Annotated in this window: 54 protein-coding genes; 36 read left to right on the forward strand and 18 right to left on the reverse strand. The window is 72.3% G+C overall.

The window, feature by feature from the left end:
* Positions 1-329 precede the first annotated feature (329 nt).
* Both ACWERV_RS01895 and ACWERV_RS01900 read left to right on the forward strand, forming a co-directional pair.
* Entirely contained in the window at positions 330-833 is a 504-nt protein-coding gene (locus ACWERV_RS01895) for an OvmZ protein (protein WP_398187975.1), read from the forward strand.
* Positions 830-1,078 carry a helix-turn-helix domain-containing protein gene (locus ACWERV_RS01900; RefSeq protein ID WP_398187978.1) on the forward strand — a complete coding sequence of 83 codons (249 nt, stop codon included), beginning with the start codon at positions 830-832 and terminating at the stop codon, positions 1,076-1,078. Before ACWERV_RS01895 ends, ACWERV_RS01900 begins: the two co-directional genes overlap by 4 nt.
* Positions 1,079-1,176: 98 nt before the next feature.
* Here the strand turns inward: ACWERV_RS01900 and ACWERV_RS01905 are convergent, their stop codons facing one another.
* Both ACWERV_RS01905 and ACWERV_RS01910 read right to left on the reverse strand, forming a co-directional pair.
* Positions 1,177-1,791, reverse strand: a complete 615-nt coding sequence (locus ACWERV_RS01905) for a response regulator transcription factor (RefSeq protein WP_398187981.1) — start codon at positions 1,789-1,791, stop codon at positions 1,177-1,179.
* Between the two features lie 84 nt (positions 1,792-1,875).
* The gene (locus tag ACWERV_RS01910; protein ID WP_398187984.1) at positions 1,876-3,060 is read right to left on the reverse strand and encodes a sensor histidine kinase; all 1,185 of its coding nucleotides are present in this window, start codon (positions 3,058-3,060) and stop codon (positions 1,876-1,878) included.
* A 914-nt stretch (positions 3,061-3,974) separates the two neighbouring features.
* Here ACWERV_RS01910 and ACWERV_RS01915 point away from each other — a divergent pair.
* From ACWERV_RS01915 to ACWERV_RS02050, 28 genes are all read left to right on the forward strand, one after another.
* Complete coding sequence (locus ACWERV_RS01915; protein ID WP_398187987.1) at positions 3,975-4,487, forward strand: MarR family transcriptional regulator; 513 nt, start codon at positions 3,975-3,977, stop codon at positions 4,485-4,487.
* 522 nt (positions 4,488-5,009) lie between these two features.
* Positions 5,010-5,327, forward strand: a complete 318-nt coding sequence (locus tag ACWERV_RS01920; RefSeq protein WP_398187990.1) for a hypothetical protein — start codon at positions 5,010-5,012, stop codon at positions 5,325-5,327.
* A gap of 5 nt (positions 5,328-5,332) precedes the next feature.
* The gene (locus tag ACWERV_RS01925; RefSeq protein WP_452927483.1) at positions 5,333-6,991 is read left to right on the forward strand and encodes an FAD-dependent oxidoreductase; all 1,659 of its coding nucleotides are present in this window, start codon (positions 5,333-5,335) and stop codon (positions 6,989-6,991) included.
* A 15-nt stretch (positions 6,992-7,006) separates the two neighbouring features.
* A complete protein-coding gene (locus tag ACWERV_RS01930) occupies positions 7,007-8,701 on the forward strand; it encodes an NAD(P)/FAD-dependent oxidoreductase (RefSeq protein WP_452927486.1) in 1,695 nt (564 codons plus the stop codon).
* A 2-nt stretch (positions 8,702-8,703) separates the two neighbouring features.
* Positions 8,704-9,282 carry a flavin reductase family protein gene (locus ACWERV_RS01935; RefSeq protein WP_398187999.1) on the forward strand — a complete coding sequence of 193 codons (579 nt, stop codon included), beginning with the start codon at positions 8,704-8,706 and terminating at the stop codon, positions 9,280-9,282.
* 109 nt (positions 9,283-9,391) lie between these two features.
* The gene (locus ACWERV_RS01940; RefSeq protein WP_398188002.1) at positions 9,392-9,838 is read left to right on the forward strand and encodes a nitroreductase family deazaflavin-dependent oxidoreductase; all 447 of its coding nucleotides are present in this window, start codon (positions 9,392-9,394) and stop codon (positions 9,836-9,838) included.
* Between the two features lies 1 nt (position 9,839).
* Positions 9,840-10,253, forward strand: coding sequence for a VOC family protein (locus ACWERV_RS01945; protein ID WP_398188005.1), 414 nt, complete (start codon positions 9,840-9,842; stop codon positions 10,251-10,253).
* Between the two features lie 190 nt (positions 10,254-10,443).
* On the forward strand, positions 10,444-11,094 hold the full coding sequence (locus ACWERV_RS01950) for a hemerythrin domain-containing protein (RefSeq protein WP_398188008.1): 651 nt from the start codon (positions 10,444-10,446) through the stop codon (positions 11,092-11,094).
* A 31-nt stretch (positions 11,095-11,125) separates the two neighbouring features.
* Positions 11,126-12,601 (forward strand): MFS transporter, encoded by a 1,476-nt coding sequence (locus ACWERV_RS01955; RefSeq protein WP_452927491.1) that lies wholly within the window; start codon positions 11,126-11,128, stop codon positions 12,599-12,601.
* A 43-nt stretch (positions 12,602-12,644) separates the two neighbouring features.
* The gene (locus ACWERV_RS01960) at positions 12,645-13,631 is read left to right on the forward strand and encodes a hypothetical protein (protein WP_452927493.1); all 987 of its coding nucleotides are present in this window, start codon (positions 12,645-12,647) and stop codon (positions 13,629-13,631) included.
* Between the two features lie 38 nt (positions 13,632-13,669).
* Complete coding sequence (locus ACWERV_RS01965) at positions 13,670-14,581, forward strand: MarR family winged helix-turn-helix transcriptional regulator (protein WP_398188018.1); 912 nt, start codon at positions 13,670-13,672, stop codon at positions 14,579-14,581.
* Positions 14,582-14,697: 116 nt separating this feature from the next.
* Positions 14,698-15,081, forward strand: a complete 384-nt coding sequence (locus tag ACWERV_RS01970) for a hypothetical protein (protein WP_398188021.1) — start codon at positions 14,698-14,700, stop codon at positions 15,079-15,081.
* 82 nt (positions 15,082-15,163) lie between these two features.
* Complete coding sequence (locus tag ACWERV_RS01975; RefSeq protein ID WP_398188024.1) at positions 15,164-16,657, forward strand: FAD-dependent monooxygenase; 1,494 nt, start codon at positions 15,164-15,166, stop codon at positions 16,655-16,657.
* Entirely contained in the window at positions 16,654-17,202 is a 549-nt protein-coding gene (locus ACWERV_RS01980) for a nuclear transport factor 2 family protein (RefSeq protein ID WP_398188027.1), read from the forward strand. The genes ACWERV_RS01975 and ACWERV_RS01980 overlap by 4 nt, the downstream gene beginning before the upstream one ends.
* Complete coding sequence (locus ACWERV_RS01985; protein ID WP_452927498.1) at positions 17,199-17,795, forward strand: ester cyclase; 597 nt, start codon at positions 17,199-17,201, stop codon at positions 17,793-17,795. Before ACWERV_RS01980 ends, ACWERV_RS01985 begins: the two co-directional genes overlap by 4 nt.
* A gap of 88 nt (positions 17,796-17,883) precedes the next feature.
* A complete protein-coding gene (locus tag ACWERV_RS01990) occupies positions 17,884-18,459 on the forward strand; it encodes an NADPH-dependent FMN reductase (protein ID WP_398188033.1) in 576 nt (191 codons plus the stop codon).
* 34 nt (positions 18,460-18,493) lie between these two features.
* Entirely contained in the window at positions 18,494-20,113 is a 1,620-nt protein-coding gene (locus tag ACWERV_RS01995; protein WP_452927501.1) for an NAD(P)/FAD-dependent oxidoreductase, read from the forward strand.
* 66 nt (positions 20,114-20,179) lie between these two features.
* Positions 20,180-20,503 carry a TcmI family type II polyketide cyclase gene (locus tag ACWERV_RS02000; protein WP_398188039.1) on the forward strand — a complete coding sequence of 108 codons (324 nt, stop codon included), beginning with the start codon at positions 20,180-20,182 and terminating at the stop codon, positions 20,501-20,503.
* A gap of 2 nt (positions 20,504-20,505) precedes the next feature.
* On the forward strand, positions 20,506-21,777 hold the full coding sequence (locus tag ACWERV_RS02005; protein ID WP_452927608.1) for a beta-ketoacyl-[acyl-carrier-protein] synthase family protein: 1,272 nt from the start codon (positions 20,506-20,508) through the stop codon (positions 21,775-21,777).
* Positions 21,774-23,030 (forward strand): ketosynthase chain-length factor, encoded by a 1,257-nt coding sequence (locus ACWERV_RS02010; RefSeq protein ID WP_452927504.1) that lies wholly within the window; start codon positions 21,774-21,776, stop codon positions 23,028-23,030. The genes ACWERV_RS02005 and ACWERV_RS02010 overlap by 4 nt, the downstream gene beginning before the upstream one ends.
* Positions 23,030-23,293, forward strand: a complete 264-nt coding sequence (locus ACWERV_RS02015; protein ID WP_398188049.1) for a phosphopantetheine-binding protein — start codon at positions 23,030-23,032, stop codon at positions 23,291-23,293. Before ACWERV_RS02010 ends, ACWERV_RS02015 begins: the two co-directional genes overlap by 1 nt.
* Positions 23,290-24,075: a 3-oxoacyl-ACP reductase FabG gene (gene fabG / locus ACWERV_RS02020; RefSeq protein WP_398188052.1), complete on the forward strand. Its 786-nt coding sequence runs from the start codon at positions 23,290-23,292 to the stop codon at positions 24,073-24,075. Before ACWERV_RS02015 ends, fabG begins: the two co-directional genes overlap by 4 nt.
* Positions 24,076-24,106: 31 nt before the next feature.
* Positions 24,107-25,051 (forward strand): aromatase/cyclase, encoded by a 945-nt coding sequence (locus tag ACWERV_RS02025; RefSeq protein ID WP_398188055.1) that lies wholly within the window; start codon positions 24,107-24,109, stop codon positions 25,049-25,051.
* Positions 25,052-25,084: 33 nt separating this feature from the next.
* On the forward strand, positions 25,085-25,846 hold the full coding sequence (locus ACWERV_RS02030) for an SDR family oxidoreductase (protein WP_398188058.1): 762 nt from the start codon (positions 25,085-25,087) through the stop codon (positions 25,844-25,846).
* 192 nt (positions 25,847-26,038) lie between these two features.
* The gene (locus ACWERV_RS02035; RefSeq protein WP_452927509.1) at positions 26,039-27,487 is read left to right on the forward strand and encodes an MFS transporter; all 1,449 of its coding nucleotides are present in this window, start codon (positions 26,039-26,041) and stop codon (positions 27,485-27,487) included.
* Positions 27,463-27,915 carry an SRPBCC family protein gene (locus tag ACWERV_RS02040; RefSeq protein ID WP_398188064.1) on the forward strand — a complete coding sequence of 151 codons (453 nt, stop codon included), beginning with the start codon at positions 27,463-27,465 and terminating at the stop codon, positions 27,913-27,915. The genes ACWERV_RS02035 and ACWERV_RS02040 overlap by 25 nt, the downstream gene beginning before the upstream one ends.
* A gap of 6 nt (positions 27,916-27,921) precedes the next feature.
* Positions 27,922-28,497, forward strand: coding sequence for a hypothetical protein (locus ACWERV_RS02045; protein ID WP_452927512.1), 576 nt, complete (start codon positions 27,922-27,924; stop codon positions 28,495-28,497).
* Between the two features lie 36 nt (positions 28,498-28,533).
* On the forward strand, positions 28,534-28,761 hold the full coding sequence (locus ACWERV_RS02050; RefSeq protein ID WP_398188070.1) for a DUF6059 family protein: 228 nt from the start codon (positions 28,534-28,536) through the stop codon (positions 28,759-28,761).
* Positions 28,762-28,892: 131 nt separating this feature from the next.
* Here the strand turns inward: ACWERV_RS02050 and ACWERV_RS02055 are convergent, their stop codons facing one another.
* From ACWERV_RS02055 to ACWERV_RS02085, 7 genes are all read right to left on the reverse strand, one after another.
* The gene (locus ACWERV_RS02055; protein ID WP_452927515.1) at positions 28,893-29,975 is read right to left on the reverse strand and encodes a TolB family protein; all 1,083 of its coding nucleotides are present in this window, start codon (positions 29,973-29,975) and stop codon (positions 28,893-28,895) included.
* Positions 29,972-31,246, reverse strand: a complete 1,275-nt coding sequence (locus ACWERV_RS02060) for an MFS transporter (RefSeq protein WP_452927518.1) — start codon at positions 31,244-31,246, stop codon at positions 29,972-29,974. Before ACWERV_RS02060 ends, ACWERV_RS02055 begins: the two co-directional genes overlap by 4 nt.
* Positions 31,247-31,249: 3 nt before the next feature.
* A complete protein-coding gene (locus ACWERV_RS02065) occupies positions 31,250-32,119 on the reverse strand; it encodes an alkaline phosphatase family protein (RefSeq protein WP_452927520.1) in 870 nt (289 codons plus the stop codon).
* A gap of 147 nt (positions 32,120-32,266) precedes the next feature.
* Positions 32,267-32,812 (reverse strand): NUDIX hydrolase, encoded by a 546-nt coding sequence (locus ACWERV_RS02070; protein WP_452927523.1) that lies wholly within the window; start codon positions 32,810-32,812, stop codon positions 32,267-32,269.
* 451 nt (positions 32,813-33,263) lie between these two features.
* Positions 33,264-33,464 (reverse strand): hypothetical protein, encoded by a 201-nt coding sequence (locus tag ACWERV_RS02075; RefSeq protein WP_452927526.1) that lies wholly within the window; start codon positions 33,462-33,464, stop codon positions 33,264-33,266.
* Positions 33,461-33,922 carry an ATP-binding protein gene (locus ACWERV_RS02080; protein ID WP_452927529.1) on the reverse strand — a complete coding sequence of 154 codons (462 nt, stop codon included), beginning with the start codon at positions 33,920-33,922 and terminating at the stop codon, positions 33,461-33,463. Before ACWERV_RS02080 ends, ACWERV_RS02075 begins: the two co-directional genes overlap by 4 nt.
* A gap of 123 nt (positions 33,923-34,045) precedes the next feature.
* Positions 34,046-35,284, reverse strand: coding sequence for a helix-turn-helix domain-containing protein (locus tag ACWERV_RS02085; protein ID WP_452927532.1), 1,239 nt, complete (start codon positions 35,282-35,284; stop codon positions 34,046-34,048).
* Positions 35,285-35,419: 135 nt separating this feature from the next.
* Between ACWERV_RS02085 and ACWERV_RS02090 the strand changes: the two genes are divergently transcribed.
* Complete coding sequence (locus ACWERV_RS02090) at positions 35,420-35,896, forward strand: hypothetical protein (RefSeq protein WP_452927535.1); 477 nt, start codon at positions 35,420-35,422, stop codon at positions 35,894-35,896.
* A gap of 11 nt (positions 35,897-35,907) precedes the next feature.
* Entirely contained in the window at positions 35,908-36,435 is a 528-nt protein-coding gene (locus ACWERV_RS02095; RefSeq protein ID WP_452927537.1) for an N-acetyltransferase family protein, read from the forward strand.
* A gap of 41 nt (positions 36,436-36,476) precedes the next feature.
* Here the strand turns inward: ACWERV_RS02095 and ACWERV_RS02100 are convergent, their stop codons facing one another.
* Positions 36,477-37,004 (reverse strand): ferredoxin, encoded by a 528-nt coding sequence (locus tag ACWERV_RS02100; RefSeq protein ID WP_452927540.1) that lies wholly within the window; start codon positions 37,002-37,004, stop codon positions 36,477-36,479.
* A 59-nt stretch (positions 37,005-37,063) separates the two neighbouring features.
* On the reverse strand, positions 37,064-37,492 hold the full coding sequence (locus ACWERV_RS02105; protein ID WP_452927543.1) for an ATP-binding protein: 429 nt from the start codon (positions 37,490-37,492) through the stop codon (positions 37,064-37,066).
* A 187-nt stretch (positions 37,493-37,679) separates the two neighbouring features.
* Between ACWERV_RS02105 and ACWERV_RS02110 the strand changes: the two genes are divergently transcribed.
* Complete coding sequence (locus ACWERV_RS02110; protein WP_452927546.1) at positions 37,680-38,429, forward strand: GntR family transcriptional regulator; 750 nt, start codon at positions 37,680-37,682, stop codon at positions 38,427-38,429.
* A 50-nt stretch (positions 38,430-38,479) separates the two neighbouring features.
* Here ACWERV_RS02110 and ACWERV_RS02115 read toward each other — a convergent pair whose 3' ends face one another.
* The gene (locus ACWERV_RS02115; protein WP_452927549.1) at positions 38,480-38,836 is read right to left on the reverse strand and encodes a winged helix-turn-helix transcriptional regulator; all 357 of its coding nucleotides are present in this window, start codon (positions 38,834-38,836) and stop codon (positions 38,480-38,482) included.
* A gap of 76 nt (positions 38,837-38,912) precedes the next feature.
* On the opposite strand from ACWERV_RS02115, the gene ACWERV_RS02120 reads away from it, so the two are divergent.
* A complete protein-coding gene (locus tag ACWERV_RS02120; RefSeq protein ID WP_452927552.1) occupies positions 38,913-39,674 on the forward strand; it encodes a globin domain-containing protein in 762 nt (253 codons plus the stop codon).
* A 95-nt stretch (positions 39,675-39,769) separates the two neighbouring features.
* Positions 39,770-42,766, forward strand: coding sequence for a bifunctional [glutamine synthetase] adenylyltransferase/[glutamine synthetase]-adenylyl-L-tyrosine phosphorylase (locus ACWERV_RS02125; protein WP_452927555.1), 2,997 nt, complete (start codon positions 39,770-39,772; stop codon positions 42,764-42,766).
* A 77-nt stretch (positions 42,767-42,843) separates the two neighbouring features.
* Here the strand turns inward: ACWERV_RS02125 and ACWERV_RS02130 are convergent, their stop codons facing one another.
* From ACWERV_RS02130 to ACWERV_RS02155, 6 genes are all read right to left on the reverse strand, one after another.
* Complete coding sequence (locus tag ACWERV_RS02130; protein ID WP_452927557.1) at positions 42,844-43,806, reverse strand: phosphatase PAP2 family protein; 963 nt, start codon at positions 43,804-43,806, stop codon at positions 42,844-42,846.
* 37 nt (positions 43,807-43,843) lie between these two features.
* Positions 43,844-44,953 (reverse strand): LacI family DNA-binding transcriptional regulator, encoded by a 1,110-nt coding sequence (locus tag ACWERV_RS02135; RefSeq protein WP_452927560.1) that lies wholly within the window; start codon positions 44,951-44,953, stop codon positions 43,844-43,846.
* 34 nt (positions 44,954-44,987) lie between these two features.
* Complete coding sequence (locus ACWERV_RS02140) at positions 44,988-46,730, reverse strand: glycoside hydrolase family 13 protein (RefSeq protein ID WP_452927562.1); 1,743 nt, start codon at positions 46,728-46,730, stop codon at positions 44,988-44,990.
* A 116-nt stretch (positions 46,731-46,846) separates the two neighbouring features.
* Complete coding sequence (locus tag ACWERV_RS02145; protein WP_452927566.1) at positions 46,847-47,746, reverse strand: sugar ABC transporter permease; 900 nt, start codon at positions 47,744-47,746, stop codon at positions 46,847-46,849.
* A 13-nt stretch (positions 47,747-47,759) separates the two neighbouring features.
* Positions 47,760-48,758: a carbohydrate ABC transporter permease gene (locus tag ACWERV_RS02150; protein ID WP_452927569.1), complete on the reverse strand. Its 999-nt coding sequence runs from the start codon at positions 48,756-48,758 to the stop codon at positions 47,760-47,762.
* Between the two features lie 163 nt (positions 48,759-48,921).
* The gene (locus tag ACWERV_RS02155) at positions 48,922-50,220 is read right to left on the reverse strand and encodes an extracellular solute-binding protein (protein WP_398188131.1); all 1,299 of its coding nucleotides are present in this window, start codon (positions 50,218-50,220) and stop codon (positions 48,922-48,924) included.
* A 518-nt stretch (positions 50,221-50,738) separates the two neighbouring features.
* Here ACWERV_RS02155 and pulA point away from each other — a divergent pair.
* Entirely contained in the window at positions 50,739-56,138 is a 5,400-nt protein-coding gene (gene pulA / locus ACWERV_RS02160; protein WP_452927572.1) for a pullulanase-type alpha-1,6-glucosidase, read from the forward strand.
* The last annotated feature ends 64 nt before the right edge of the window (positions 56,139-56,202 follow it).

A 56,202-nucleotide genomic window follows, 5' to 3' on the forward strand; every position in this document is an offset into this window, starting at 1 on the left:
TCCGGGCGGGGGTGTGATTTTTTCATGCCGGGGGGCGGGGGGACTCACGGGGGACTGGTGACTGTGGCACTGTCGCCGGCTTCGGCCGAGTCCGCATCCTGGGGTGGGTCCGGCCGGTGTGCCGGAAACGGATGCCGGTGACGGCTGTTGACTGCGGGGTGATGGGTGTGTATCAGGCTCAGCGGGGACGGAGCGGCGCTCGTGAGAAAGCGGCCGAGCAGGCCGCCGGGACGGCGTACTGTTCCGGGTTCGACGCGCTGGGTGGGCACCGGCCACGGCGGCTCGTGACGGGACTGCGCTCCTGCCGGGCGTGCGGGGACCGGGTGGGGGTGTCCTTACGGGCGCTGCCGCGCCTGTACGCCGCGTGCGAGCACGCGCTGGAGCCGGTGACGAGCGGCTTCCGGCAGCGGGTCAGCGGGAGCCGGAACAACGGTATGGCGCTCAACGAGCGGGCGATGGAGGCCCGCAGCGAGATGGTGGGCGTGCTGGCGTCCTGGGCCGACATGGTGGTGGGGGAGCGGCGGGCGTCCGCGCCCCGGGGACGGACGGTGCGCGACCTCGCGGGGTTCGTCGCCGGTCATCTGGACTGGCTGCTCGCGCACCCGGCGGCCGACGACTTCGTGAGCGAGATCGTCATGGTCGAGGAGGCCGCACTGCGGGCGGTGAACGGCGGCGGGTCCTCCCGCGAGCTGGGGCGCTGTCCGGAACCGGGCTGTGACAGCACGGTGCAGTCGGGGGTGCTGCCGGGCGGGGACTTCGCGGTGAGCTGCGGCGCCGGGCACGTGCTCACCCCGCAGCAGTGGATGCTGCTGGGCCGCCGGGCGGCGTCATGACCCCGCCCCGCGCGGTGCCGCCGCGCGTCGTGCCGACCGAACTCGCGGCGCTGGCCCTCGGGGTGCCGCCCGCGACGATACGGAAGTGGGCCAGCCGGGGGAAGCTGACCCGCTACGGGCGGCCCGGACGGGCGGAGTACGACCTCGACGAGCTGTTCGCGCTGGCCGAGGCGCGTACCGCCACCACCGCCGGCCGGGGCGGCGGCGCCGAGCCGCAGGACCCGGCGGCCGCGGAGTCCGCGTGAGCGGCGGACGGCCCCGGTCACGACAGCGCGCCGCCGGTCCCGGCGGCGCGCCTGCCGTGCCCGGAGACCGGCCGTGGCACCCGGTGTGCGGCGGAGCGTCAGATGATCCAGCCCGTGTCGTGGGCGATCCGGATCGCGTCGATACGGTTGCGCGCGTTGAGCTTGGTGACGCTGGTGGTGAGGTAGTTGCGGACGGTGCCGAGCGAGAGGCAGAGCATGTCGGATATCTCGTGCGGTTCGGCGCCGGTGGCCGCGAGCTGCAGGACGCTGAGTTCCCGGTCGGAGAGCGGACACTCGCCGGCGTCCCATGCGGCGAGGGCGAGTTCGGGGTCGATGGTGCGCTGCCCGGTGGCGACGCGGCGCACGCTCTCGGCGAGCTGGTCGGGCGGTGAGTCCTTGAGCATGAAGCCGGTGACGCGGGCGTTGAGCGCGCGGCGCAGCGTGCCGGGACGCCCGAGGCTGGTGAGGATGAGGGTCCGGCAGGTGGGGAGCCGCTGCTGGAGCTGGGTGACCGCGCTGAGCCCGTCGAGTCCGGGCAGGTCGATGTCGATCACGGCGACGTCCGGGTTGTGGTGAAGGGCTGTCGGAAGAATCTCGTCACCGCGGCCGATATCGGCCACGATGGTCAGATCGTCCTCGAGTTCGAGAAGGGCGACGAGCGCTCCGCGGACCATCGTCACGTCTTCGGCTAAAAGAATTCTGAGTTGCCTCATTGCCGCGCCCCCATAGATCGACAGTGTCCGGTGTCCAGCCGTGCAAATGGTCAAGTCGTACGGCTCGTGCAGCAGTTGCGGGGATTATGCGGAACGCCGGTGCCCGACGGTGTTGCGCAGGACGGACACCACGAGATGGAAGCGGCCGTCCTCCGCGATTCTGGTCGTGACGGTGCCGCCCACGGAGGACACCCGGCGTTCGATGCTCTCCAGCCCCGTACCGCGCCGCGCGGGCACGACGGTGGGCAGCCGCAGCCCGTCGTTGACCAGTTCCAGCCGAACCGTCCGCCCGTTGTCGACGGCCGAGATCTCGCATGCGCGGACGTCCCCGTGGCGCAGCATGTTGGTGACTCCCTCGCGCAGCGCGCTGGCCAGGACGGTGTCCTGGGCCTGGGGCAGCGGCCCGCACTCGTTGGACACGGTGGTCTTGATGTCGGCCGCGGTGAGCAGCGCCTCGGCGGCGGCGGTCTCCTCGGCGAGCGACAGGTCGCGGTAGCCCTGGGCGATGGTGCGGACGTCGGTGATCGCCTGGCGGGTGATGTCCAGGACGGAGCCGATCTCGGTGAGCGCGCGGTCGGGATGGCGGGTGACGAGGCGACCGGCGAGTTCGCATTTGAGGGCGATGGCGGAGAGGCTGTAGCCGAGCAGGTCGTGCAGGTCCGAGGCGATGCGCAGGCGCTCCTCGGTGACGGCTTTGCGGGCCGCCTCGCGCTGCGCGTGGTCGGCCTGGCTGCGGGCGGCCAGCCGCGCCAGGCGGGCCAGCGCGTAGACGGCGAGGCCGGTCAGTACGGTGGTGAGGGTGTGGGCCGCGGTGGTCGGCCACGGGGTGCGGGTGTACAGGGCGGTGGCGAACACCAGGGTGGCGGGCAGGGCGGACAGCGCCCAGGCGGCCGGGCCGGAGAAGAGCAGCAGGCAGGATCCGGCCAGGAATCCCGCGTCGGGGTTCCAGGGGTGGCCGGACACCGCAAGCGGAATCAGGACGCACAGCCCCTGGGCGGTCAGCGAGAGGGCCTTGCGCCTGCGGCCCCAGCGGGCGGCGCGGGGCGAGGAGTGCAGTTGCTGGGTGGCGAAGACGCCCGTGGCGGAGAGGGCGGCGGCGGCCGCCTCGGCGCCGGTGGGCTGACCGGCGCACACGGTGACCAGGAAGATGAGCAGCCAGCAGGCGAGCACCGTGGACGTGATCGCGCGGACCTGGCAGGCCGGGTCGCCCGCCGGGGGTGAGCCGGGGCCGGGTGACGGGCCGCCGTCACGGTCTGCGGCGAAGAGCATCACAACCTCCGGGAGCGGTGGGGTACAGGCGCTGATGCGGAACGGCTCGTGAGGCGGGCTTGTCGCTGTTCTTCGTACGTCCGGCGGGGTGGTGCGGCAACTGGTCCGGCGGGTCCGCCGGGAACGGGTGGGCAGCCCCGGACCGCGCGGTCCGGGTGGGGCGGGAACCGGGTGGGGCGGGAGAACGACGGCGGGTCGCCGGTGGGGCGCGGAGCGGACGGCGGGTTGCCGGTGGGGCGTTGGAGCTACGGCGGTCGCCGGTGGGACGCGGGGCCGGCGGCAGATCGCCGGTGGGGCACGAAAGACGGCGGCGGGGACGCCGGTGGCGCACGAGCGGGCGGTGCCGCGTCGCCCGTCCCCCCGCGGTGGCGCGGCGGGCCGGGCGCGGACGATCGCTCGCCCGCTGTCGCGGCCTTCCGGGACGACGGTCTCTCGACGTTTGATTGTCCGCAGTATGCGTGAGGCTCCCGCCCAACGGTAGTCGGGTTCTCGCATGCGGACAGCTATTCGAAGGCTTCCGCGGCGTGTCGCGGAACGCCCCGAACGGTGACGTGCCAGGTCAGGGTGCGCGATTCCGGAACCCCCGGGAAACGGAGCGCGCCGCGGGCGAATCCCGCCCGGATTCCGGTGACTTCCTCCCACGTTCCCCACCCATCACAGGTTCCGCACCAGCCCCGTACGAGCCGCGCCCCGGTCCCGGTCCGCCCGGCAGGCCGGAATCCGCCGGTCCGGCTTCTCCGGATTGCGGTGGGCGTGGGAGGGGTGGTGCGCTCGTGGGCGGGAGGAGTGTGCATGGGCGGGTTTTCTGGAAGAACCCAGTTGTCGACACACGAATCCGGCGCGGTCCCCGCAGCCCGCCGGACCCCCGCCCGGACCGGCCCTCCGGGGCCGCCGGGCCCTACCAGGGAGCAGCCATGACCACAGGTCCGATCCTCGACCCGCGCGTCCTCGGCCGTGCCGAGACGGCCCACCGGGCGCTGATGGAAGCCGTGCTGGGGGAGGCCGGGGCCTCGCACCAGCAGTGGATCGCGCTCAACATCAGCACGCTCAGCCAGGCCGAGCTGGACCGCGACCGGCTGGTCGCGCGGCTCGCCATCGCGACCAAGACCGACCGCCACGCGGCCGGCGCCGTGGTCGCCGAGATGCTGGCCGCCGGGCTGCTGGTGGCGCTGCCGGGGGCGAGCTGCCCGGTGCGGCCGACCGCCGAGGGGCTGGCGCTCCAGCGCCGCATCCGGGATGTGTTCGACGAGGCGATCGACCGGCTCTACCTGGGCATTCCCGCGGAGGACCTGAGCGTCACGAGCCGCACCCTGGTGGAGGTGACCGCCCGGATCGACGCCGAGCTGATGGAGCGTCCGGCCGTCCCGAGGGCCCGCCGGCACGTCCCACGGGGCGGCCGGCCACTTCCGCCGGGGGGCCCGTCATGACGGCCGCCGCGGCGCCCGCGGGGCGGGCCGGGCCCGTACACCCCCGTTCCGGACGGGGATTGACGCCGCCTTCGAACACGTGTCACGATTTCCGGCGGCGCCAGATCTGTGTCCTGACTCCGGATCGGCCCACTCCCCCCGAACGCCTGCGACCGGCCCTACGGCCGGTGTGACGGCGTGCCCAGGGCACCACCGGCGGCGCATCACGCGCCGCTTTTTTCATGCCCCGGGACGGGGAGAGTTGACATGGTTCGTCCGGCTATGTCACGCTACTTCCGGCGGTCGAGCTGTGCCCGGACACGGATCCGGCGGCTCCCGCCGATCCCCTCCCCGCCGGTGTCGACCGGCATCCACGCGTACCGAGCGACGCCACCCGGCGGCGAACGGCGTCGATCTGACGCCCCGTCACCCATGGCGCATAACCGCCGCTGCGCCACTGCCCGGCCCGTCGTCCCCGAGGCCCGTTCCACCGGCCCCGGGGACGCGGGCTTTTCGTGTTCCCGCTGCCGAAAGGAATCCGCTGTGAGTTCCATTGCCGGAACCTGGGACGTGACCGTGAAATCGCCGGTGGGTGATCTGGCGGTCGTCTACATCTTCACCGACTCCGCGGGCACGGTTGCGGGTACGGCCTCCAGCGAGGCCGAGACGGTGCCGCTGGCGAATGTCATCAGCAAGGACACCGCGGAAGGCCGGCGGGTCACCTGGAAGCAATCGGTCACCAAGCCCGCGAAGCTCAACCTCGAATTCGACGTCACGTTCGTCGGCGACACCCTCTCGGGGCATTCCAAGGTCAGCCGGCTGCTGCCGAAGATCGGCGTCACCGGATCGCGGCGCGCCTGAACGTCATGGACGTGACGAGTGTGGACACGGACGTCGTCGTCGTCGGCGCGGGTCCGGTCGGCCTGATGCTCGCGTGCGAGCTGGCGCTGGGCGGGGCCCGGGTGACCGTCCTGGAGCGCCTCGCGTCGCCGACGACCGAATCGCGCGCCTCGACCCTGCACGCGCGGACGATGGAGTTCTTCGACCAGCGCGGCCTGCTGGAGGAGCTGGGCTCGCCCCCGATCCAGCGGTCCGGCCACTTCGGCGGCATACCGCTGGACTTCAGCACGCTGCCGACCCGCTTCCCCGGCCAGTACAAGGTGCTCCAGGCGCAGGTCGAGCAGGTGCTGGCCTGGCGTGCCGCCGAGCTGGGCGCCGACGTCCGCCGCGAGCACGAGGTGTGCGCCCTCGACCCGGACGTCCCGGACCCGGACACCCCGGAAGGCGCGGTGGTGCGGGTCCACGCCCGGACCCCGTCCGGACAGGTGCGGCTGACGGCCCGATACGTCGTCGGCTGCGACGGCGAGGACAGCACCGTCCGGGTGCTGTCCGGCATCGACTTTCCCGGCACGGCGGGCACCCACGAGCTGCTGCGCGCGGACGTGGCGGGCGTCGACATCCCCGAGCGCCGGTTCGAGCGGCTGCCCGCGGGGCTCGCGATCTCCTCGCGGCTGCCGAACGGCGCCACCCGCGTCATGGTCTCGGTGTTCGGCGCCCCGGTCGGACCGCGCCCGGGGCCGCCGGACTTCGACGAGATCTGCGCGGTGTGGGAGAAGGTCACCGGCGAGAGCCTGCGGCACGGCACACCGGTGTGGCGCAACGCCTTCGACGACACCAGCCGGCTCGCCCGGCGGCTGCGCGCGGGGCGGGTGCTGCTGGCCGGGGACGCCGCGCACGTCCAGATGCCCTCGGGCGGGCAGGCCATCAACCTCGGCCTCCAGGACGCCGCGAACCTCGGCTGGAAGCTGGCCGCGGTCGCGACCGGCGCCGCCCCGCGGTCCCTGCTGGACACCTACCACGACGAGCGGCACGAGGTCGCCCGCCGGGTCCTGGGCAACATCCGGGCACAGGGCCTGCTGCTGCTCGGCGGCCCGGAGGTGGACGCGAGCCGCACCGTGCTGCGCGAGCTGATCGGCCACCAGGTGGTCAACGACCGCCTGGCGGCCATGATCGCCGGCGTCGACATCCGCTACCCCGTGCCCGACGACCCCCCCGAGTTCCGCCACCGTCCCGACGGCGCCTCCCCGTACGCGGACCGCACCGCGGCCGCGGACCGTCCGGCCGTCAACGGCGACGGCGACGGCGGCGGCGACGGTGACGGCGGCCCCCACCTGGCGGGGGCCGCCGTCCCGCACGCGGCGCTCACCGTGGGCGGCGCGCCGACGAGTACGACCGCCCTGCTGCGGCCCGGCCGCGGGGTGCTCCTCGACCTGGCCGCGTGCGCCGGCCGGCACGACTGGCTGTCCGGCCGTACGGCCCCGTTCACGCAACGGGTGGACCTCGTGGCGGCCACGGCGCCGCCCGGCGGTCCGCTGGAGGGGCTGGAGACGCTGCTCCTCCGCCCGGACGGCTACGTGGCCTGGTCCGGTGACCGCTACAGCGACCCCGGGCCCGCGGTCGCCCGCTGGTTCGGCGCCGCATCGCCCGCGGCGACCGGTGCCATCCCCGTACGAACCCAAGTCTGACGATGGGAGATTGTCATGGCGACCAAAGCCCCGCCGCCGGCGGCCGCAGGAGCGGACCTGAGCAAGGCGCAGCACTGTGACGTGTTCGTCCTGGGATCCGGCCTGGCCGGTTCGACGATCGCCACGGTCCTCGCCGCGCAGGGCGCCAAGGTGGTGCTCGTCGACGCGGCCCAGCACCCCCGGATGGCGATCGGCGAGTCCCAGACCCCGCAGCTGGCCGAGTGGCTGCACATCCTGGCCGAGCGCTACGGGGTGCCCGAGCTGGCGTCCCTGGCCAAGGTGGGCGTCACCAACAAGGTGGTCGGCCCGACCCACGGGGTGAAGGTCCACTTCGGGTTCGTCCGCCACGAGGCGGGCAAGGAGCCGAACCCGGCGGAGTCCACGCAGTTCGCGATCCCGCGGCTGCTGGCGCAGAACAGCCACATGTTCCGCCAGGACACCGACTCGTGGATGTTCCACGTCGCGGTCAAGTACGGAGTGCAGGTGCGCCAGATGTGGCGGGCCGCGGACATGGACTTCGACGACGACGGCGTGACCATCAGCGGCACCAACGGCGACGTCTACCGGGCCCGCTACCTGGTCGACGCCAGCGGTTTCCGCTCGCTGCTGGCCGAGAAGTTCGACCTGCGCGAGAAGCCGGCCCGCTTCAAGCACCACTCGCGGTCGCTGTTCAACCACTTCATCGGCATCAAGCCGTTCGACGACGTGGTGGACTTCCCGGCCGAGCACCGCCCGCCGATCAAGTGGCACAAGGGCACCATGCACCACATGATCGACCGCGGCTGGCTGTGGATCATCCCGTTCAACAACTACCGCAAGTCGAAGAACCCGCTGGTGAGCGTCGGCCTCCAGCTGGACGAGCGGGTCTATCCCAAGCCGAAGGACCTGACTCCCCAGCAGGAGTTCGACGCCTTCCTGAACAAGTACCCGGCGATCAAGCGGCAGTTCGACGGTGCCCGCCCGGTCCGTGAGTGGGTCTCCACCGACCGGCTGCAGTACTCCTCGCGCAAGTCGGTCGGCCCGCGCTGGTGCCTGATGTCGCACGCGGCCGGCTTCATCGACCCGCTGTTCTCCCGCGGCCTGTCCAACACCATGGAGGTCGTGGACGCGCTGGCCTCCCGGGTGCTGGAGGCGCTCAAGGACAACGACTTCTCCGAGGAGCGCTTCTCGTACGTCGAGAAGCTGGAGGCCGGCCTGCTCGACTTCAACGACGAGCTGGTCAACAGCGCGGTGATCTCGTTCTCGCACTTCCGGCTGTGGAACGCCGTCTTCCGGGTGTGGGGCTGCTTCATCACCCCCGGTGTCATGCGCCTGACCGGCGCCCGGCTGCGCTACGTCGTCGACAACGACGACACGCACTTCACGTCGCTGGAGAAGACCGAGAACCCGGGCCTGTGGTGGCCGGAGAGCAAGACCTTCCAGCGCATCCTGGAGGTCACCGCGGAGACCTGCGAGAAGTTCGAGGTCGGCGAGCTGACCGGCGACCAGGCCGCGGACATCATCCTGAAGGTCGTCCAGGACAGCCCCGAGGTCAACCCGACCTTCGGCTGGAAGGACCCCGCGACCCGCTTCGTGGCGCCCAGCACCTGGGACCTGGCCAAGTTCGTGCGCTGGGGCCTGATGTCGGCCGGCCCCGACATGCGCAAGCTCACCCGCTTCGTGGTCTCCGGCGGTCTGAAGGCCGGGCCGCGCGCGCGGAAGCTGATGTAGCCGTGCCGACGGCGGGCACCGCACGCCCCGGCGGGCACCTCGACCCGCCCGGACCCACGCACCAGGTCTTCCCGGTCGACGGCCGGTCACTGCGCACGGTGAGCGGACTGTTCGTCACCGGCGTCACCGTCATCTCCACCGGGGACGACGCGCAGGGCGACGGCACCACCGTGAACTCCTTCACCTCCGTCTCCCTGGATCCTCCGCTGATCCTCTTCTGCATCCACCGCGACTCCCGGCTGCGCGACGAGCTGGCGCGCACCGGGCGCTTCGCGGTCAACCTGCTGGCGCGCCGGCACGAGCAGCTGGCGACGACGTTCGCCGGCCGGCAGGTCCCGGCCAGCGAGCGGGTGTTCTCCGGCCGCAGCCGCCGGGGCGTGCCGGTCGTCGGCGAGTCGCTGGCCTACATGGACTGCGACATCCGGGCGGAATACCCCGGCGGCGACCACGTCATCGTGCTGGGCGAGGTGGCCGAGCTGGGGGTGCACCGGCAACGGCAGGAGCCGCTCACGTTCTTCGAAGGGTCCTTCGGGCGCCTGGAGGAGGAGCTGCGAGCAGCGTACGCACGGTGGGACGGCTGAGCCAGGGGACGCGCGCCGACTGGCGGGAAAGCGCCGTTCCGGCCCTTCCCGGTGGGACCTTTGGGATCCCGCCACTGTCATCCACACCCTGCCTCCGGGAGGAGCACCCATGACACTCGGCCGCGGATGGGCGCGTTTCAACAAGACCGTGGGCAACCGCCTCGCGGGCCCGCTCTTCGGGCGGATGCCGGGCTTCGGCCTGGTCCTGCACCGCGGGCGGAAGTCCGGACGGGAGTTCCGCACTCCGGTGAAGGTCTTCCGCCACCAGGGCACCTACGTCATCACCCTGCCGTACGGCTCGCGTACCGACTGGGTCCGCAACGTACGCGCAGCCGGCGGCTGCGACCTGCTGGTCCGCCGCCGCCGGCTGCACATGACCGACCCGGTGGTCGTCACCGACGACAAGACGGTGCGCATCCGCTGGGGCCTGCGGCTGGTGCTCTCGGCCCTGCGGGTCACCGAGTTCCTCACCCTGGTCCCCGCGACCGACCCCGGGACGCCTGCGAAGACCGACGCACGACAGACCTCACAAGCCTCACAAGCGAAGGGAAACTGACATGCCCGCTCTCGGCGGAATACACCACGTGAAGTTCGCGGTCAGCGACATCCAGCGGTCCATCGACTGGTACGGCCGCGTCTTCGGCTTCACCACCACGATGGAGTTCAAGGACGACGAGGGCATCGTGCGCGGCTCGGTGGGCAAGCTCACCGGCCTCGACAACACGCTGCTGGCCTTCCGCGAGAACGCGGAGCTGTCCGAGTCGCTGTCCGGGTTCGACCCGGTCAGCTTCGCGGTGCAGGGCAAGGCCGAGGTCCAGGCCTGGGTCGACCACCTCAACGCCGAGGGTGTCGAGAACTCCGGCCTGCGCATCGCCGCCATCGGCTACATCGTGTTCTTCCACGACCCGGACGGCATCAAGCTGCACGTCTACTCCTTCGACACCCCGGCCCCGGACGAGATCGAGGCCTGACCCGGCTCCGGCGCCGCCGGCCGCGGCACCGTGCCGCGGCCGGCGGCGGGCCGGTCCCGCGTCACCCGCCGCTCACCTGTTATCAACCTTGACGGTTATGTGAGTGTGCGGTTAGGCGAATCATTAGTTGTTGGGGTTGATGGTTGTCGGTGTTTCGCGTAGCGTGGACACCGGAGAGAGGAGCTGTCCCATGAGCGGCGAGTACAAGCTCGACATGACGATGATGCTGACCATCCACGACGCCTTCCGCCGTGAGCTGGACCGCATCGCCAAGGTGGCCGACGGCGTCAGCGACGACCCCCGGACCGTGATGCGGACCGCGCTGGGCTGGAAGCTGTTCAAGACCTATCTGCACATCCACCACACCTCCGAGGACGACACGGTGTGGGGCCTGATGGAGGAGCGGCTGGCCGACGCCCCCGACCTCGCGCTGCTGCACGCGATGGAGGCCGAGCACGCCGCCATCGACCCGCTGCTGGCGAGCATCGACGCGGCGCTGGCCGACCCGGAGAAGGGCGCGGAGCAGCTCGGCGGCCTCGTGGGCGACCTCAGCACCAGCCTGCGCGGGCACCTCCAGCACGAGGAGTCCGAGGGCCTGTCCCTGGTCGACTCCACGCTGACCCAGGAGGAGTGGAGCCACTTCGCGGCCGTCCACCTCAAGAAGGTCGGCGAGGACATCGGCACGTACATGCCCTGGCTGCTGGACGACGCCGCCGCCGACTGGGTCGAGACCGTGCTGGGCCGGCTGCCGGGCTGGGGCCGCGTCAAGTACGAGAACGAGTGGAAGGCCGCGTACGAGCAGCTCTCTCTCTGGACGCCGGCAGCCGGCACCGCCGGCTGATCTTCGAGTTCATCCCGGAGGGACCCCCGACATGTCACAGTACGAAGGAGCCACGGCCGATCCGCCGGTGGACGCCGCCGCCCCGGCCCCGGAGGCGGGCGCCCGGCTCGGTGTCGCGACCATGGTCATCGCCCTGGCGCGGTTCATGGTCGTGCTCGACGGCACGATCATGATCGTTGCTCTCCCGAGCATCCAGAAGGCGCTGAAGATCTCCCCGGGAAACCTGAACTGGGTGATCAACGGGTACTCGCTGACGTTCGGCGGTCTGCTGCTGGTCGCCGGACGGGTGGGTGACGTCTACGGCCGCAAGAAGGTCTTCACCGTCGGCCTGGTGCTCTTCGGCCTGGCCTCGCTGGCCGGCGGCCTCGCGCCCAACGGCGGCTCGCTCATCGCCTTCCGCCTCATCCAGGGCGTGGGAGCCGCCGTCGCCACCCCGGGAGCACTGTCGCTGCTGGTCGCGACCTTCCCCGAGGGCAAACCACGGACCAAGGCGCTGGGCATCTACGGCGGCGTGACCGGCCTGGCGTCGGTCCTCGGCCTGGTGCTGGGCGGCGTGCTGACCACGTACGCCAGCTGGCGCTGGGTGCTGCTGGTCAACGTCCCCGTCGTCGTCGCGATCATCTTCGGGCTCAACGCGCTCAACGAGGGCGAGCCAGCCCGGCGGACCAGGATCGACATCCCCGGCGCGATCGCCGCGACCCTCGGTGCCGGCTCGCTGGTCTTCGGCGTCAACCGGGTCAGCGACCACGGCTGGAGCGACGCCACGGTCATCGCCTGCCTGATCGCCGCCGGTGTCCTGCTGGCCGCCTTCGCCGTCATCCAGCGCACCAGCGCCGAGCCCATGATCCCGCGCGAGGTGCTCAGCGACCGCGGCCGCACCGGAGCCAACGTCGTCACCCTGCTGATGTCGACGGGCAGCTTCGCCACCTACTACTTCCTGACCCTCTACATGCAGCAGGTCCTCGACTACTCCGCGCTGCGGACCGGCCTGATGTACCTGCCGCTCGCGGTCGGCTTCGGTATCGCCGCCGGCGGTGTCGGACCGGTGCTGATGGCCCGCGCCCCGGAGCGGATCGCGCTCTCGCTGGCACTGGCGATCGCCGCGGCGGGATCGGGCTGGTTCGCCTTCCTGACCAAGGACTCCAACGTCTGGGCCATGGTGATGCCGGCCTCGCTCGTCACCGGTATCGGCCTGGGCGCCACCACGGTCGTCGCCACCACGATCGGCGTACGCGGCATCGACAGCTCCGAGGCCGGCATCGGCTCCTCGCTGCTGACGGCCAGCAGCCAGATCGGCGGCGCCCTCGGCCTCGCCGGGCTGGCGACGGTCGCGGCCACCACCACCCGGCACGCCGCGGCGGGCACCTCCCTGCCGGACGCGCTGGTCAACGGCTACACCGCGGGCTTCAAGGTCGCCGTCGGCCTCTACGTGGTCGGCATCCTGGTCGCCCTGCTCACCGTCAAGCCGTTCAAGGGCGGCGGGGAGGCACAAGCACAGAAGGCCTGAGCGCGCGGAGAACTCGGCGGCACCATCGGCACTGGGAGCGGACATGACCGGACTGACGTACACCGACGCCATGAGCGGGGCACTCGACCGCCTCCGGAGCATCGGCTACGAGCACGGCACGATGCTCGTCAACCACGCGCCGATGGCCGCCGAGGCCATGGCCACCCTGGGCTACGCCGACGACATCGCGACCTGGGTCGAGGACAACCTCGCCCACCGCCGCTACAAGGACCTGCCCACCCCCCGCTTCCCGCTGTCCGCCCTGGACGAGAGCGACTGGCGGCCCGCCCTCGGCGACTTCGACCGGGTCACCGACTGGTGGGAGATGTTCGACCGCGAGCTGGCCGAGAAGCCCTGGCAGGAGGTGCTGAACCTCTGGTGGCCGCGGCTGGTGTCGGGCATGTCCGGCGTCATGACGCACGGCGTGATCCGCACCGCCCACGCGGTGCGGGCCATCGCCCAGGCGAGCGACTCCGACAACGCCCTCTACCGCAAGGAACTCGCCCACGGCCTGGGCTACTGGGCGGCCCGCTACTCGCTCAGCGACGCCCAGGCCATCGACGCCGAACTGCGCAGGGCCACCCCCGCGGCCCGGCCCGACGGCGCCGCCTTCACCGCCCTGGACGAACTGGTCGCGGACGCCTGCGGCCACTACGCGACCGTGCAGACCGGCCACCCCGTACCGCTGATCCACGCGATCACCGGCCCGGCAGCCGTCCGCCTGGTCCTGCCGCACCTGCCCGCCGATCTGCAGTGGACCTCCTTCCTGGCGGCCCGCCACTGCAGCGACGGCATCCGCGGCTACTACAGCTCCTCCCGCGGCCCCGCCACCGCCCCCGCCGCGGCGGTGCCGCGGGAGGACCAGCTCATCGCCGAAGCCGTCGAGCTCGGCGACGAGCATGCGATCAAACTCGCCGAGGTCGCCGTACGCCACCAGGCGCTGCTGCCCGACGACCGGTACGCCGCCGCGGCCAACGCGGCGACGACACGACTGCGGAAGTTCCTCACCTCGCACTCGTTCTATGATTGATCACGCAGCCCGGACCGGCCGGAAGGAGGCGCACGCTCATGGCGGAGCCGCACGGCCACGGGCGAGGGTCCGCCGAGCTGGTCGGCGCGAAACTGGCCCCGGAGCTCACGCGCTACCTGCCGTACCTGATGCGCCGGGCGTTCGCGCACGTCGCGGCGGCCGCCGACCGGAGCACCCAGGCGCGTGACTACGCGGTCCTGGCCGCCCTCGCCGCCGGGCACGGCACCTCCCAGCAGGCACTCGCCGAGCGGCTGGAGATCAACCGGACGATCATGGTCAAGCTGATCGACCGGTTGCAGGGCGCCGGGTACGTCACCCGGACCCGCAACCCCGACAACCGCCGCTCCTACCTGCTCGCGCTCACCGACGCCGGCCGCGGCGAGCTGGCCCGTATGCAGCCCGCGGTCCTGGAGCGCGACCGGATGCTGACGGCCAACCTGACCGCGGACGAGCGCGTACGGCTCAACGAGCTGCTGCGCACCGTGCTCGGCGAACCGGCCGGCACCCCGAGCGGCCTGAGCACCGAGTACCTGATCACCCAGGTCTTCTACCTGCTGCGGCGGCGCGGTGACGCCCTGGTCGCCGACGAGGGCCTGCGGGTGCGCGACTTCGGCGCGCTGTCCGCGATCGGCAAGCTCGGGCCGTGCCCGCAGCAGCAGTTCGCCCGCTACCTCGCGCTCACCGAGCCCGCCGCCGCCCTGATCGTCGACGAGCTGGTCGAGAAGGGCCTGGTCACCCGGGGGCAGGACCCCGACGACCGGCGCCGCTACGCCCTGGAGCTGACCGGCCTCGGCCGGGAGCGGCTGGCGTACCTGGCCGACGCGGTCGAGCGCATGCAGGGCGAGATCGTGCGCACCCTCGGCGGTGAGCAGGTCGAGGCCGAGCTGCACACCCTGATCCACCGGATGCTCGCCGCACCGGTGGCCACCGGAGCCGACCGGGTCGGCTGACCCCCCGCTCCACCTGAGGCTTTCTTCCACGTAAAGCGGTTCGCCCCCTCCGCGGGGCGGGCCGCTTTTGTGCTGCCCACGCCCACCCCACGACAGCTGCAGAAAGTAGGGAAGTCATGTCCCAAGTCGTCGACGCGCCGGTCGGCCTGTGGGCCGGCACGGTGTTCTACGGCACGACGGTCGAGGAGTTCACCGTCAACCTGGAGAGCGACGGATCCGCCCAGCTCAAGACCGCGGAGACCGGCGGTGAGGGCACCTGGCGGCGGACCGGCGAGGACACCTTCGTCTTCACCATCACCGAGCGCCTCGACGAGGGCGACTCGGGCGTGTCCGGGGACACCGAGGTCACCGGCATCGACCACCTGATCATCAACATCGACGCCAAGCTCTTCGACACGGCCTTCCTGGGCACCGGCACCGCCGAGGTCTTCGACGCCGCCGGAAACGTGATCTTCTCCATCGCCGCTGAGACCAGGGCGCAGCTCTCGCCGGCCCCGTGACGGGCCGGCCGCGGAGGGCTGACCCGCCACGTCCCCGGTGCGGACTTCGACGAGTTCGACGAGTGCGACAAGAGAGGTATCCATGAATACGGATGTGATCGTGGTCGGCGCCGGACCGGCCGGGATGATGCTGGCCGGCGAACTGCGCCTGGCCGGTGTCGAGGTGGTCGTGCTGGAGCGGCTGGAGCGGCCGACCGGCGAGTCCCGCGGCCTGGGCTTCACCGCCCGCACCAAGGAGGTCTTCGACCAGCGCGGGCTGCTGCCGCGGCTGCCCCCCTTCGAGCTGAGCGCCGTCGGCCACTTCGGCGGGCTGCCACTGGACTTCGGCCAGCTGGAGGGCGGGCTCTTCGCGGGCAAGACGCTGCCGCAGTCCGACACCGAGGCGATGCTCGCGGGTTGGGCCCCCGGCCCCGGCGTCACCTTCCGCCGCGGCTGGGAGTGCGTCGCGCTGTCGGCGGACGACGACGGGGTGACCGCCGAGATCCAGGGCCCCGACGGCGCCCGGGAGGAGCTGCGGGCGAAGTACCTGGTCGGCTGTGACGGCGGGCGCAGCACGGTCCGCAAGGCGGCCGGCTTCGACTTCCCCGGCACGGCCGCCTCGATGGAGATGTTCCTCGCCGACCTGCGCGGCACCAACGTGCGGCCGCGGATGATCGGCGAGTCCTACCCCGGCGGTATGGTCATGGCCACCCCGCCCACCAACGGGGTGCAGCGCTTCATCGTGTGCGAGCGCGGCACGCTGCCCAAGCGGCGTACCACCCCGATCGAGTTCGGCGAGATCTCCGACGCCTGGAAGCGCCTGACCGGCGAGGACATCAGCCACGCGGAGCCGGTGTGGCTCAGCTCGTTCGGCAACGCGACCCGGCAGGCCACCGAGTACCGGCGCGGCCGGATCCTGCTGGCCGGTGACGCCGCGCACATCCACCTGCCGGCCGGCGGGCTCGGCATGAACACCAGCATCCAGGACGCGGTCAACCTCGGCTGGAAGCTCGCCGCGCAGGTGCACGGCTGGGCCCCCGAGGGGCTGCTGGACAGCTACCACGACGAGCGCCACCGGATCGGCCGGCGGCTGCTGATGAACACCCAGGCCCAGGGCCTGCTGTTCCTCAGCGGTGACGAGGTGCAGCCGATGCGCGACCTGTTCACCGAGCTGATCGGCTACGACGTGGTCGCCAAGCACCTGATCGGCATGGTCAGCGGCCTGGAGATCCGCTACGACGTCGGCGCGGGCGACCACCCGCTGCTCGGCGCGCGGATGCCCAACCGGCAGGTGGCCACCGCGACCGGCCCGCGGCCCTTCTACGAGCTGATGCACACCGCCCGCCCGATCCTGCTGGACGCCACCGGCGACGCGGAGCTACAGCGCACGGCGGCCCCCTGGGACGACCGGGTCGACGTGGTCAGCGCGCCCTTCAGCGGCCTGGCCGGCGACGACCCGCTCACCGGCACCGCGGCGGTGCTGGTGCGCCCCGACGGCTACATCGCCTGGACGGCGCCCGGTTCGGCCGCCGGTCTCGACGAGGCCCTGCGCCGCTGGTTCGGCGCGCCGCGGCCGGCCGCGGGGGACCGGCCGTGACGGACCTGGACCTCTCGCTGCCCGCCGAGGCCGTCGCGGCGCTGCGCCGGCTGACCGACCGCGCGGACCTCGCCGACCTCGCCGACCGCTATCTGCGCGCCCTGGACGGCGGCGACTTCGACCAGGCCTGGGCGCGCTCGGTCTTCACCGGCGACGTCGAACTGGACTTCCCGCCGGGCAGCCACCAGGGCATCGCCGGGGTCGCGGACTTCACCCGCGGCTTCATGGGCCACTGGGACCGCACCCACCACAACGTCTCGCACTACGCCATCGAGCCGGACGGCGACCGGGCGACCGTCGCCTGGAACGTCGTCGCCATCCATGTGCACCCCGGCTCGCCGCCGCCGCCCGCCTCCGCGCCGCACTTCTACCTCGGCGGCCGGTTCGAGGGGGTGGCGCGGCGCACCGCCGACGGCTGGCGGCTGTGCCGGCTGGAGCTGCGCGTGGTGTGGACCACCGGGCCGGGCATCCGTGAGATCGCCCAGGTCATGACCGGTACCGACGGAGAACAGGTAATCACCACATGGAAGGACGGGACAGCATGACGAAGGAGATTCCCAGTGTCGAGAGGCAGCGGGAGATCATCGACATCGTCTACAACAAGGGCCTCAACGACGGCGACCTGTCGGTGGCCGACCGCTATCTGACGCCGGACTACCAGAGCCACGGCTCCTACGACGACTCGGTGCGCGGCCCGGCCTCGTTCAAGATGACGATCGAGATGCAGCACCGGTCGTTCTCCGACATCAGGTACGAGGTCCTCGACGTCGTCAGCGAGGGCGACCGCTCCGCGATCCGCTGGGTCATGAAGGGCAAGCACACCGGCCCGTTCCTCGGTATCCCCGCCACCAACAGCGAGGTCGAGCACCACGCGCTGCTCATCCTGCGGTTCGAGGACGACCGGATCGCCGAGCGGTGGGGCATCGTCGACAACTTCACGCTGATGCGCACCCTCCAGGGCATCACCGGCGCGCTCGGCGGCCCCGGTGGCCCCGGCGGGCGTCCCGGTGGCCCGGGTGGTCCCGGGGGTCCCGGGGGTCCTGGCGGGCGTCCGATGGGCGGCCCGCCGATGGGCGGCCCCCCGGCCGGTGGCCCGCCCGCGGGCGGCCGTCCGCAGCCGGCGGGTTCCCCCTCCTGACCCTCTCCCGGGGCCGCGGCCGCGCCTGTGACGGGCGCGGCCGCGGCCCCGGGGTCCCACCGGTCCCGAGCAAGGGGAGGAGCACCCTGTGTCCACCGCACCGATCCGGGTCGTGGTCATCGTCGGCAGCACCCGTGCCGGACGCCTCGCGCCGCAGGTGGCGCAGTGGTTCGTCGGGCAGGCCGGGCAGCGCGCCGACCTGGTGACCGACGTGGTCGACCTGGTCGACCACCCGATGCCGGACGACCTCGACGACACCGCGCCCGCGGTGGTCGCGCTGCGGCCGGTACTGGCCGCGGCCGACGCCTTCGTCTTCGTCGTCCCCGAGTACAACCGCGGCATTCCCGGGCCGCTCAAGACGCTCATCGACAACTACAACGCGGAGTGGGAAGCCAAGCCCGCCGGATTCGTGACGTACGGCCTGAGCATGGCCGGCGGCGTGCGGGCGGTGGAGCACCTGCGGCAGATCCTCGCGGAGTTCCACTCCGTCGGCGTGAAGGACATCGCGATCTTCCCGCGGATCCTCAGCCACTTCGACGCCGCCGGCGCGTTCGCCCCCGAACTGGAGGGCTGCAACGCCGCGGCCAAGCTCATGCTCGACCAGCTCGTCTGGTGGGCCGACGCGCTGCGCACCGCGAAGGCCAAGCGCCCCTACCACTCCTGAGCCGAACCGACCGCACTCCCGTGGAGGACGAATCATGGACGAGACCGGCAAGGAGCTGGCCGACCAGACCTACGACGTGGCGATCCTCGGCGCCGGCATGGCCGGCGGCATGCTCGGCGCGGTGCTGGCCCGCAACGACGTCAAGGTGCTGCTGATGGACGCCGGCACCCACCCGCGCTTCGCGGTGGGGGAGTCGACGATCCCCTACACCTCCTCGATGACCAAGATCATCGCCGAGCGCTACGACGTCCCCGAGATCGCCCCGCTGGCCAGCTTTCGCGGCGTCAACGAGAAAGTCAGCCCCATGTCGGGACGGAAGTCGAACTTCGGGTTCGTCTACCACGAGCAGGGCAAGCCCCAGCAGCCCGACCAGATCAACCAGCTGGTGATCCCCGAGTGGCAGCGCACCGAGTGCCACCTGTTCCGGCAGGACTCCGACGCCTACCTGTTCAACCTCGCGGTGCAGTACGGCGCCGAGCCGTGCCTGGACACCCGCATCACCAGCATCGACATCGACCCGGCCGCCGGTGTGGTGCTGCGCTCCACGCAGGGCACGGAGTACCGGGCGAAGTACCTGGTCGACGGCGGCGGCTACCGCTCCCCGACCGCCGAGGCGTTCGGGCTGCGCGACGACCCGCCGCGGGCCCGGCACCACTCGCGCAGCATGTTCACCCACATGGTGGGCGTGACGCCGTTCGACGACGCCACCGCCGCCCAGGCGCACAAGAACCCCAGCCCCTGGCACCACGGCACGCTGCACCACGTCTTCGACGGCGGCTGGCTGTGGGTCATCCCGTTCGACAACCACGAGGGCGCGCTGAGCACCCTGTGCAGCGTCGGGCTGACGCTGGACGAGCGGGTCTTCCCCAAGGACCCGAAGGTCTCCGCGCAGCAGGAGTTCGACGACTTCCTCGCCCGCTTCCCGCAGATCGCCGAGCAGTTCACCGGCGCCCGCGCGGTGCGGCCCTGGATCAGCACCGGACGGCTCCAGTACTCCGCGTCCAACACCGTCGGCGAGCGCTACACCCTGACCTCGCACGCGGCCGGCTTCATCGACGCCCTGTACTCGCGCGGCATCACCAACACCCTGGAGGTCGTCAACTCGCTGGCCTGGCGGCTGATCGCGGCCTCCCGCGACGGCGACTGGTCCACCGAGCGCTTCGCGTACATCGACAAGGTCCAGCAGGGCCTGTACGACGTGCACGACGACCTCGTCTACAGCTCCTTCGTGGGCTTCCGCCACTACGAGCTGTGGAACGCGGTCATCCGGGTGTGGAAGGTCACCAGCATCCTGCCCACGATGCGGATCGAGAACGCGCTGCGCGACTACCTCAAGACCCGCGACGAGCAGGTGTTCCTCGACCTGGAGAACCACGAGACGCCCGGCATGCCCGCGCCCGTGGCCAAGGACATCATCGAGCTGCTCGCCTTCACCCGCACCACCTGCCAGGCCGTGGAGGCCGGCACCCTCGAACCCGCCGTCGCGGCCGACCGCATCTTCGCGCACCTGCGCGACAGCGCGTTCGTCCCCGCGCCCTTCGCCCTGGGCGACCCGGACAACCACCACTTCGAGGCGACGCCGGAGCTGCTGGAGCGGCTCGGCCGGTGGGGCACGACCCAGTCCCCGCAGCACATGCGCTCGCTGTTCGCCTGATCATCCCCAGCGCGCCGGCTCCTCGGCAGGTACCAGGACCGGACCGGACCGAAAGAGGGTACTGACATGCACAGCAGCTTGATCGTCGCGCGGATCGAACCCGGCGGCGGCAGCGACGTGGCCCGGTTGTTCGCGGACTTCGACCGCACCGAGATGCCGCACCTGATGGGCACCCGGCGCCGGCAGCTGTTCCAGTTCCGCGGCCTGTACTTCCACGTGCAGGACTTCGACGAGAACAACGGCGGCGAGCGCATCGAGGAGGCCAAGGCCGACTCGCGCTTCGTGCGGATCAGCGAGGACCTCAAGCCGTACATCCAGGCCTACGACCCCGCCACCTGGCGCTCGCCGGCCGACGCGCTCGCGACGCGTTTCTACAACTGGGAGGCGTGACGGTGTCCACCCGGCGAGTCGTCATCACAGGGGTGGGCGTACTGGCCCCCGGCGGCATCGGCGTCAAGAACTTCTGGAGCCTGCTGTCCGAGGGCCGTACCGCGACCCGGCGGGTCAGTTTCTTCGACCCCACCCCGTTCCGCTCCCAGGTCGCCGCCGAGATCGACTTCGATCCCGAGCTGTTCGGCCTGAGCCCGCAGGAGATCCGCCGCATGGACCGCTCCGTGCAGCTCGCGGTGGTCGCCGCCGGTGAGGCGGTGGCCGACAGCGGCCTGGACTTCGAGGCCCTCGACCCCTTCCGCACCGGCGTCACGCTGGGCAGCGCCGTCGGCGCCACGATGGGCCTGGACCAGGAGTACCGCGTCGTCAGCGACGGCGGCCGGCAGGACCTGGTCGACCACGAGTACGCCGTACCGCACCTCTACAACTACCTGGTGCCCAGCGCCGGCGCCGCCGAGGTCGCCTGGCGGGCCGGTGCCCAGGGCCCGACGTCGGTGGTCTCCACCGGCTGCACCTCGGGCATCGACGCGGTCGGCTACGCGGTCGAGGTGATCAGGGAGGGCGCCGCCGACGTCATGGTCGCCGGCGCCACCGACGCGCCCATCTCGCCGATCACGCTGGCGTGCTTCGACGCGATCAAGGCCACCACCCCGCGCAACGACGACCCCGAGCACGCCTCGCGGCCCTTCGACGGCACCCGCAACGGCTTCGTCCTGGGCGAGGGCTCCGCGGTCTTCGTCCTGGAGGAGCTGACCGCGGCCCGCCGCCGCGGCGCGCACATCTACGCCGAGATCGCCGGCTACAGCTCGCGCTGCAACGCCTTCCACATGACCGGGCTGCGGCCCGACGGGCTGGAGATGGCCGAGGCCATCCGGGTCGCCATGGACCAGGCGCGGATGAACCCCGACGAGATCGACTACATCAACGCGCACGGCTCGGGCACCAAGCAGAACGACCGGCACGAGACCGCGGCGTTCAAGCTGAGCCTGGGCGAGCGCGCCCGGCAGGTCCCGGTCAGCTCCATCAAGTCGATGGTCGGGCACTCGCTCGGCGCGATCGGCTCGATCGAGATCGCCGCCTCGGTGCTGGCGATGGCCGAGAACGTGGTCCCGCCCACGGCGAACCTGCACACCCCCGACCCCGAGTGCGACCTGGACTACGTCCCGCTCACCGCCCGCGACTGGCGCACCGACGCGGTGCTCACCGTCGGCAGCGGGTTCGGCGGCTTCCAGAGCGCCATGGTGCTGGCCGCCGCCGACCGGAGGATCACATGACCGCCGCCACCACCGTCGTCACCGGCCTCGGTGTCGTCGCCCCCAACGGGCTGGGCGCCGCGGCCTACTGGGACGCCACCCGCGGCGGCAAGAGCGGCATCGGCCGCGTCACCCGCTTCGACCCGTCGCAGTACCCCGCCCGGCTGGCCGGCGAGGTCCAGGGCTTCGTCGCCGAGGACCACCTGCCCGGCCGCATGATCGTGCAGACCGACCACATGACGCGGATGGCGCTGGTCGCCGCGGACTGGGCGCTCGCCGACGCCTCGATCGAGCCGCGCGGCCTGGACGGCTACAGCATGGGCGTGGTCACCTCCAGCTCCGCGGGCGGCTTCGAGTTCGGCCAGGGCGAGCTGCAGAAGCTCTGGAGCCGCGGCAGCCAGTACGTCAGCGCCTACCAGTCCTTCGCCTGGTTCTACGCCGTCAACAGCGGCCAGATCTCCATCCGGCACGGCATGAAAGGCCCCAGCGGGGTCGTCGTCAGCGACCAGGCCGGCGGTCTGGACGCGCTGGCGCAGGCCCGCCGCAAGATCCGCAGCGGCACCCGGCTGATGGTGTCCGGCGGGGTCGACGCGACGATCTGTCCGTGGGGCTGGGTCGCACAGCTGGCCGGCGGCCGGATGAGCACCAGCGACCAGCCCGCCCACGCCTACCTGCCCTTCGACGCCGACGCCTGCGGCCATGTGCCCGGCGAGGGCGGCGCCATCCTGATCCTGGAGGAGGCCGGTGCCGCCGCCCTGCGCGGCGCCCGCGTCTACGGCGAGATCGCCGGGTACGGCGCCACCTTCGACGCCCCCGCGGGCACCGGACGCGACGGGGCCTTCCGCAAGGCGATCGAGGTCGCCCTCGCGGACGCCGGGGCGGACGCGGACGACGTCGACGTCGTCTTCGCCGACGCCGCCGGCATCCCGGAGCTGGACCGCGCCGAGGCCGTCGCGATCAACCAGGTCTTCGGCGAGCGCGGGGTGCCCGTCACCGCGCCCAAGACGATGACCGGCCGGCTCTACTCCGGCGCCGGAGCCCTGGACACGGCCACCGCGCTGCTGTCCGTCCGGGACGGCGTCATCCCGCCCACCGTCAACTCCGACCCGGCCGCCGACTACGGCATCGACCTGGTCACCGGCCGTCCCCGGGTGCGCCCGGTCCGCAGCGCGCTGATCCTGGCCCGCGGCTACGGCGGCTTCAACTCGGCGCTGCTGGTACGGGCCGGCGGCCGCGCCACCACCGGATCGGACTCCACCGAAGGGACACGCTGATGACTGCCCGGCAGTTCACCCTGGACGACCTCAAACGCATCCTCGTCGAGTGCGCCGGCGCCGACGACGCCGTGGACCTCGACGGCGACATCCTCGACCAGGGCTTCGAGGAGATCGGCTACGAGTCGCTGGCCATCCTGGAGACCGGCGGCCGGATCGAGAACGAGTACGACGTCATCATCGACGAGTCCGTGCTGTCGGTGCACGTCACCCCGCGCGAGCTGATCACCGCGGTCAACGAGCTGCTGACGGTCTCGGCATGAGCGCCGCCGACCGCCCCGTCGCCCTGGTCTCCGGGGCGACCAGCGGGATCGGCCTGGCCGTCGCCCGTCTGCTCGCCGTCCAGGGGCACCGGGTCTTCCTCGGCGCCCGCGACGCCGGCAACGTCGAGGCCACCGTCAAGGAGCTGCGCGCCGAGGGCCACGAGGTCGACGGCCGCACCCTCGACGTCCGCGACGACACGGCCGTACGCGAGTTCGTCGCGGCCGCCGTCGACCGGCTCGGCACCGTCGACGTCCTGGTCAACAACGCCGGGCGCAGCGGCGGCGGTGTCACCGCCGACATCCCCGACGAGCTGTGGCACGACGTCATCAACACCAACCTCAACAGCGTCTTCCGGCTGACCCGCGAGGTGCTGACGACCGGCGGCATGCGGCACAAGAGCCGCGGCCGGATCATCAACATCGCCTCCACCGCGGGCAAGCAGGGCGTCATCCTCGGCGCCCCCTACTCGGCGTCCAAGCACGGCGTCGTCGGCTTCACCAAGGCCCTCGGCAACGAGCTGGCCCCGACCGGCATCACCGTCAACGCGGTCTGCCCCGGCTACGTCGAGACGCCCATGGCGCAGCGCGTCCGGGAGGGCTACGCGACCGCGTACGACACCACCGAGCAGGCCATCCTGGAGCGCTTCACCGCCAAGATCCCGCTCGGCCGTTACTCCACGCCCGAGGAGGTCGCCGGTCTGGTCGGCTACCTCGCCTCGGACGCTGCCGCCTCCATCACCGCCCAGGCCCTCAACGTCTGCGGCGGCCTGGGCAACTTCTGACCCCCGCGACCCCGCGACAGGAGGAACGAGCATGACACAGCCCGTGGTTCGCGAAGTCGAGCACGAGATCACGGTCGCCGCCCCGGCCCGCGAGGTCTACCGGCTCATCGCCGAGGTGGAGAACTGGCCGCGGATCTTCCCGCCCACCATCCACGTCGACCAGGCCTCGCAGGGCGCCGGACGTGAGCGCATCCGGGTCTGGGCCACCGCCAACGGCGCGCCCAAGAACTGGACCTCGCAGCGCGCCCTGCACCCCGACACGCTGCGTATCGACTTCCGCCAGGAGGTCTCCACCCCGCCGGTCGCCGCGATGGGCGGCGCCTGGATCATCGAGCCGCTGTCGGCCGGGCAGTCCCGGGTCCGGCTGCTGCACGACTACCGGGCGATCGACGACGACGCCGACGGCCTGGCCTGGATCGACCAGGCCGTGGACGGCAACTCCCGCTCGGAGCTGGCCGCGCTGCGCGCCAACCTGGAGTTCGTCGTCGGCTCCGAGAAGCTGACCTGGTCCTTCGAGGACACCGTCCACATCAACGGCAGCGTCAAGGACGTCTACGACTTCATCAACGAGGCCGGCCTGTGGTCCGAGCGGCTGCCGCACGTGGCCCGGGTGAACCTCCAGGAGCCCGAACCGGGCCTCCAGGAGCTGGAGATGGACACCCGCTCGCCCAACGGCTCGGTGCACACCACCAAGTCCTACCGGGTCTGCTTCCCGTACGACCGCATCGTCTACAAGCAGACCACCCTGCCGGTCCTGATGAGCCTGCACACCGGCCGCTGGAGCTTCCGCCCCACCGCCTCCGGCGTCGCGGCCACCTCCCGGCACACCGTCGTGCTGCGCCCGGAGAACGTCACCTCCGTGCTCGGCCCGGACGCCGGCGTCACCGAGGGCCGCGAGCACGTCCAGCACGCCCTGAGCACCAACTCCCGCACCACCCTCGGCTACGCCAAGACGTACGCCGAGTCGCGGGCCTGATCCCACCAGCGCACCCCCCACGAGGAGGACCACATGGGCAACAAGCTCTCCGGCAAGACCGCGCTCGTCACCGGGGCGAGCCGCAACATGGGCCGCGCGATGGCCCTGCGGCTGGCCGCGGACGGCGCGCTGGTCGCCGTGCACTACAACACCGCCAAGGACGAGGCCGAGGCCGTCGTCGAGACCGCCCGGCAGGCGGGCGGCAAGGCCTTCGCGGTGGGCGCCGAACTCGGCGTCCCCGGCGACGTCGACACGCTCTTCGAGGCCCTGGAGGCGGGCCTGACCGAGCACGCGGGCTCCACCGCGCTGGACATCCTCGTCAACAACGCCGGGGTGCTGGGCGGCATCAAGCCGGAGGACACCACCTCCGAGCAGTTCGACCGGATCCTCGCGGTCAACGCCAAGGCGCCGTTCTTCCTCATCCAGCGCGCGCTGCGGAACATGCCCGACGGCGGCCGCATCGTCAACATCTCCTCCGGGCTGACCCGCACCTCCAACCCGGACGAGATCGCGTACGCGATGTCGAAGGCCGCCGTCGAGATGCTCGGGCTGCACTTCGGCAAGTACCTCGGCCCGCGCGGCATCACCGTCAACAGCGTCGCCCCCGGCATCACCCGCAACGACAACCCGGTCTTCCAGATGCCCGAGGTCGTCACCGCGATGGCGTCGCTGTCGGCCTTCAACCGGGTCGGCGAGCCCGAGGACGTCGCGGACGTCGTGGCCTTCCTCTGCTCGGAGGACGCCCGCTGGATCACCGGCGCGTTCATCGACGCCAGCGGCGGCACGCTGCTCTGACCCGCACCACGGGCCCCGCGCGTACGGCGGCCCTGCCCGACCGCCGTACGCCCCTCCGTACGCCCCTCCGGGCGCCGCCCGGACCCTGCCCCGGGCCGTGCCCCGGACCTTCACCGCCGACGAGCCCCGCCGAGGAGCCCCTCCGACAAGCGCCGCCCCCGAGAACCGCCGTCCCCGACCGCGGGAGCCGCCATGAAGACCGCGCCGCAACGGACCGCGACCGGCACCGCCCCGCCGCCCGGGGGCCTGCTGGCCGTCCTGGCAGGCAACATGCTCATCGACGCCCTGGAGGTCTCGGCGACCCTGGTCGCCCTGCCCGCCCTGGGCCAGGACTTCCACCTCGCGCCCAGCACCGCCCAGTGGGCCATGACCGCCTTCGCCATCGGCTTCGGCGGCCTCATGCTCTTCGGCGCCCGGGTCGTCGCCATCCACGGCGCCCGCCGCGCCTACCTGTGGGCGCTGCTGGCCTTCGCCGCCGCCTCGCTGGTGGCCGGTGTGACCGGCAGCTTCGCGCTGCTGGTCGCCTGCCGCGTGGTGAAGGGCTTCTGCGCCGCGCTCACCGCGCCCACGGGCCTGGCCATCATCATGAACACCTTCCCCGAGGGCCCGCACCGCAGCCGTGCCATCTCCGTCTACACCGTCTTCGGCGCGGGCGGCTTCACCGGCGGACTGCTGCTGTCCGGCCTGCTCACCGACATCAGCTGGCGGTGGACGCTGGCGGCCCCGGCCCCCGCCGCGCTGCTGCTGTTCCTGCTGGGCCTGCGCATGATCCCGCGCTCCGCCCCCGCCGCCGGGCCGCGCCGCCGCTACGACGTCGCCGGCGCCCTGAGCGCCACCGGCGCCCTGGTGTGCCTCGACCTGGCCATCGCGTCCTCACCCGCGCACGGCTGGTTCAGCGCCCAGGTCGGTGCCGCCGCCGCCGGGTTCGCCGTGCTGTGCGCGCTGTTCGTCGCGGTGGAGCGTACGGCCAAGGACCCGCTGGTGCGGCTGCCGCTGCGCACCGGCGGCACCATGGCCCGTTCCGCGCTGGGCGCCGGCGCGCTCAACGGCTCCTACCTGGGGCTGCTGGTCGTCGTCACGTTCCAGTTCCAGACCACCCGGGGATGGTCGCCGCTGCAGACGGCGCTGGCCATCCTCCCGGCGAGCGTCCCGCTGGCCCTCGTCGCCCTGCACTCCGGGCGCATGATCGCCCGCTTCGGCACCCGCCGGCTCATCGCGTACGGCGCCCTGCCGCCGCTCGTCGGCTACCTGCTCTACCTGCGGCTGCCCGCCCACCCCGACTACGTGACCGCGGTCCTGCCCACCATGATCCTGGTCGGGCTGGGCTTCGTGCTGTCGTTCGCCGCCCTCAACACCCAGGCCACCTCGGGCCTCGCCCCCGCCGAGCGCGGCGCCGCGGCGGCCCTCTACCAGAGCGCCGTCCAGATCGCCGCGGTCGTGGCCCCCGCCCTGGCCGCCGCCCTCTTCCAGAACGGGCTGGGCGGTACGGGCAACGGCGGGCTGCGGCCCGCGGTATGGCTGGTGGTCGCGATCGGCGCGATCGGACCGGTGGCCGCACTGACCACGTACCTGCTGCCGCGCCCGCCGCGGCGCGCGACCCCAGGAGGACAGGAACCATGGACGAGGCGAGTATCTGGGTGAAGGCCGCCCCGGAGACGGTGTGGGCCCTGGTGGCCGACCCCACCCGCTACGGCGAGCTGAGCCCGGAGAACATCGGCGGCCGCTGGGCGAACAACTCGGTCCCGCGCGCCGGGGCCGTCTTCAAGGGCACCAACAAGCGCGGCGTCATGCGCTGGACGACCACCTGTACGGTCCTGGAGTACGACGCGCCCAAGCGCTTCTCCTTCCAGGTCACCGAGTCGAACATGCGCTGGGGCTACCGCCTGGAGCCCGAGGCCGGCGGCACGCTGCTCACCGAGTGGCGCGAGCACGCCGGGCCCATGCCCGTCGCCGCCCGTATCTTCACCGCCTCCCGGCTGCTCGGCCGGGACCGCGAGCAGATCATGGTCGACGGCATGCGCACCACCCTGGAGCAGGTCAAGCGCGCCGTCGAGACCGGCCGCGGGTAACCGGCGATGCGCGGTCTGAGCCGGTACGAGAGCGCCGTCGCCCTGCGCTACGGGATCGCCGACACCGCCGACTTCACCCGGCAGGCACTCGCGATCCTCGACACCCGCGCGGGCGACTACCGCGGATACGGCGTCACCCGGGCGCTGATCCACCCCCTGACCCTGCACCTGGCCACCCACCCCGGGCACGGGGGCGTACGGCTGCGCACCGGCGGCGCGCCGCACACCACCGACCCCGGCACGCTGGAGCTCGACGCGGCCATCGAGCCCGGCCCGCGCGGCAGCCTGCGGCTGGCCGGGCTCGGCCCCGTACCGCTGCCGCTGCGCCGCGGCACCGTGGACGCCGTGCGCTGCGCGACCCTGGTCTTCGGCCTCGGCGACATCGACAGCGACGGCCCGAGCGCCGAATTCGGCGTCACCGTACGCCCCGAGGCCGGGCTCCAGTGCGCCTACGCCTCCGGCACCGCGCGCGACCCGTACACACCGCGCTGGGAGATCTCGGTGCGCCCGGCCGCCGTCGCCCACCGCTCCCCGTCCGTGCCGGCCGCGATGGGGTGGATCGCCGCGGACTGCCTGGCCTGACGACCGGCCGTCCCCGCCGGGAAGGAGCCCGTGCCCGTGCCCGCACCGCTGCGACGGTTCCTGCTCCTGGTCGGGCGGGCCCTGCGCGACTACGGCTACTTCCACATCTGCCCGCCGCCGCTCCCGCCACCCGCCCCGCCGCCGGGAGCGCCCCCCGCCCCGGGCCACCCGGAGAAGCTGGTGCCGCTGCCCGACCACGAGCGCCGCTGGTGGCAGGACCTCGAAACCCGTCTCACCGGCGGCGGTTCCGCCGACCGGCCCTGAACGACCCCTGAACGACCCCCTGAACGACCCCCTGAACGACTCCTGACCGCGCGGCCCTCGGGCCGCGCGGTCTTTTTTTGTTTTCCGGCCTCTCCCGCGCTCCTCCCGCGCTCTTCCCGGCTCGTGCGGGGTCAGCCGAGCCAGGCGGGGGAGAGGGCGGACGCGGTCAGCGGGGCCGGGGCGCCGGTGCCGTCGGCGGGGACGGTGAACAGGTCGGAGCCGTAGTCGCCGGGCAGCGAGTAGGAGAGCGTGTCGCCGTCGACCCACACCGCCTGGTCGTCGACGTTGCGGGACTCGGCGGTGGGATGGTCCTTCAGCGTCGCCAGGTCCAGGACGTACAGCCGCCAGGGGGCGTCGGGGTCGAGACCCGGGACGCGCTTCTTGAAGGCGATGCGCGTCCCGTCCGGGGAGAGCGAGGGGCACTCGACGTTGGTGCGCAGCGTGACGGCGGTGCGCGTCGCCACGTCGCCGCGGATCAGGTACGTGCGGCCGCCGGTCGCGGCCGTGGCGTAGAAGTGCGTGTCGTCCGCGAAGGTCACGCCCCAGTAGTTGAGGTCGGCGGCGCGCAGCCGCTTGCCGTCGCGGGTCAGCGTGTAGTCCTCCAGCGTCGGCTGGAGGGCGCCGGTGCGGGTGTCCAGGATCGTGGTGCGGGTGGAGAAGTTGGTGCCCGCGTACGAGTCGCCGCCGACGAAGACCGTCCAGGCCGCCATCCGCCCGCTGGGGGAGACCCGGGCGCGGGTCGGGATGCCCGCGAGGTCCACATGCCGGGTGGTGCGCAGGTTCCGGTCGAGGACGAGGGCGCGGTAGCTGTCGTTGACCGCCCCGCGCTCCGCCTGGAGGCACACCCCGGTGCCGCCCGCGGCATAGAAGCGCAGGCACTTCACACCGGAGGCGGTGCGCGGGCCGTTCGGATCGGCGGCCGGGACGCTGGCCAGCTCGTCGCGGTGCGGGCCCCACGCCATGGAGCGGAAGACGATCCGCCGCCCCGCGCCGGGTGCGAGCGACACGTCCCCGGCGTGCACCGCGGGCCCGCCCGCCTGCACCTGGTTCTTCCGGTCCGCCCGGTCCGCCGCCCGCCACACCGCGACCCCGCCGACGAGCGCGAGCACCAGGACCCCGGCGAGGAGGACGAGCAGCTTGCCGCGCGTGCTGAGGGGGGCGTCGTCGGAGGGGCGGGCGTCCTCTTCCGCCGGTCCCGGGCCGTCCTCGCTCATCCGATCCCCTCCGCGGGTCGCAACCGTACCGACAGCAGCACGCTCGCCAGCAGCGCGACCGCCGCGCCGGTGAGCGCCGAGCGGTCGCCGAACGCGGTCCAGGCCGCGCCGAAGGCGATCGAGCAGAAGAAGCGGGCGGCCGCCTGGCCGGTCTGCACCAGGGCGAGCCCGCTGGAACGCAGCGCCGCCGGTACGGAACCGGCCGCGGCCGCCATCAGCACCCCGTCGGTGGCCGCGTAGAACGTGCCGTGCAGCGCGAGCACCGCGTACGGCAGCACGCCCGCCCGCACGTGCGACAGCAGCAGCCCGTACGCCAGCAGCAGCGCGAGGTGGCCGCCGACGAAGACGCGCCAGCGGCCCACCCGGTCCGCCCACCGGCCGAGCGGCACCGCGAGCAGCAGGAACGCCGCCGCCGTGCCCAGCGGCAGCAGCGCGAACCAGCGGTCGGGCACCCCGAGGCGGCGCTGGAGCATGAGGTAGACGAAGGAGTCGCTCACGGTCGCCAGGCCCAGCGCCATCGCGCACAGCGCGAGCCCGCGCAGCTCCCGCCGCCCGAGCAGGGCGACGGCGGCCCGCAGCGAGGCCCGCGGCGCGTCCTTCCCGGGCGTGTCCGCCGCCTCCCGCACCCGCGAGGGCACGAACAGCAGCAGCACCAGCACGCCCACCGCCGCGACGCAGAAGCTCACCGTGAAGACCGCGTCGTAGCCCTCCGCCGCCCGGCGCAGGATCAGGAAGGCGACCAGCGGGCCGAGCAGCGCGCCTGTGGTGTCCATAGCGCGGTGCACGCCGAAGGCCCGCCCGCGCGCCCCCGGTTCGCTGGAGAGCGAGATGAGCGCGTCGCGCGGCGCGGTGCGCAGCCCCTTCCCCGTACGATCGGCTGCGAGCACCGCGCCGATCAGCGGCAGGGTGTGGACGGCGAGCAGCAGCGGCTTGCACAGCGCCGACAGCCCGTAGCCGAGGACGGCGACCCGCTTGTGCCGTCCGCCGCGGTCGGCGAGGTGGCCGCCGACGAGCCGGACGAGCGCGCTGAAACCGTTGTAGACGCCGTCCAGCAGACCGAAACCCAGCGGGGACAGGCCGAGTCCGGTGACCAGGTAGAGCGGCAGCACCGCGGTGACCATCTCCGAGGAGACGTCCGTGATCAGGCTGACCGCGCCCAGCGCGAGCACGGTGGAGGCCACGGCGGACCGCCGCCCGGGGCGTGACGTGCCCCGGGCGGCGGCCGGCGAGGCCACCGCGGGTGTGCTCGCGCGGCTCTCGCTGACGTACATCGGTCAGCTGGACCAGATGCCGGTGATGTCCGACGCCGAGGCGGCCTGCCCGGCGTGCGAGGACGTGCCCGCCAGGTCCTCCAGCGTCCGCAGCAGGTTGTAGTGGTTGTAGGTGGTCGACACGGACGAGCCCGCCTTGACCGGCTGGCCGTAGAAGACGGTCGGGATGCGGTTGCCGCTCAGCGAGTTGTCCTCGTCGAAGGTGACGACGAGCAGGCTGTTGTGCGTCTTGGCCCAGGTCGCGTACGCGCCCAGGTTGTTCTTGATCCAGGTGTCACCGGTCGACACCGAGCAGTCGTGCATGTCGCTGCACAGGTTGGGCACGACGAAGGACGTCGTCGGCAGCGTCGAGTAGTCGGTCGGGAACTGCGCGAAGGTCTTCGCGGACGAGGTCGGCACGTTGGAGAAGCCGAACCACGGGTTGTGCTTCTGCGCGTAGTTGCCGCTCTTGCAGGTGGTCGAACCCTGGCTGGGCAGCGTCTCGTTGTAGCTGCCGAACGTCTTGCCCGCGGCCGCGACCTCGGAGCCGAGGTTCGCGGCCGAGCTGAAGCCGATGGAGACACAGCTGTCGGACGTGACGCCCTGCGTGGAACCGGAGAACAGGGCGTAGTAGTTCGGCTGGCTGGGGTGGGTGATCGCGTGGCTCTGCGTCAGGTTGGCGCCGCCGGTCGCGAGCGAGTTGATGTACGGGGCGCTGGAGCTGCCGATCACCTGGCTGTAGGCGTGGTTCTCCATGACCACCACGACCGTGTGATCGGGCGTCGGTACGGAACCGGCCGCCTGGGCGTTCCCGCCGAGCCCGGCCCACAGGCCGGCAGAGGCGGCGGCGAGCCCGCCGGCGGTCAACAGGGCGGTACGGCTACGGCTGCGCACGGATTACCTCCGGTGAGGGGGGTGGGGGAAGGACGCGCGTGCGATGTGCATGCCAAAGCTAGGTGCGCGCGCCGTACGCCCGAACGGTGCGCGAGGTGAAGAACGGGCGAACGCTGCGGTACGCGCGGCGTACGCAGGGTGAGCGGGTCAGCCCAGCCTGCCGCGCAAGGCCTCGCAGCTGAGCGTGCGTGCGGGCTGCCAGGCGAAGCCGGTGACCTCCTCCGCCTGGAGGGCGGTGACGTCGGCGACGTCGGCGGCCTCGGTGCGGAAGAGGTAGCGGACGTCGTAGTGCTGGTGGGCGGGTTCGCCCTTGGCGGGGTTGGCGGGGATGGGGTGCACGTCGATGTGCAGGGGGATGGGGCTGACCGGGGTGACGCGCTCGGCCGGGATCCCCGTCTCTTCGCTCAACTCCCGCAGGGCGGCGCTGAGGAGCGTGTCGTCGCCGTCCTCCAGATGCCCGCCGGGGAAGAGCCACGTACGGAGGGCCTTGTGCCGGATGAGCAGGACGCGCCCGTCCGGCCGGAGCAGCAGTGCCCCGGCGGTGACGTGCCCGCGGAACTCCTTGCGCGAGGTGATGGTGCCGGGCGTACCGGCGAGGGAGTCGGCGAGTGCGCCGAGCCCGTCCCCGTCCTCGGGGTACCGGTCCAGGTAGCAGCTCAGGGTGTCGCGAATGTGCTGGGCGGTGATGGCCATGGGTCCTCGTCAGCGGTTGAAGGCGGCGAGCCAGGAGCCGGCGATGACGGCTCGGTCGGCGGCGGGCAGTTCGTGCATACCAGGCGCGAGCCTGTTGCGGCGCCTGCGTACGGGCGAAGTAGCCGCCGACGTCGAGGAGGACGACGCGTTCCCCGGCGGCTCGGGTCTCGATGTACTCCACGGCCTGGTCGGGGTCGATGAAGGCCTCGCGGGAGAGCGGGTCGCAGGGCGCGATGCGCTCGACCTCGCGCTTGGCCGCGGGGGAGACGGACTTGGGCTTCGGGAGGACCGCCCGCAGCTTCGAGGCGGCGGCCACGGCCTTTACGAAGCTGGGGCGTTCGGGCAGCAGGTGCGTGACGAGGAACGCGGACGGCGGCTCATCCGTGCGGAAGCGGGTCGCGACCCTGCTGAAGTAGGCGTCCAGGCGGGCGCGTTCGAAGGACTCCACGGTTCACCTCTCTTCCGGGGTGTCGGGCTGGCGGGGTGTGATGAGGATGAGGTGTTCGTCGGAGTCGGCGGTCCACGGGAGAACAGGTCCGCGTACGGGTCGGAGGACGTAGACGCCGTGGCGGACGTCGGTGATGACGGCCTGGCGGCCGGTGGCCTCGTCCGTGACCTGGTCGCCGACCCAGGGCCGTCCGTCGCGGGTCATGCGGCGGGGTCTCCTTCGAGCAGGCCCCAGACGCGCTTGCCGAACGGGAGGGCGTCGGTGCCCCAGCGGGCGGTGAGCGCTTCGACGAGGTTCAGGCCGCGCCCGCACTCGGCGAGGTCCTCGGCGTCGCGCCGCTCGGGCCGCTGCTTCGACCGGTCGACGACGTCGATCCGGACCTGCCCGTCCGCGGGGCGGCTGACCGTCACCCGGATGAGCCGCCCCTTCGTGTGCCGGGCGGCGTTGGCGACCAACTCCGTGACGACGAGGGCGCCGTCATCCGCCAGGCCTTCGAGGCCCCATGCGCGGAGGGCGGTACGGACGAGCAGGCGGGCGTCGTCGGCGCTTTCTGCTGCGCAGGAAAGGGTGCGGGAGTAGTCGGGGCCGATGGGCGGGTGCCGTATCGGCTCCGGGGCCTGCCCTGTCGTCTGGGTGGCGGCCGTTTTCTGCGGGGCCTCCATCTCGCCCTCCCGGTGCGTAGCGGTGGTGGGGCTTCACGCTACGTTCGGTGAGCGGGCGGATACAGACGCGTTCCGTGGTCCTTTGACGGCACGTCAGCAACGCGGGTGCACGGAGCGTGCACCTTATGGCGCGGCGAAGAAGGCCGCGAGTTCGCGCTGCGCCGCGCTCGTACGGCCGCTGAGCTGCTGCACGTCATGGAAGGTCTGCGCCGCCATCTGCTGGTGCCGCAGCCACTCAGGGGTCTCCGCGTGGAGGCGCTTCAGCACTCCCAGGGCGTCGGCCTTGTGCTTGAGGGTGGCGTGCGCCGCTGCCACGTCCAGCAGGTGGCGGCGCATGAAGGTGCTGTCACCGGCCTGCGCGACGCGTTCGGCCAGGCTGATCACCATGGCGGGGTGGTCGGCGACGAGGTGGTTCTCGATGCCCTGGAAGGCCACCGTCCGCCAGTCGAAACGGCCCCAGCTCGACTCGGACACGGCCGTGCCGCCCGCGAGCGCGGCCCCTGCGGTCCGGCCCATGCGCAGCATCTCCCGGGCCTCGGCCGCCCGGTTGTTGCGCGCCGCCGCGGCGCTCGCGTGCACCAGCAGCTTGCCCCAGGCGCCCAGGTCCCGCCTCGACGCACGGGAGATGCGCGGCTCGACCGCCTCCGCGGTGGCGACGCTCACCTGCTCGGCCTCGTCGAGACGCCCCTGCCGCATGAGCAGCCAGCCCTGCTGGTAGACGGCGCCGGCGAGCAGATCCAGCGCGCCCACCGCGAGCGCGTCGGCGATCGCGTCCCGCAGCGCGATGTGCGCGAGGTCGTACGCGCGGACCTGCGTGAGGTAGCGGCCCGCCATCTGCAGCACGTCCGAGCGGATCCGCAGCGCGGCCTCGTGCTGGGCCCCGCCGTCGAAGTGGGCGACGGCCGCGTGCGCGGAGTGCACCAGCGGCGGCAGGAGTTCGGCCACGGTGGCGTAGGCGTCGCGGTGGTACGCGCGGGCCACCGTCCCGACGGCCTCGCCCAGCCGCGCGAGATCGGGCTCGCCGACCTCGGCACCGGGGGCCGCGATCCGGCCGCCCGGCCCGACCGGCGGGGTGATCGCCTGGCGGAAGTACAGCAGCTCGACCTTGTCCCCGTCGTCCCGCCGGGTGTGGTGCGGTCCCGCCGGATCCAGCAGCGTGGACGTCCGCACGCCGAGCACCCGCGCGATCGCGTGGTACGTCTCCAGCCGCCCCGTCCCCCCGCCTTCGAGCTTCTTGACGACGCTGAGGGAGAGCCCGGTCCGCTCGGCCAGCTGCTCCTGCGTCAGCCCGCGCGAGAGCCGCGCACGTTTGAGGACGTCGCCGGGCAGAACCCCGGACGGATGGTCGGCACGGTAAGTCATGCTGGACTCCGATGTTCTGACCCCTCGACACTAGGAACGGTACGTCGCCGCCTTCCGCGGAGCCACAGGTTCAGGTCGGTCGTACACCCAGGCATGACGACGACGTCCGTCCGTCCCCCACGGAGGGAGCGACTCATGCGCCTGGGCATCACCGGCCACCGAGGGCTGTCCGCGGAGGTCGAACAGCGGGTCCGTGACGGCTTGCGCCAGGTGATCGCGCGGCACGGCGCCGACGAACTGGTCGCCGTCTCCTGCCTCGCGGACGGCCCCGACTCCTGGTTCGCCGAAGCCGTACTCGACCACGGCGGCCGGATCGAGGCCGTGATCCCCGCCGACGAATACCGCGCGGGCCTCCCGCCCGAGCACCACGCGACGTACGACACGCTGCTGCACCGGGCCTGCGAGGTGCACCGCACCGGGTTGCAGGAGTCGACCTCCCGAGCGCACCAGGCGGCCAGCGAGATCATGGTGGGCCTTGTCGACAAGCTCGTGGCCGTCTGGGACGGCAAACCCGCCCGCGGCTACGGCGGCACCGCCGACGCGGTCGGCTACGCCCGCACGACCGGTGTACCGGTCGAAGTGGTCTGGCCCGAAGGGGCCGGCCGGGACTGAAGGAGCCGTGCATGACGACCGCCCCCGCTCTCGACCTCCGTCACTACACGCACGACGACCTGCCGCGGATACGGCAGACCATCCTCGACGTCCACGCCGCCGCGTACGCAGGGGACATGACGGAGTTCGACGAGCGCTTCCCCTGGTTCGTCGACCACTGGGGCGGCAACCCCGGATTCGCCTGCGTGATCGCCTACGACGGGGACGACGCGGTCGGCTTCGCCTACGGGGCCCCGGGGACACCGGGGCGCGAGTGGTGGCGCGACCACCTCGACCCGGCGCCCGAGAAGCACCGCACCTTCTCGTACTCGGAGCTGGCCGTCGTCCCGCGTTGGCGGAAGAAGGGCGTCGCGGAACAGCTCTCCCGCGCCCTCATGGACGGCCGCGCGGAGGACCTGGCGGTGCTGCTGGTGGACGTCCAACACCCCCGCGTCCAGGCCCTCTACGAGTCCTGGGGCTACCGCAAGGTCGGCGAGCGCCGGCCGTTCCCGGACTCGCCGGTGTACGCCGTGATGATCGCCGAGCTGCCGCTGACGTAGGCCCCGGAGGTACCGCGCACCCGGGTGCCCCGCACCACCGGTCAGAGCACGGGCAGCCGGTCCGTGGTCGCCGGGGAGCGCCGCTCCTCCAGCCAGAAGAGGTAGACGCGGAGGTGCGACGCCAACTCGCCCTCGATATAGGCGGCGTACTCCCGGGCGGCGGCGGCCACCCCTTGTCCGGCCTTCGCGTCGTCGGCCTCCCAGTCCGCCCGCCGATCCGCCAGGTACTCGACGACCCGCCGCCGCTCCCGCCACCACTCCCGGACCGACGCCGGTGTCCAGCGGCTGTCCCCGTCACAGCCGTACCCGCCGAAGACCTCCTGCTGGGCCGCATCGACCAACTGCCGTAGCTCCGCCGGATTCCGCGGCTGCCGGTACACGTACTCGGTGAAGTGGTCGGCCTCGTAGAGAACGAGCCCCGGGGCGTGGATCCGTCCCGTCCCGCAGTTGTCGGTCTCGGCCCCGTAGAACGGCCCCGGTACGTTGAGCCACTTCCGCTCCGACCACTGCCCCCGGAAGGAGCCACGGGCGTCGCCGAGCAGAGGCACCGCGTCGAAGTAGAGGTCCACGGCGGCATGCTAACCACGTGCGTCGGCCGCTCCTGTGCCTGCCCGCGTTGCCCGCCGCCTCACCCGTCCGCCTCATTTCCGATCTCCGCCCAGACCGTCTTCCCGATCCCGTGCGGGCGCGGGGTGACGCCGTGCCGGACGGCGAGTGCTGCCACAAGAGCGAGGCCGCGGTGCGACTCGTCGTCGGGGCCCGCGGTACGGGGGCGGGGAAGCGCGTCACCCGCGTCGGACACCTCCACGCGGACGAGGTGGGTCTCAGTGCGGGAGATGCGCAGGGCGATCTCGCGTCCGGGGGCGCTGCGCGCGTGCCGGACGGCGTTGGTGACCAGTTCGCTGACGACCAGGACGACCGTGTCGGTGGCCTCGGAGGGTGCGCCCCACTCGGCGAGCGTCCGCCGGGTGGCGGCCCTGGCGTAGGCGACGCGCTCGCGGCGCCGGGGGAACTGCACGTCGAGTACCGGGCCGTCGGTCGATTCGGGCAGGGACATGCGGGACCTCGCTGAGGTGGGTGCGGATACGAAATACATCTCTAGAGATGTGACTTCATGGAAGCATCTGAAACCCCTTCATGTCCCGGGTTCTCTAGAGAACTCCCGCGTGTGAGTGAACGTCGGTGCCCGTGGTTGCCGGTCAGGTCGTCTTAGGATGTCTAGAGATGATCAGGAAGGACGATCGATGACGACCGCGGGCAGCCGGCCGGAGGCGAAGTACCAGCGCATCGCGCGGGAGCTGAGGGAGCAGATCGAGAATGGGCGGTACGGGCCCGGGGAGCGGTTGCCGGGGGAGAACGACCTCATGGCGGGGTACGGGGTCGCGCGGATGACGGCGCGGCAGGCGCTCGGCGTGTTGCAGGCCGAGGGGGTGGCGGAGGCGCGGAAGGGGGCCGGGGTGTTCGTGCGGGAATTTCGGCCCGTGCGGCGGCGGGGGATCGCGCGGCTCGCGCGGGAGGGGTGGAGTGGCGGGCGGTCGGTGTGGGAGGCGGATGCCGAGGGGCGGGAGCTCGGCGTCGAGGTGGGGGAGGTCGGGGTGGCGGAGGCGCCGGACGCGGTGGCGGGGGTGCTGGGGACGGGGGCCGTGGTCGTGCGGCGGCGGCGCTTCGTGCTGGACGGCAAGCCGGTGCTGCTCGCGACCTCGTACTTTCCGGCGGGGATCGTCACCGGGTCCCGCGTGGCGGAGGAGGACACCGGGCCCGGCGGGGTGTACGCGCGGCTCGCCGAGCTGGGGTACGAGCCCGTGCGGTTCCGGGAGGAGGTCCGGGCGCGGATGCCCTCCGGGGAGGAGGCGCGGCGGTTGGAGCTGAGGGCCGGCACGCCCGTCGTGCTGGTCTGCCGCACGGCGTACACGGGTGACGGCACTCCCGTCGAGGTCAACGAGATGGTGCTCGACTCCGCCGCCTATGTGCTGGAGTACGCCTTCGGGAGCTGAGCGCGTGGCGCAAGAACGACCCTCACCGCGCCCCGCGGCAGCGGAATCGCTCATTCCAGGGGCGGGAACCGGACACCGGTGCGGGTCGCGCGGGACAGGCCCCATGCGTAGAGTGCCTCCAGGACGGGGGCGAGGCTCGCGCCCTCTTCCGTGAGGCGGTATTCGACGACCTCCGCGCCTTTGGGGCCGGTGGCCGTGCGGTGGATCAGGCCGCGGGATTCCAGGGTGCGCAGCCGCTGGACCAGCATCTTCTCGCTCACGGCGGGGATCCGGCGGCGCAGTTCGCCGTAGCGGTGGACGCCCTCCTTGAGGTGCGAGAGGATCACCGTGGCCCACTTGCCGCCGATGATCTCCAGGGTCAGTTCGACGGGGCAGGAGGGGCCCCGGGGCGGGGGGACGGTCGTCATCTGAGGTGTCCTGTTCCGGCTACGTACCACCCGGTGGGTTCTTGCCACCGGCCCCGTGCCTTGTTTGGGTCGTTCCATGATTGTCGAGTACATCCGTTACCGGATCGCGGAATCCGACCGGCAGGGGTTCGAGCAGGCGTACGCGCGGGCCGCCGTACCGCTCGGGCAGGCCGAGCAGTGCGTGGACTACGAGCTGGCGCGGTGCGCCGACGACCCGGGTGCGTACACGCTGCGGATCCGCTGGACCTCCGCCGCGGACCATCTGGAGGGCTTCCGCAAGGGCGAGCACTTCCCGGCGTTCTTCGCCGAGATCAGGCCCTACGTCCAGGCCATCGAGGAGATGCGGCACTACGAGGTCACCGACGTCGTGGGCAAGGGCGGCTCGGTGCCGACGCTGTACGCGTGGGCGGGCGGCGCGGAGGCCTTCGACCGGCTCTTCACCCGCTTCTACGCGCGTGTCGCGGAGGACGAGGTGCTCGCGCCGGTCTTCGCCGGGATGAGCCCGGACCACCCGCAGCACGTCGCCGCCTGGCTCGGCGAGGTCTTCGGCGGCCCCGCCCGCTACAGCACCGGGCACGGCGGGCACCGCCACATGGCGGCCCGGCACCTGGGCCGGGGCCTGACCGAGGAGCAGCGGCGGCGCTGGGTCGCGCTGCTCACCGACACCGCGGACGAGGTCGGGCTGCCGGGCGACCCGGAATTCCGCGCCGTCTTCGCGTACTACCTGGAGTGGGGTACGCGGATGGCGCTGCTCTACTCCGGCCCGAACCCGCCGCCGCTGCCGGAGTCGCCGATGCCGCGCTGGGACTGGGGCATCACCCCGCCCTACCGCGGCTGACCCGGCCGCCCGGCCCGCCCTGTGACCCGCCCCCACGCCGGGGCGCGGGTCACAGGGCGGGCCGATATGGTGGACGGGACGGACCGGGAGGGCCGATGCAGGGACGCCGCAGCAGTACGTTCACCCGACTGCTCCGGCACGGGTTCACCGACCCCGCGGGAGCCGAGCGGCTGCTCGACGGGGACGCGCTCGCGGAGGTCCGTACCGATCCGGTCCTGCTGGAGGCGCTGGGCGCCACCGCGGACCCCGATCTCGCGCTGCTCGGGCTGGTCCGCCTGGTGGAGGCGCTCGCGCCCGAGGAGCGCCGGGCGCTGCTGGACACCGTGACGACGGCGAAGCCGCTGCGCGACCGGCTGCTGGGCGTGCTGGGCGCGTCCGAGGCGCTCGGCGACCATCTGGCCCGGCACCCCGCGGACTGGCACGCGCTCGTCACGTACGAGGCCGCCGACCTGCACCCGGGGGTCGCCGAGTTCGAACGGGGCCTGGCCTCCGCCACCGATCCAGACGCGCTGCGCGCGGCCTACCGGCGCTGCCTGCTCGGCATAGCCGCCCGCGACGTGTGCGGGACCAGCGACCTGGTGCGTACCGCCGCCGAGCTGGCCGACCTCGCCACCGCCACGCTGCGTGCGGCGCTGGCCATCGCCTCCGCCGAGACCCCGCAGGACGCCGCGGCCGCCCGGCTCGCCGTCATCGGCATGGGCAAGTGCGGCGGCCACGAGCTGAACTACGTCTCGGACGTCGACGTCATCTTCGTCGCCGAGCCCGCCGACGGCGTCGCGGAGACCGAGGCGCTCCAGGCCGCGACCCGGCTCGCGGTGCGCATGATGCGGATCTGCTCCGACACCACCGCCGAGGGCACGATCTGGCCCGTCGACCCCAACCTGCGGCCCGAGGGCAAGAACGGCCCGCTGGTGCGGACGCTGTCCAGCCACCTGGCGTACTACGCGCGCTGGGCGAAGACCTGGGAGTTCCAGGCGCTGCTCAAGGCCCGCCCGGTCGCGGGCGACCCGACGCTCGGCGCCGACTACCTGGCCGCGATCCGCCCGCTGGTGTGGCAGGCCGCCGAACGCGACCACTTCGTCACCGACGTGCAGCAGATGCGCCGCCGGGTCGTCGACAACATCCCCGCCGCCCAGGTGGAGCGCGAGCTCAAGCTCGGGCCCGGCGGCCTGCGGGACGTCGAGTTCGCGGTGCAGCTGCTCCAGCTCGTACACGGCCGCACCGATCCCTCGCTGCGCAGCGCCACCACGCTCACCGCCCTCGGGCAGCTCGCCGAGGGCGGCTACGTCGGCCGCGCCGACGCCGCCTCGCTGGACGCCGCCTACCGCTTCCTGCGGCTCATGGAGCACCGCATCCAGCTGTACCGGATGCGCCGCACCCACCTCGTCCCCGACGACGAGGCGGGCCTGCGCCGGCTCGGCCGCGGCCTCGGCTACCGCTCGGAGCCGGTCGCGAGCCTCAACCGGGAGTGGAAGCGGCACGCCATGGAGGTGCGGCGGCTGCACGAGAAGCTCTTCTACCGCCCGCTGCTGGAGTCCGTCGCCCAGCTCGGCCCCGGCGACACCCGGCTCAGCACCGACGCCGCCCGCCAGCGCCTCCAGGCGCTCGGCTACGACGACCCGGCCGCCGCGATGCGCCATCTGGAGGCGCTCGCCAGCGGGGTGAGCCGTGCGTCGTCCATCCAGCGCACCCTGCTGCCGGTGCTGCTCGGCTGGTTCGCGGACTCCGCCGACCCGGACGCCGGCCTGCTCGGCTTCCGCAAGGTCTCCGACGCGCTCGGCAAGACCCCCTGGTATCTGCGGCTGCTGCGTGACGAGGGCGCCGCCGCCCAGCGGCTGGCCCGCGTGCTGTCCTCCGGGCGGCTCGCCCCCGACCTGCTGATGCGCGCCCCCGAGGCCGTCGCGATGCTCGGCTCCGCCGAAGGCCTGGCCCCGCGCGACCACACCGCGCTGGAGCAGGAGGTGCTCGCCGCGGTGGGCCGCGCCGACGGCCCCGAGCAGGCCATCGCCGCCGTCCGCGGGGTGCGCCGCCGCGAGCTGTTCCGCACCGCGGCGGCCGACCTCATCGACACCTACGGCGACGACGTCGAGCGGGAGGCCGACCGGGTGCCGCCCGCCGCCCTCACCGACCGGGTCGGCTGCGCGGTCTTCGGCCTGACCTCCGCGACGGTCGCGGGCGCGCTGCGGGCCGCCGTCAACGCCGTGACCGACAACGACGCCCGGCCGCTGCCCACCCGCTTCGCCGTCATCGGCATGGGCCGCTTCGGCGGCCGCGAACTCGGCTACGGCTCGGACGCCGACGTGCTGTTCGTGCACGAGCCCTACGACGGCGCCGACCAGGAGGAGGCCGGGCGCGCCGCGCTCGCCGTCGCCAACGAGCTGCGCCGGCTGCTCCAGATCCCCACCGCCGACCCGCCGCTGCTGGTCGACGCCGACCTGCGGCCCGAGGGCAAGAGCGGCCCGCTGGTCCGCAGCCTCGCCTCCTACGAGGCCTACTACCGGCGCTGGTCGCTGGTGTGGGAGAGCCAGGCCCTGCTGCGGGCCACCCCGGTCGCCGGCGACGAGGGGCTCGGCGGGCGCTTCACCGCGCTCGTCGACCCGCTGCGCTACCCGGCGGACGGCCTGGAGGACGAGGCCGTACGCGAGATCCGCCGGCTCAAGGCGCGGATGGAGTCCGAGCGGCTGCCGCGCGGCGCCGACCCGACGCTGCACGCCAAGCTGGGCCGCGGCGGGCTCTCCGACGTCGAGTGGACGGTGCAGCTGCTCCAGCTCCAGCACGCCGGGCGGCTCCCCGAGCTGCGCACCACCGGCACCCGGACCGCGCTGGCCGCCGCCACGGGGACGGGGCTGATCGACCCGGCGGACGCGGAGGTGCTGGACGAGGCGTGGGTGCTGGCCACCCGGGTCCGCAACGCCGTCATGCTGGTCCGCGGCCGCCCCGGCGACACCTTCCCCGGTGACGCCCGCGAGCTGGCCGCGGTCGGCCGCTACCTGGGCTTCCCGCCCGGCCACGTCGGCGACATGCTCGACGACTACCGCCGCCGCACCCGGCGGGCGCGGGCGGTCGTGGAGCGCCTGTTCTACGAGGGCTGAAACCGCCCCCGGCCAACCAGGGGCCGGGCCCGTACGGCGACGACGGCGGACACCTCACGACCGCGCGGGCCGGGCCCTCACGACCGGAACTTGCGGCCCCGCACGACGCCCCCGCCGTCGCCCGCCTTGTCCTCCAGTATCAACGCGCCCGTCGCGAACTTCGGCAGCGCGTACACCCACCGCCCGTAGATCAGGCACACCACGCCGAAGCCGAAGGCCAGGCACACCGCGCCGCCGACCGCGTCCATCCAGAAGTGGTTGCCGGTCGACACGATCACCAGCAGCGTGAACACCGGGTACAGACCGCCGAGGATCCGCGCCCACAGCGGTTTGGCCAGCGAGATGACGGTGATCCCGCACCACAGCGACCAGCCGATGTGCATCGACGGCATGGCGGCGTACTGGTTGGACACCTTCGCCAGGCTGCCCTGCGACAGTGAGCCCCAGGTGTGGTGCACCAGCACCGTGTCGATGAAGCCGCCGCCCGCCATCAGCCGCGGCGGCGCCAGCGGGTAGGCCCAGAAGCCGATCAGGGCCACCCAGGTGGTCACGAACAGCACCAGCCGGGCGGGGCCGTAGCGCGACGGATGGTAGAGGTACAGCCACACCAGCACACCGATGGTGATGAAGAAGTGCAGCGTGGCGTAGTAGTAGTTCATCCCCACGATCAGCCACGTCACCGAGTCCATGGTGTGGTTGACCGAGCGTTCGAACGCCAGCCCGAGGTGGTGCTCGAAGGACCAGACGTCGGCGGCGTGCCGCAGCGCCGTCTCCTTCTGCTCCGGGACCGCGTTCCTGATCTGCGAGTACAGCCAGTAGCTGACGCCGATCAGCAGGATCTCGAACCAGAACTTGGGCTGTCGTGGGGTGCGCAGCCGCTCCAGCAGCGTACGGGCCAGGCCCGGCTCACCGGTACCGCTCCCACCGGACGAGCCGGACGTGCCGGACGTGGCGAGGGCGGCCCGGGATCCGCTGGAGCGCTGCGCAGAGGCGGAGTGGTCATCCGTCTGATTCGCGGTCTTCGCAGTCGGTTCCCCCATAGGACACCAGTCTGCCAGATGTGTCCCCTGGTACGGCTCAGACTCCCGCCGGATCGTCGCCCGACCGGGTGGTACGCGCCACCGCGCCCTGCGCGGGCAGCGGTGCGCCCGGCGCTCCCTGCGCGCCCTGCCCGCTCGGACCCGCCGCCGTCGAGCCGCGGACGACCAGCTCGGGCAGGAACACGAACTCGCTGTGCGGCGCCGGGGTCCCGGCGATCTCCTCCAGCAGCGCGTTGACCGCGGCCTGGCCCATCGCGGTGACGGGCTGCCGGATGGTGGTGAGCGGCGGGTCGGTGAAGGCGATCAGCGGCGAGTCGTCGAAGCCGACGACCGACACGTCACCGGGAACGTCGAGGCCCTGCTGACGGGCCGCCCGGATCGCGCCGAGCGCCATCATGTCGGAGGCGCAGACGATCGCGGTGCATCCGGCCGATATCAGCGCCCCGGCCGCGGCCTGCCCGCCCTCCAGGGTGAACAGCGAGTGCTGGATGAGCCCCTGCGCCTCGTCCTGCGTCATGCCGAGCACCTCGGTCATCGACGCGACGAAGCCCTCGATCTTGCGCTGCACGGGGACGAAACGCTTCTGCCCGACCGCGAGGCCGATCTGCCGGTGCCCCAGCGCCGCCAGATGGGTGACCGCCAGCCGCATCGCGCCGCGGTCGTCGGGCGACACGAAGGGGGCGTTGACCCTCTCCGTGAAACCGTTGATGAGCACGAAGGGCACACCCTGGCCCTGCAGCCGGGCGTAGCGCTCCATGTCCGCGGTGGAATCGGCGTGCAGGCCCGAGACGAAGATGATGCCGGCCACACCCCGCTCCACGAGCATCTCCACCAGCTCGTCCTCGGTGGAGCCGCCGGGCGTCTGGGTGGCCAGCACCGGCGTGTAGCCCTCGCGGGTCAGCGCCTGCCCGATGATCTGCGCGAAGGCGGGGAAGATCGGGTTCTCCAGCTCGGGCGTGATGAGCCCGACCAGGCCCGCGCTGCGCTGGCGCAGCCGGACGGGGCGCTCGTACCCCAGCATGTCGAGCGCGGCCAGCACTGATTCGCGGGTGGTGGCGGACACGCCGGGCTTGCCGTTGAGAACCCGGCTGACCGTCGCTTCGCTGACCCCCGCCTGCGCTGCGATGTCTGCGAGCCGCGCGGTCACAGCACCGGATGTTATTGGACGGAATGCCACCACGTCAGATCGCCCACCAAATTGTCGTGTCAGCGGCAATTGTGACGGCGACGCCGCCGGTGCCGTGAGAGTCACCGTTCGTCCCCGTGTCCCCCGCGCGGCTGGACAGCAGCGCGCGGCCGCCCGGCACGGTCACCGTGACCGGTTCCGCGGTGAGGTTCACCAGGCACACGAAGCCTTCGCCGCCGTCCGCGGCCGCCGCGTCCCGCCGGAAGGCCAGCACGCCCTCGGGCGCGTCCAGCCACTCGACCCGGGTGCCCGCGCCCAGCGCCGGGTGGCTGCGGCGCAGCTCCAGGGCCGAGCGGTACATCTCCAGCGTGGAGTCCGGGTCGCCGGTCTGCGCCTCGACGCTCAGCCCGGCCCAGCTCGCCGGCTGCGGCAGCCAGCTCGGGCCGCCCGCGACCGGCCCGAAGCCGTACGGCGGCTCGCCGCCCGACCACGGGATCGGCACCCGGCAGCCGTCGCGGAAGCCGTCCTGCCCGGCGGCGCGGAAGAACGACGGGTCCTGCCGCACCTCGTCCGGCAGGTCGGTGACGTCCGGCAGGCCCAGCTCCTCGCCCTGGTAGAGGTACGCCGAGCCGGGCAGCGCGAGCATCAGCAGGGTCGCGGCCCGCGCGCGGCGCAGGCCCAGTTCGGCGTCGCCCGGGTCGCGCAGCTGGGTGCCCAGACCCGGCGGGTTCGCGAAGCGGGTGGTGTGCCGGGTGACGTCGTGGTTGGACAGCACCCAGGTGGCGGGGGCGTCGACCGCGCCCATGACCGTCAGCGAGCGGTCGATGACCCGGCGCAGCTCGGCGGCGTCCCAGGAGGTGCCCAGGTACTCGAAGTTGAAGGCCTGGTGCAGCTCGTCGGGCCGCAGGTAGAGCGCCGCGCGCTCCAGGGTGGGCGTCCACGCCTCGGCCACCCCGATGCGCTCGCCCGGGTACTCGTCGAGGATCCGCCGCCAGCCGCGGTAGATCTCGTGCACCCCGTCCTGGTCGAAGTACGGCATGGGCGCGCTGCCCAGCAGCGACAGCTGCTCGGCGTGGCCGATGTCGGGCAGGCCCGCGGCCTTGACCAGGCCGTGCGCGACGTCGATGCGGAAGCCGTCGGCGCCGAGGTCGAGCCAGAAGCGCAGCACGGAGCGGAATTCGTCGTGCACCGCCGGGTGGTCCCAGTTGAAGTCCGGCTGCTCGGGCGCGAAGAGGTGCAGATACCACTCGCCGGGCGTGCCGTCCGGGTTCGTGGTGCGGGTCCAGGCGGGGCCGCCGAAGATGGACTCCCAGTCGTTGGGCGGCAGTTCGCCGTCCGCGCCCTTGCCGGGGCGGAAGTGGAAGCGGTCGCGCATCGCGCAGCCGGGGCCCTCGCGCAGCGCCTGCTTGAACCACTCGTGCTGGTCGGAGCAGTGGTTGGGCACGAGGTCGACGATGATCCGCAGGTTCAGCCCGTGGGCGGTGCGCACCAGGTCGTCGGCGTCGCTGAGGGTGCCGAACATGGGGTCCACCGCGCGGTAGTCGGCCACGTCGTAGCCGGCGTCGGCCTGCGGGGAGGCGTAGAACGGCGACAGCCACACCGCGTCCACGCCGAGGTCGCGCAGGTACGGCAGCCGGGCGGTGATGCCGGGCAGGTCGCCCATGCCGTCACCGTTTCCGTCGGCGAAACTGCGCGGGTACACCTGGTAGATGACCGCATCGCGCCACCAGTCTCTGTGCCCGGCGGCGGCAGCGGGAGCGGCGGCGGAGCGGGGCGCGTCGGAGAGGTGCTGGCTCATGGATTCCCTTGTCGGGTGCGGGTCCGCCGCCCCGCCCCGGAGCGACCGGGGCGGGCGGTGGACGTACGTACGTGCGTGCGGTGCGGGGTGCGGGGGGATGCGGGGGAGGGGCGCGGTCAGCCCTTGGTGCCGCCGGCCGTCAGACCGGTCACCAGGTGCTTCTGGACGAGCAGGAAGACGATCGACGCGGGTATCGCGATGAGCACCGACGCGGCGGTCATGGAGCCCCAGTCCGCGCGCTGGTCGGAGGCGAAGGTGCGGATGCCCGCGGCCAGGGTGGAGTGGTCGCTGCTCATGAACTGGGCGGCGTAGGCCACCTCGCCCCACGCGGTCAGGAAGCTGTAGAAGGCGGTGACGGCCAGGCCCGGCCGGGCCAGCGGCACGATCAGCCGCCAGAACGTGCCGAAGGGCGTGAGCCCGTCGACGCGGCCCGCCTCGTCGATGTCGCGCGGGATGGTGTCGAAGTAGCCCTTGAGCATCCAGGCGCAGAACGGCACCGCGATGGTGCAGTAGACGAGGACCAGGCCGGCGTAGGTGTCGATGAGGTCGAGCTGCGCGAGCAGGTTGTACAGCGGCACGATCAGCACGGCCATCGGGAACATCTGCGTGACGAGGAAGGTCCACATCAGCGACTTGTGCCCGGGGAAGCGCATGCGCGAGATCGCGTAGCCGGCGCTCGCCGAGACCAGCACGCCGAGCACGGTCGTGGCACCGGCCACGATCACCGAGTTGCGGAACCACGTCGGGAAGTCCGAGTGCAGCAGCACGAAGCGGTAGTTGCCCAGGCCCAGGTGGTGCAGCACCTCGTGCGGCTGCTGCCAGGCGGAGCTGGGGCCGAGCGAGATGAACAGGATCCACAGCACGGGGAAGACGGCGATCGCGCTCGCGACCAGCAGCGTGGCGTGCAGGGCTATCGAGGCGCCGCGGCTGCGTTCGCCCCGGGAGCGGCGCCGGACGGCGGCGGGCCGGGCGGTCGTGGGGGCGGCGGCCGGGCCGGTGTGGGTGGTGGCGGTCATGGTGATCCGGCTCCTAGGCCTGCTCGGGCTTCAGCTTGCGGCGGTAGAAGGTGGAGAAGGCCACGAGGATCAGCAGGATGACGATCCCGTAGGTGGCCGCCCCCGAGTAGTCGGAGACCCCGGTGAACGCCTTCTCGTAGGCGTAGGTGACGAGGATGTCGGTGTCGCCGGTGGTGTTGTTGCCGAGCAGCAGGTAGATGATCGCGAACATGTTGAACGTCCACACCGTGCTGAGCAGCACCACCGTGCTGGTCACCGGGCGCAGCCCCGGGAGGGTGACGTTGACGAAGCGCTGCCAGGGGGAGGCGCCGTCCATCTCGGAGGCCTCGTACAGCTCGCCCGGGATCGCCTGGAGGCCGCCGAGCAGGGCGACCATCATGAAGGGCACGCCGACCCAGATGTTCACCATGATCACCGCGATCTTCTGCGACAGCGGCGAGCCGAGCCAGTCCTGCGCGGGCAGTCCGACGCCGGTGAGGATGTCGTTGAAGACGCCGTACTGCGAGTTGAGCATGAGCCGCCAGGCGAAGACGCCGATGAAGGCCGGCACCGCCCACGGCATGATCAGGCACAGCCGGTAGAACAGCCGGAACTTCACCTTGCGGTTGAGCAGCATCGCCATGGCCAGGCCGAGGGAGTAGGTGATCGCGACGCACGCGACCGTCCACACCAGCGTCCACTCCAGCCGCGGGTAGAAGTCGCCGTCCTTGCCGGACAGCACCTGCCAGTAGTTGTGCAGGCCCACCCAGTGGTAGCTGGCGCCGATGTGCACCGGGCCGATGTCCTTGGCGACGTTCGTCTCGTTGGCGTTCGTCAGCGACAGGTACGCGCCGTAGCCGAGCGGGTAGAAGACCAGGACGGCCAGCACGATCACGACCGGGGCGACCATCGCCCAGGCGTACCAGTACCGGTCCCACGAGCGCCTGATCGCGGTCATCAGGCCGGGCCGCGGCTGGCGCGGCGGGCGGGCGGCCGTCCCCGGGGCGGGGTCGTCCATGGTGGCGGTGGTCATCGCTCCTCGGCTCTCTCGGCTGTGCCACGGCGGTGCGTGGGGATGGCGGGCGTACGGCGGGGGGTGCGGCGGCGGGGGGACCGGACCGGCCGGCCGGGCGCGTGGACCCTGCCCGCGGGTAGCGGGCGGGGCCCCGGCCGGCCGGTCCGGGGTACGCGGGCGGCTACTGCACGGTGTAGCCCGGCAGCAGCTTGCCGAACTCCTTGGCCGCCGCGTCCAGGCCGTCCTGGACCGAGGTCTTGCCCTGGAGGATCTTGATGTACTCCTGCTGGAGCGGCGTGAACAGGCTGCCGACCTGCGGGAGCGCGACGCGCGGCCGGGCGGTGTCCATGATCGGCTTGAAGCCCGCGATGGTCTGGTTCTTCAGCACCTCGGGGGTGTAGGCCGACGTCCGGGTGGGCAGGGTGCCGTTCTTCGCGGCGATCGTCTGCTGGCTGGCCGAGGACGTCATGAACTGGGTGAAGAGGTAGGACGCGTCCAGGTTCTTCGAGCCCTGGTAGACCGCCAGGTCGTGGCCGCCGGTCGGGGCCTGCGCCTTGCCGGTCGAGCCCGCCGGGACGGGGGCGTAGCCGAGGTTGTCCGCCTTGCCCTGGAAGGCCGAGCCGGTCAGGTCGTCGCCGACGGACCAGGGGCCCTGGATCAGCATCGCGACCTTGCCGGTCTTGAACGACGTCTGCATGTTGTCGTACGCGCTCGCGAAGTCGATCTTCAGCGAGGACGTGTCGTAGATCTTCTTCGCCTCGGTGACGGCCTTGACCGCCTCCGGCGAGTTGATCGTGACCTTCTTGCCCGACGGGTCGGCCAGGTCGGCGCCCTCACCGAACAGCACGGGGAAGAGGAAGTACGAGTCCGGGTTGATGTACGTGCCCGCGACGCCGGGGACCTTCGCCTTGATCGTGGCGGAGTCGGCGATCAGCTCGTCCCACGTGGCCGGCGGCTTGGCGATGCCGGCCTTGGCGAAGATGTCCTTGTTGTAGAGCAGGCCGAGGGTGTCGGTGACCGACGGCACGCCGTAGGTCTTGCCCTCGTACTTGGTGGTGTTCATGGGGCCCGTGAGGAAGTCCTGCGTGTCGCTCAGCGCCGCGGTGCCGTCCAGCGGGGCGATGTAGTGCAGCGAGGCGTACTCCGGGATCAGACCGACGTCGGTGCGGATCACGTCGGGCGCGCCCTTGCCGCTCTGCGCCGCTGCCTTGAACTTCTGCTCGACGGTGCCGAAGTCGACGTTCTGGTAGTCGACCTTGATCTTCGGGTACTTCGCCTCGAAGTCCTTGATGAGGGCCTGGTAGGTCGGGGCCTCGTTCTTGGCGTCCGAGGTGTCCCAGTAGGTGATCGTCCCGGAGACCGCCGCCGGGTCCTTGGCGGGCGCCGCCTTGTCGCTCTTGTCGCTACCACTACCGCCACAGGCGGTTGCCCCGAGAACGATGGCCGCGGCCATCGCCACGGCGGATATGCCGCGTCGCATACCTGACTCCTTGATGAGGGAAGTGCCCGTTCGCCCAGGCCAGGCTGGCTGCCGGCCGATGTCGTCCCTGCGGGGCCGTCGGGCTGGGCAGGAAGGTAACAGCGTTGTAATGGCTTGCGAAAGAGGCTGCAAGAAATTTTCTGCAAGATCCTTCATCCGTGACGCGCCCGTGACCTGCGCGTGCTCCGGCGTACGCCGTACGGCGGGCCGCTCGTACGCAAGCCCGAGCCGTACCGGCGGGTGCGCGGCCGGTACGGCCCGGCGCGCGGACGGGTCCGGGCGCGGGGTGAACTGCCGGACGACGGGAAGTGGTTACAGACTCTTGCTGCAACGGCCCTCGCGGGGATACCTTCCCGGACAGCTTCGGCACCGACGCCGCAGTGGCGACCGGTTCATGCGCGTGGACCCGGGCGCGAGGCTGTCCCCAGCAAGGAGAACCGCCCGTGGCCCTGGACTTCAGGCTGCCCGCGTACCGGACCCGGACCCGGACCCGTAATCACCGCCGCCGTATACGGCGTGTGGCCACGGCCACCGCCCTCGCGGCGCTGGCCGCCCTCGTCCCCCTCGGCCCGGCCGCGGCCGCGCACGGCGCGCCGCAGCCGCCCGCGCCGCCGTCCGACCGGGCGCTCGCCGGGCAGGCCGCCCGGCACGACGACACCCGCGAGCAGTTCTACTTCGTGATGCCCGACCGCTTCGCGAACGGCGACCCGTCCAACGACCGCGGCGGCCTCACCGGCAGCCGCCTCACCACCGGCTACGACCCCACCGACAAGGGCTTCTACCAGGGCGGCGACCTCAAGGGCCTCACCCAGAAGCTGGACTACATCAAGGGCCTCGGCACCACCGCCATCTGGATGGCGCCGATCTTCAAGAACCAGCCCGTGCAGGGCACGGGAACCGACGCCTCAGCGGGCTACCACGGCTACTGGATCACCGACTTCACCCAGGTCGATCCGCACTTCGGCACCAACGACGACCTGCGCAGGCTCATCTCCGCGGCCCACGCCAAGGGCATGAAGGTCTTCTTCGACGTCATCACCAACCACACCGCCGACGTCGTCGGCAACACCGACAACACCTACGGCTACCTCGCCAAGGGCGCCTTCCCGTACCTCGCCGCCGACGGCACGCCCTTCGACGACGACACCTACGCCGACGGCACCAAGGGCTTCCCGAAGGTCACCGCCGCGTCCTTCCCGCGCACCCCCACCGTGCCCGCGGACCAGAAGCACACCAAGGTGCCCGACTGGCTCAACGACCCCACGATGTACCACAACCGGGGCGACTCCACCTTCGCCGGCGAGAGCGCCGACCAGGGCGACTTCAGCGGCCTGGACGACCTGTGGACGCAGCGCCCCGAGGTCGTGCACGGCATGGAGCAGATCTACGAGAAGTGGGTCGCGGACTTCGCGGTCGACGGCTTCCGCATCGACACCGTCAAGAACGTCGACATGCCCTTCTGGACCCAGTGGGCCACCGCCCTCGACGCGTACGCCGCCCGGCACGGCCGCAAGAACTTCTTCCTCTTCGGCGAGACCTACGACGCCGACCCCGCCGTGACCTCCCCGTACGTCACCCAGGGCCGCCTCGACGCGACGCTCGACTTCCCCTTCCAGGACGCCGCCCGCGCCTACGCCTCGCAGGGCGCCGCGCCCGCCAAGCTGGCAAACGTCTACGGCCAGGACTACCGCTACACGACCGACAAGGCCAACGCCTACGAGGAGGTCACCTTCCTCGGCAACCACGACATGGGCCGCATCGGCAGCTTCCTCGCCCAGGACAACCCCGGCGCGAGCGACGCCGAACTGCTCAGGCGCGACGAGCTGGCCAATGAAGTGATGTTCCTCGGCCGCGGCAACCCGGTCGTCTACTACGGCGACGAGCAGGGCTTCACCGGCGCCCCCGGCGGCGACAAGAACGCCCGGCAGACGATGTTCGCCTCGCACGTCGCCGACTACCTCGACGACGACGAGATCGGCACCGACCGCACCGCCGCGAGCGACGCCTACGACCCGCAGCACCCGCTCTACCGCACGATCGCCGCCCTGTCGCAGCTCACCAAGGCCCACCCGGCGCTGCGCGACGGCGTCCAGACCGAGCGCTACACCGCGACCGGCGACGGCCCCGGCGTCTACGCCTACTCCCGCACCGACGCCGCCAGCCGCGACGACTACCTGGTGGCCGTCAACAACGCCACCACCGCGCAGAAGGTCACCGTGCCCACCGGCAACACCGCGGGCGCCGCCTACACCGGCCTCTACGGCACGACCGGCTCCTTCACCACGGACGGCGGCGGCAGCCTCACCGTGACCGTGCCGCCGCTCCAGGCCGTCGTGCTGCACGCGGCCAAGCCGCTGCCCAGGCCCGCGACCGCGCCCCAGCTCACCCTCACCGCACCCGCGGCGGGCGCCACCGGCACCGTCGAGCTGTCCGCCGACGTCAGCGGAGGCGGCCTGAACCGCGTGGTGTTCGCCGCCCAGGTCGGCAACGCCCCCTGGAAGGTGCTCGGTTCGGCCGACCACGCCCCCTACAAGGTGACGCAGGTTGTCACCGCCGCCACGGCCGCCGGAACCCCCGCGCGCTACAAGGCCGTTGTGGTGGACGCGAGCGGGCGCACCGCCTCCGCGACCGCCGCGACGGTGACCGGTACGGCCCCCGTCACCGCGCCGCCGACCGCGATCAGCCACGACTACGCGATCGTGCACTACAAGCGCGCCGATGATGACTACGCCGACTGGAACCTCTACGCCTGGGGCGACATCGCCGACGGCGAGGCCACGACCTGGCCCGCCGGGCACGCCTTCACCGGCCGCGACGCCTACGGCGCCTTCGCGTACGTCAAGCTCAAGCCCGGCGCGTCCAGTGTCGGCTTCATCGTCGTGAACAAGGACGGCGTCAAGGACACCGACGGCGACCGCACGATCGACCTCACCACCAGCGGCGAGGTCTGGATCAGCCAGGGCAGCCCGGCCGTGGCCACCAGCGCCCCGGACGGCGCCTACCCGCCGCAGGACACCACCAAGGCCGTCCTGCACTACCACCGCGCGGACGGCCAGTACGACGGCTGGGGCCTGCACACCTGGACCGGCGCCGCGAACCCCACCGACTGGACCGCGCCGCTCAAGCCGACCCGGATCGACTCCTACGGCGCCGTCTACGAGGTGCCGCTCGCCGCGGGCGCCACGTCGCTGAGCTACATCCTGCACAACGGCGACACCAAGGACCTGCCCAGCGACCAGTCCCTCGACCTCACCGGCACCGGCCACGAGGTGTGGCTGCTCGACGCCACCCCCGCCTACCTGCTGCCGCAGCCCCAGGGCAGCGGCGCCGACCTGGACCTCGGCAAGGCGCAGGCCCAGTGGATCGACCGCGACACCGTCGCCTGGCAGACCACCGCCCCCTCCGCCTCCCAGCAGCTCGTCTACGCAGCGGACGGCGGCATCACCGTCAAGGACGGCGCCCTGTCCGGCGAGGGCAAGTGGCTGCGGCTGACCAAGCTCCCCGGCGGCCTGACCGCCGCGCAGCTCGCCAAGTTCCCCCAGCTGAAGGGCTATTCCGCCTTCAGTATCGACCCGCGTGACCGCTCCCGGGTCCGCGAGGCGCTGCGCGGCCAGATCGTCGCGACCCAACGGGCATCGAGCGGCGCCCTGCTGGCGGCGACGGGTGTGCAGACGCAAGGTGTGCTCGACGACCTCTATTCGGCCGCTGCCCAACACGCCACGCTCGGCCCGGTGTTCGACACCCACGGCAGGCCGAGCCTGTCGGTGTGGGCGCCGACCGCGCACAAGGTCGCGCTGGAGATCGGCGGGAAGACCGTCCCGATGCGCGAGGACACGGCCGGCGGCGTGTGGTCGGTCAGCGGCCCCACGTCCTGGACGGGCAAGACGTACCTCTTCGACGTGACGGTGTGGGCGCCCAGCGTCCAGCAGCTCGTCGTCAACAAGGTCACCGACCCCTACTCCGTCGCGCTGACCGCCGACTCGAAGCAGAGCCTGCTGGTGAACCTCGACGACCCGAAGCTCGCCCCCAAGGGCTGGTCCGGCGAGCACAAGCCCGCCGCCGTCCCCATGAGCCAGGCGCAGATCCAGGAACTGCACATCCGGGACTTCTCCGCCGCAGACACCACCGTCCCCGCCGCCGACCGCGGCAAGTACGCCGCCTTCACCGACACCTCCTCCGCGGGCATGACGCACCTGCGCGACCTCGCCACCGCGGGCGTCAACTACGTCCACCTGCTCCCCGCGTTCGACTTCGCGACCGTCCCCGAACGCACCGCCGACCAGACCACCCCCGACTGCGACCTGTCCTCGTACGGGCCCGCGAGCGACGCCCAACAGGCCTGCGTCACCGCCCAGCAGGCCACCGACGCGTACAACTGGGGCTACGACCCCTACCACTTCACCGTGCCCGAGGGCTCGTACGCCAAGAACCCCGACGGCGCCGACCGCACCCGGGAATTCCGCCAGATGGTGCAGGGCCTCAACGGCGCGGGGCTCCGCGTCGTCATGGACGTCGTCTACAACCACACCTCCGCCGCCGGCCAGGCCGACACCTCCGTGCTCGACAAGATCGTGCCCGGCTACTACCAGCGGCTCATGCCCGACGGCTCCGTCGCCAACTCCACCTGCTGCGCCAACACCGCACCCGAGAACGCCATGATGGGCAAGCTCGTCGTCGACTCCATCGTCACCTGGGCCAAGGAGTACAAGGTCGACGGCTTCCGCTTCGACCTCATGGGCCACCACCCCAAGGCCAACATCCTCGCCGTCCGCAAGGCCCTCGACGCGCTCACCCCCGCCAAGGACGGCGTCGACGGCAAGAAGATCATCCTCTACGGCGAGGGCTGGAACTTCGGCGAGGTCGCCGACAACGCGCGCTTCGTCCAGGCCACCCAGGCGAACATGGCCGGAACCGGCATCGCGACCTTCTCCGACCGCTCACGGGACGCCGTCCGCGGCGGCAGCCCCTTCGACGCCGACCCCGGCGTCCAGGGCTTCGCCTCCGGCCTCTACACCGACCCCAACTCCTCCACCGCCAACGGCACCCCGGCCGAGCAGAAAGCCCGCCTCCTGCACTACCAGGACCTCATCGAGGTCGGACTCACCGGCAACCTGCGGCAGTTCAGCTTCACCGACTCCTCCGGCAAGAAGGTCACCGGCGCGGAGATCGACTACAACGGCGCCCCCGCCGGATACGCCGACGCACCCGGCGACGCCCTCGCGTACGCCGACGCCCACGACAACGAATCCCTCTACGACGCACTCACCTACAAACTCCCGGCCGACACCTCCGCCGCCGACCGCGCCCGCATGCAGGTCCTCGCCGAGGCCACCTCAGCACTCTCCCAAGGACCCGCGCTCTACCAGGCCGGATCCGACCTGCTGCGGTCCAAGTCGCTCGACCGCAACTCCTTCGACTCCGGCGACTGGTTCAACGCGATCCACTGGGACTGCACCCAGGGCAACGGCATCGGACGCGGACTGCCGCCCGCCGCCGACAACAAGGACAAATGGCCCTACGCCACCGCGCTGCTCACCGACACCTCGGCGGTACCGGGGTGCGCCGAGATGGGCGCCGCGTCCGCCGCCTACCAGGACCTGCTGCGGATCCGCACCACCGAGCCCGCGTTCCGCCTCACCACCGCGGAAGAGGTCCAGCACGAGGTGGGCTTCCCCCTGTCGGGGGCGGACGAGACGCCCGGCGTCATCACGATGACGGTCGGCCCGCTCGTGGTCGTCTTCAACGCGACGCCGCGAGCCGCTTCACAGCGGGTGCCTTCGCTGGCCGGCCACGCGTACGGGTTGCACTCCGTGCAGGTCCACGGTTCCGACCCGGTGGTCAAGACCGCGGCCTACACCCCCACGACCGGCACGTTCACCGTCCCGGCCCGCACGGTGGCCGTCTTCCACACCGCCTAGCCCCTCCGGGGCCCGACGCGGTGAGCTGCGCGACCGTCCGCCGGTGGGGGCTTGTCGCTCCGTT

The organism is Streptomyces sp. NPDC004031 (genome assembly GCF_053604375.1).

Excerpts from the sequence above, each read along its gene's own strand:
- ACWERV_RS01900 (WP_398187978.1), top strand. The coding sequence starts at position 830 with ATGACCCCGCCCCGCGCGGTGCCGCCGCGCGTCGTGCCGACCGAACTC.
- ACWERV_RS01905 (WP_398187981.1), bottom strand. The coding sequence starts at position 1,791 with ATGAGGCAACTCAGAATTCTTTTAGCCGAAGACGTGACGATGGTCCGC.
- ACWERV_RS01910 (WP_398187984.1), bottom strand. The coding sequence starts at position 3,060 with ATGCTCTTCGCCGCAGACCGTGACGGCGGCCCGTCACCCGGCCCCGGC.
- ACWERV_RS01915 (WP_398187987.1), top strand. The coding sequence starts at position 3,975 with ATGACCACAGGTCCGATCCTCGACCCGCGCGTCCTCGGCCGTGCCGAG.
- ACWERV_RS01925 (WP_452927483.1), top strand. The coding sequence starts at position 5,333 with ATGGACGTGACGAGTGTGGACACGGACGTCGTCGTCGTCGGCGCGGGT.
- ACWERV_RS01930 (WP_452927486.1), top strand. The coding sequence starts at position 7,007 with ATGGCGACCAAAGCCCCGCCGCCGGCGGCCGCAGGAGCGGACCTGAGC.
- ACWERV_RS01940 (WP_398188002.1), top strand. The coding sequence starts at position 9,392 with ATGACACTCGGCCGCGGATGGGCGCGTTTCAACAAGACCGTGGGCAAC.
- ACWERV_RS01945 (WP_398188005.1), top strand. The coding sequence starts at position 9,840 with ATGCCCGCTCTCGGCGGAATACACCACGTGAAGTTCGCGGTCAGCGAC.
- ACWERV_RS01950 (WP_398188008.1), top strand. The coding sequence starts at position 10,444 with ATGAGCGGCGAGTACAAGCTCGACATGACGATGATGCTGACCATCCAC.
- ACWERV_RS01955 (WP_452927491.1), top strand. The coding sequence starts at position 11,126 with ATGTCACAGTACGAAGGAGCCACGGCCGATCCGCCGGTGGACGCCGCC.
- ACWERV_RS01960 (WP_452927493.1), top strand. The coding sequence starts at position 12,645 with ATGACCGGACTGACGTACACCGACGCCATGAGCGGGGCACTCGACCGC.
- ACWERV_RS01965 (WP_398188018.1), top strand. The coding sequence starts at position 13,670 with ATGGCGGAGCCGCACGGCCACGGGCGAGGGTCCGCCGAGCTGGTCGGC.
- ACWERV_RS01970 (WP_398188021.1), top strand. The coding sequence starts at position 14,698 with ATGTCCCAAGTCGTCGACGCGCCGGTCGGCCTGTGGGCCGGCACGGTG.
- ACWERV_RS01975 (WP_398188024.1), top strand. The coding sequence starts at position 15,164 with ATGAATACGGATGTGATCGTGGTCGGCGCCGGACCGGCCGGGATGATG.
- ACWERV_RS01985 (WP_452927498.1), top strand. The coding sequence starts at position 17,199 with ATGACGAAGGAGATTCCCAGTGTCGAGAGGCAGCGGGAGATCATCGAC.
- ACWERV_RS01995 (WP_452927501.1), top strand. The coding sequence starts at position 18,494 with ATGGACGAGACCGGCAAGGAGCTGGCCGACCAGACCTACGACGTGGCG.
- ACWERV_RS02000 (WP_398188039.1), top strand. The coding sequence starts at position 20,180 with ATGCACAGCAGCTTGATCGTCGCGCGGATCGAACCCGGCGGCGGCAGC.
- ACWERV_RS02010 (WP_452927504.1), top strand. The coding sequence starts at position 21,774 with ATGACCGCCGCCACCACCGTCGTCACCGGCCTCGGTGTCGTCGCCCCC.
- ACWERV_RS02015 (WP_398188049.1), top strand. The coding sequence starts at position 23,030 with ATGACTGCCCGGCAGTTCACCCTGGACGACCTCAAACGCATCCTCGTC.
- fabG (WP_398188052.1), top strand. The coding sequence starts at position 23,290 with ATGAGCGCCGCCGACCGCCCCGTCGCCCTGGTCTCCGGGGCGACCAGC.
- ACWERV_RS02025 (WP_398188055.1), top strand. The coding sequence starts at position 24,107 with ATGACACAGCCCGTGGTTCGCGAAGTCGAGCACGAGATCACGGTCGCC.
- ACWERV_RS02030 (WP_398188058.1), top strand. The coding sequence starts at position 25,085 with ATGGGCAACAAGCTCTCCGGCAAGACCGCGCTCGTCACCGGGGCGAGC.
- ACWERV_RS02035 (WP_452927509.1), top strand. The coding sequence starts at position 26,039 with ATGAAGACCGCGCCGCAACGGACCGCGACCGGCACCGCCCCGCCGCCC.
- ACWERV_RS02040 (WP_398188064.1), top strand. The coding sequence starts at position 27,463 with ATGGACGAGGCGAGTATCTGGGTGAAGGCCGCCCCGGAGACGGTGTGG.
- ACWERV_RS02045 (WP_452927512.1), top strand. The coding sequence starts at position 27,922 with ATGCGCGGTCTGAGCCGGTACGAGAGCGCCGTCGCCCTGCGCTACGGG.
- ACWERV_RS02055 (WP_452927515.1), bottom strand. The coding sequence starts at position 29,975 with ATGAGCGAGGACGGCCCGGGACCGGCGGAAGAGGACGCCCGCCCCTCC.
- ACWERV_RS02060 (WP_452927518.1), bottom strand. The coding sequence starts at position 31,246 with ATGTACGTCAGCGAGAGCCGCGCGAGCACACCCGCGGTGGCCTCGCCG.
- ACWERV_RS02070 (WP_452927523.1), bottom strand. The coding sequence starts at position 32,812 with ATGGCCATCACCGCCCAGCACATTCGCGACACCCTGAGCTGCTACCTG.
- ACWERV_RS02075 (WP_452927526.1), bottom strand. The coding sequence starts at position 33,464 with ATGACCCGCGACGGACGGCCCTGGGTCGGCGACCAGGTCACGGACGAG.
- ACWERV_RS02080 (WP_452927529.1), bottom strand. The coding sequence starts at position 33,922 with ATGGAGGCCCCGCAGAAAACGGCCGCCACCCAGACGACAGGGCAGGCC.
- ACWERV_RS02085 (WP_452927532.1), bottom strand. The coding sequence starts at position 35,284 with ATGACTTACCGTGCCGACCATCCGTCCGGGGTTCTGCCCGGCGACGTC.
- ACWERV_RS02090 (WP_452927535.1), top strand. The coding sequence starts at position 35,420 with ATGCGCCTGGGCATCACCGGCCACCGAGGGCTGTCCGCGGAGGTCGAA.
- ACWERV_RS02095 (WP_452927537.1), top strand. The coding sequence starts at position 35,908 with ATGACGACCGCCCCCGCTCTCGACCTCCGTCACTACACGCACGACGAC.
- ACWERV_RS02105 (WP_452927543.1), bottom strand. The coding sequence starts at position 37,492 with ATGTCCCTGCCCGAATCGACCGACGGCCCGGTACTCGACGTGCAGTTC.
- ACWERV_RS02110 (WP_452927546.1), top strand. The coding sequence starts at position 37,680 with ATGACGACCGCGGGCAGCCGGCCGGAGGCGAAGTACCAGCGCATCGCG.
- ACWERV_RS02115 (WP_452927549.1), bottom strand. The coding sequence starts at position 38,836 with ATGACGACCGTCCCCCCGCCCCGGGGCCCCTCCTGCCCCGTCGAACTG.
- ACWERV_RS02120 (WP_452927552.1), top strand. The coding sequence starts at position 38,913 with ATGATTGTCGAGTACATCCGTTACCGGATCGCGGAATCCGACCGGCAG.
- ACWERV_RS02125 (WP_452927555.1), top strand. The coding sequence starts at position 39,770 with ATGCAGGGACGCCGCAGCAGTACGTTCACCCGACTGCTCCGGCACGGG.
- ACWERV_RS02130 (WP_452927557.1), bottom strand. The coding sequence starts at position 43,806 with ATGGGGGAACCGACTGCGAAGACCGCGAATCAGACGGATGACCACTCC.
- ACWERV_RS02140 (WP_452927562.1), bottom strand. The coding sequence starts at position 46,730 with ATGAGCCAGCACCTCTCCGACGCGCCCCGCTCCGCCGCCGCTCCCGCT.
- ACWERV_RS02145 (WP_452927566.1), bottom strand. The coding sequence starts at position 47,746 with ATGACCGCCACCACCCACACCGGCCCGGCCGCCGCCCCCACGACCGCC.
- ACWERV_RS02150 (WP_452927569.1), bottom strand. The coding sequence starts at position 48,758 with ATGACCACCGCCACCATGGACGACCCCGCCCCGGGGACGGCCGCCCGC.
- ACWERV_RS02155 (WP_398188131.1), bottom strand. The coding sequence starts at position 50,220 with ATGCGACGCGGCATATCCGCCGTGGCGATGGCCGCGGCCATCGTTCTC.